51 protein-coding genes and 1 tRNA gene (1 of these 52 running past the window's edge) are annotated in these 57,671 nt (G+C 61.9%); 34 read left to right on the forward strand and 18 right to left on the reverse strand.

Going from position 1 to position 57,671, the window contains the following annotated elements:
• Positions 1–105 precede the first annotated feature (105 nt).
• A tRNA-Arg gene (locus J2T55_RS06030) sits at positions 106–182 on the reverse strand.
• A 196-nt stretch (positions 183–378) separates the two neighbouring features.
• Here J2T55_RS06030 and J2T55_RS06035 point away from each other — a divergent pair.
• Positions 379–885, forward strand: a complete 507-nt coding sequence (locus J2T55_RS06035) for a c-type cytochrome (protein WP_259054827.1) — start codon at positions 379–381, stop codon at positions 883–885.
• A 114-nt stretch (positions 886–999) separates the two neighbouring features.
• Here J2T55_RS06035 and J2T55_RS06040 read toward each other — a convergent pair whose 3' ends face one another.
• Entirely contained in the window at positions 1,000–4,266 is a 3,267-nt protein-coding gene (locus J2T55_RS06040) for a 3'-5' exonuclease (RefSeq protein WP_259054828.1), read from the reverse strand.
• A 253-nt stretch (positions 4,267–4,519) separates the two neighbouring features.
• Between J2T55_RS06040 and pmbA the strand changes: the two genes are divergently transcribed.
• The 4 genes from pmbA (at position 4,520) to J2T55_RS06060 (ending at position 10,429) form a co-directional block, all read left to right on the forward strand.
• Positions 4,520–5,887, forward strand: coding sequence for a metalloprotease PmbA (gene pmbA / locus J2T55_RS06045; protein ID WP_259054829.1), 1,368 nt, complete (start codon positions 4,520–4,522; stop codon positions 5,885–5,887).
• Positions 5,888–5,997: 110 nt separating this feature from the next.
• The gene (locus J2T55_RS06050) at positions 5,998–6,948 is read left to right on the forward strand and encodes an AAA family ATPase (RefSeq protein WP_259054830.1); all 951 of its coding nucleotides are present in this window, start codon (positions 5,998–6,000) and stop codon (positions 6,946–6,948) included.
• Between the two features lie 489 nt (positions 6,949–7,437).
• Positions 7,438–8,397, forward strand: coding sequence for a DUF58 domain-containing protein (locus J2T55_RS06055; protein ID WP_259054831.1), 960 nt, complete (start codon positions 7,438–7,440; stop codon positions 8,395–8,397).
• Positions 8,387–10,429, forward strand: a complete 2,043-nt coding sequence (locus tag J2T55_RS06060; RefSeq protein WP_259054832.1) for a transglutaminase TgpA family protein — start codon at positions 8,387–8,389, stop codon at positions 10,427–10,429. Before J2T55_RS06055 ends, J2T55_RS06060 begins: the two co-directional genes overlap by 11 nt.
• Positions 10,430–10,492: 63 nt before the next feature.
• Here J2T55_RS06060 and J2T55_RS06065 read toward each other — a convergent pair whose 3' ends face one another.
• A complete protein-coding gene (locus tag J2T55_RS06065; protein ID WP_259055044.1) occupies positions 10,493–10,750 on the reverse strand; it encodes a hexameric tyrosine-coordinated heme protein in 258 nt (85 codons plus the stop codon).
• Positions 10,751–10,866: 116 nt separating this feature from the next.
• Positions 10,867–12,093: an NO-inducible flavohemoprotein gene (gene hmpA / locus J2T55_RS06070; RefSeq protein WP_259054833.1), complete on the reverse strand. Its 1,227-nt coding sequence runs from the start codon at positions 12,091–12,093 to the stop codon at positions 10,867–10,869.
• Positions 12,094–12,185: 92 nt separating this feature from the next.
• On the opposite strand from hmpA, the gene J2T55_RS06075 reads away from it, so the two are divergent.
• From J2T55_RS06075 to cysI, 5 genes are all read left to right on the forward strand, one after another.
• Complete coding sequence (locus J2T55_RS06075) at positions 12,186–12,617, forward strand: RrF2 family transcriptional regulator (protein ID WP_259054834.1); 432 nt, start codon at positions 12,186–12,188, stop codon at positions 12,615–12,617.
• A 12-nt stretch (positions 12,618–12,629) separates the two neighbouring features.
• Complete coding sequence (locus J2T55_RS06080) at positions 12,630–13,001, forward strand: DUF488 domain-containing protein (RefSeq protein ID WP_259055046.1); 372 nt, start codon at positions 12,630–12,632, stop codon at positions 12,999–13,001.
• A 5-nt stretch (positions 13,002–13,006) separates the two neighbouring features.
• A complete protein-coding gene (locus tag J2T55_RS06085; RefSeq protein ID WP_259054835.1) occupies positions 13,007–14,005 on the forward strand; it encodes a ketopantoate reductase family protein in 999 nt (332 codons plus the stop codon).
• A 362-nt stretch (positions 14,006–14,367) separates the two neighbouring features.
• Positions 14,368–16,158, forward strand: a complete 1,791-nt coding sequence (locus J2T55_RS06090; protein ID WP_259054836.1) for an assimilatory sulfite reductase (NADPH) flavoprotein subunit — start codon at positions 14,368–14,370, stop codon at positions 16,156–16,158.
• A gap of 8 nt (positions 16,159–16,166) precedes the next feature.
• Positions 16,167–17,882, forward strand: coding sequence for an assimilatory sulfite reductase (NADPH) hemoprotein subunit (gene cysI, locus J2T55_RS06095; protein WP_259054837.1), 1,716 nt, complete (start codon positions 16,167–16,169; stop codon positions 17,880–17,882).
• Positions 17,883–17,903: 21 nt separating this feature from the next.
• Here cysI and J2T55_RS06100 read toward each other — a convergent pair whose 3' ends face one another.
• The 6 genes from J2T55_RS06100 to J2T55_RS06125 form a co-directional block, all read right to left on the reverse strand.
• The gene (locus tag J2T55_RS06100) at positions 17,904–18,383 is read right to left on the reverse strand and encodes a hypothetical protein (protein ID WP_259054838.1); all 480 of its coding nucleotides are present in this window, start codon (positions 18,381–18,383) and stop codon (positions 17,904–17,906) included.
• 4 nt (positions 18,384–18,387) lie between these two features.
• A complete protein-coding gene (locus J2T55_RS06105; protein WP_259054839.1) occupies positions 18,388–18,762 on the reverse strand; it encodes a YbaN family protein in 375 nt (124 codons plus the stop codon).
• The gene (locus tag J2T55_RS06110; protein ID WP_259054840.1) at positions 18,756–19,886 is read right to left on the reverse strand and encodes an NnrS family protein; all 1,131 of its coding nucleotides are present in this window, start codon (positions 19,884–19,886) and stop codon (positions 18,756–18,758) included. The genes J2T55_RS06105 and J2T55_RS06110 overlap by 7 nt, the downstream gene beginning before the upstream one ends.
• Before the next feature lie 46 nt (positions 19,887–19,932).
• A complete protein-coding gene (gene fdxA, locus J2T55_RS06115; RefSeq protein WP_259054841.1) occupies positions 19,933–20,256 on the reverse strand; it encodes a ferredoxin FdxA in 324 nt (107 codons plus the stop codon).
• Between the two features lie 17 nt (positions 20,257–20,273).
• The gene (locus J2T55_RS06120; protein WP_259054842.1) at positions 20,274–20,918 is read right to left on the reverse strand and encodes a hemerythrin domain-containing protein; all 645 of its coding nucleotides are present in this window, start codon (positions 20,916–20,918) and stop codon (positions 20,274–20,276) included.
• A 68-nt stretch (positions 20,919–20,986) separates the two neighbouring features.
• Positions 20,987–22,132 carry an NnrS family protein gene (locus J2T55_RS06125; protein ID WP_259054843.1) on the reverse strand — a complete coding sequence of 382 codons (1,146 nt, stop codon included), beginning with the start codon at positions 22,130–22,132 and terminating at the stop codon, positions 20,987–20,989.
• Positions 22,133–22,532: 400 nt separating this feature from the next.
• Here J2T55_RS06125 and J2T55_RS06130 point away from each other — a divergent pair, with 400 nt between their 5' ends.
• From J2T55_RS06130 to gdhA, 8 genes are all read left to right on the forward strand, one after another.
• A complete protein-coding gene (locus J2T55_RS06130) occupies positions 22,533–23,894 on the forward strand; it encodes an MFS transporter (protein ID WP_259054844.1) in 1,362 nt (453 codons plus the stop codon).
• 15 nt (positions 23,895–23,909) lie between these two features.
• Positions 23,910–25,304: a NarK family nitrate/nitrite MFS transporter gene (locus J2T55_RS06135; RefSeq protein WP_259054845.1), complete on the forward strand. Its 1,395-nt coding sequence runs from the start codon at positions 23,910–23,912 to the stop codon at positions 25,302–25,304.
• A gap of 55 nt (positions 25,305–25,359) precedes the next feature.
• On the forward strand, positions 25,360–29,109 hold the full coding sequence (locus J2T55_RS06140; protein ID WP_259054846.1) for a nitrate reductase subunit alpha: 3,750 nt from the start codon (positions 25,360–25,362) through the stop codon (positions 29,107–29,109).
• Complete coding sequence (gene narH / locus J2T55_RS06145; protein ID WP_259054847.1) at positions 29,106–30,677, forward strand: nitrate reductase subunit beta; 1,572 nt, start codon at positions 29,106–29,108, stop codon at positions 30,675–30,677. Before J2T55_RS06140 ends, narH begins: the two co-directional genes overlap by 4 nt.
• A complete protein-coding gene (gene narJ, locus J2T55_RS06150) occupies positions 30,674–31,405 on the forward strand; it encodes a nitrate reductase molybdenum cofactor assembly chaperone (RefSeq protein ID WP_259054848.1) in 732 nt (243 codons plus the stop codon). The genes narH and narJ overlap by 4 nt, the downstream gene beginning before the upstream one ends.
• 15 nt (positions 31,406–31,420) lie before the next feature.
• Positions 31,421–32,104 carry a respiratory nitrate reductase subunit gamma gene (gene narI / locus J2T55_RS06155; RefSeq protein ID WP_259054850.1) on the forward strand — a complete coding sequence of 228 codons (684 nt, stop codon included), beginning with the start codon at positions 31,421–31,423 and terminating at the stop codon, positions 32,102–32,104.
• 15 nt (positions 32,105–32,119) lie between these two features.
• Positions 32,120–32,878, forward strand: coding sequence for a peptidylprolyl isomerase (locus J2T55_RS06160; RefSeq protein WP_259054852.1), 759 nt, complete (start codon positions 32,120–32,122; stop codon positions 32,876–32,878).
• A 90-nt stretch (positions 32,879–32,968) separates the two neighbouring features.
• On the forward strand, positions 32,969–34,315 hold the full coding sequence (gene gdhA, locus J2T55_RS06165) for an NADP-specific glutamate dehydrogenase (RefSeq protein ID WP_259054854.1): 1,347 nt from the start codon (positions 32,969–32,971) through the stop codon (positions 34,313–34,315).
• 11 nt (positions 34,316–34,326) lie between these two features.
• On the opposite strand, the gene msbA is transcribed toward gdhA, so the two are convergent.
• A complete protein-coding gene (gene msbA / locus J2T55_RS06170; protein WP_259054855.1) occupies positions 34,327–36,090 on the reverse strand; it encodes a lipid A export permease/ATP-binding protein MsbA in 1,764 nt (587 codons plus the stop codon).
• Positions 36,091–36,221: 131 nt separating this feature from the next.
• Here msbA and J2T55_RS06175 point away from each other — a divergent pair, with 131 nt between their 5' ends.
• Positions 36,222–37,097, forward strand: coding sequence for a phosphoribulokinase (locus tag J2T55_RS06175; protein WP_259054856.1), 876 nt, complete (start codon positions 36,222–36,224; stop codon positions 37,095–37,097).
• Between the two features lie 140 nt (positions 37,098–37,237).
• Positions 37,238–37,894, forward strand: coding sequence for a ParA family protein (locus tag J2T55_RS06180; protein WP_259054857.1), 657 nt, complete (start codon positions 37,238–37,240; stop codon positions 37,892–37,894).
• A gap of 330 nt (positions 37,895–38,224) precedes the next feature.
• On the opposite strand, the gene J2T55_RS06185 is transcribed toward J2T55_RS06180, so the two are convergent.
• Genes J2T55_RS06185 through hemC form a run of 4 tightly spaced genes read right to left on the reverse strand, consistent with a single transcriptional unit; the run spans position 38,225 to position 42,315 of the window.
• The gene (locus J2T55_RS06185) at positions 38,225–39,466 is read right to left on the reverse strand and encodes a heme biosynthesis HemY N-terminal domain-containing protein (protein ID WP_259054858.1); all 1,242 of its coding nucleotides are present in this window, start codon (positions 39,464–39,466) and stop codon (positions 38,225–38,227) included.
• 2 nt (positions 39,467–39,468) lie between these two features.
• Positions 39,469–40,572 (reverse strand): uroporphyrinogen-III C-methyltransferase, encoded by a 1,104-nt coding sequence (locus J2T55_RS06190; protein WP_259054859.1) that lies wholly within the window; start codon positions 40,570–40,572, stop codon positions 39,469–39,471.
• A gap of 41 nt (positions 40,573–40,613) precedes the next feature.
• Entirely contained in the window at positions 40,614–41,393 is a 780-nt protein-coding gene (locus tag J2T55_RS06195; protein WP_259054860.1) for a uroporphyrinogen-III synthase, read from the reverse strand.
• Positions 41,377–42,315 (reverse strand): hydroxymethylbilane synthase, encoded by a 939-nt coding sequence (hemC, locus tag J2T55_RS06200; protein WP_259054861.1) that lies wholly within the window; start codon positions 42,313–42,315, stop codon positions 41,377–41,379. The genes J2T55_RS06195 and hemC overlap by 17 nt, the downstream gene beginning before the upstream one ends.
• A 155-nt stretch (positions 42,316–42,470) precedes the next feature.
• On the opposite strand from hemC, the gene gshB reads away from it, so the two are divergent.
• The 10 genes from gshB (at position 42,471) to J2T55_RS06245 (ending at position 50,342) form a co-directional block, all read left to right on the forward strand.
• Complete coding sequence (gshB, locus tag J2T55_RS06205; RefSeq protein ID WP_259054862.1) at positions 42,471–43,415, forward strand: glutathione synthase; 945 nt, start codon at positions 42,471–42,473, stop codon at positions 43,413–43,415.
• Positions 43,416–43,535: 120 nt separating this feature from the next.
• A complete protein-coding gene (locus J2T55_RS06210) occupies positions 43,536–44,561 on the forward strand; it encodes an energy transducer TonB (protein WP_259054863.1) in 1,026 nt (341 codons plus the stop codon).
• Positions 44,562–44,609: 48 nt separating this feature from the next.
• Positions 44,610–45,170 (forward strand): YqgE/AlgH family protein, encoded by a 561-nt coding sequence (locus J2T55_RS06215; RefSeq protein WP_259054864.1) that lies wholly within the window; start codon positions 44,610–44,612, stop codon positions 45,168–45,170.
• A 3-nt stretch (positions 45,171–45,173) separates the two neighbouring features.
• Positions 45,174–45,653 (forward strand): Holliday junction resolvase RuvX, encoded by a 480-nt coding sequence (ruvX, locus tag J2T55_RS06220; protein ID WP_259054865.1) that lies wholly within the window; start codon positions 45,174–45,176, stop codon positions 45,651–45,653.
• Positions 45,654–45,656: 3 nt separating this feature from the next.
• Positions 45,657–46,169, forward strand: a complete 513-nt coding sequence (gene pyrR / locus J2T55_RS06225; protein ID WP_259054869.1) for a bifunctional pyr operon transcriptional regulator/uracil phosphoribosyltransferase PyrR — start codon at positions 45,657–45,659, stop codon at positions 46,167–46,169.
• A gap of 9 nt (positions 46,170–46,178) precedes the next feature.
• Positions 46,179–47,189: an aspartate carbamoyltransferase catalytic subunit gene (locus J2T55_RS06230; protein WP_259054870.1), complete on the forward strand. Its 1,011-nt coding sequence runs from the start codon at positions 46,179–46,181 to the stop codon at positions 47,187–47,189.
• On the forward strand, positions 47,189–48,475 hold the full coding sequence (locus J2T55_RS06235; RefSeq protein ID WP_259054871.1) for a dihydroorotase: 1,287 nt from the start codon (positions 47,189–47,191) through the stop codon (positions 48,473–48,475). The genes J2T55_RS06230 and J2T55_RS06235 overlap by 1 nt, the downstream gene beginning before the upstream one ends.
• Positions 48,472–49,383 (forward strand): dihydroorotate dehydrogenase electron transfer subunit, encoded by a 912-nt coding sequence (locus J2T55_RS06240; protein WP_259054872.1) that lies wholly within the window; start codon positions 48,472–48,474, stop codon positions 49,381–49,383. Before J2T55_RS06235 ends, J2T55_RS06240 begins: the two co-directional genes overlap by 4 nt.
• Before the next feature lie 218 nt (positions 49,384–49,601).
• On the forward strand, positions 49,602–49,676 hold the full coding sequence (gene pqqA, locus J2T55_RS13230) for a pyrroloquinoline quinone precursor peptide PqqA (protein ID WP_407660055.1): 75 nt from the start codon (positions 49,602–49,604) through the stop codon (positions 49,674–49,676).
• 198 nt (positions 49,677–49,874) lie between these two features.
• Positions 49,875–50,342 carry a hypothetical protein gene (locus J2T55_RS06245; protein WP_259054874.1) on the forward strand — a complete coding sequence of 156 codons (468 nt, stop codon included), beginning with the start codon at positions 49,875–49,877 and terminating at the stop codon, positions 50,340–50,342.
• A gap of 65 nt (positions 50,343–50,407) precedes the next feature.
• Here the strand turns inward: J2T55_RS06245 and J2T55_RS06250 are convergent, their stop codons facing one another.
• The gene (locus J2T55_RS06250; RefSeq protein ID WP_259054875.1) at positions 50,408–52,510 is read right to left on the reverse strand and encodes a TonB-dependent receptor family protein; all 2,103 of its coding nucleotides are present in this window, start codon (positions 52,508–52,510) and stop codon (positions 50,408–50,410) included.
• A gap of 246 nt (positions 52,511–52,756) precedes the next feature.
• Positions 52,757–53,500 carry a rhomboid family intramembrane serine protease gene (locus J2T55_RS06255; protein ID WP_259054876.1) on the reverse strand — a complete coding sequence of 248 codons (744 nt, stop codon included), beginning with the start codon at positions 53,498–53,500 and terminating at the stop codon, positions 52,757–52,759.
• A gap of 207 nt (positions 53,501–53,707) precedes the next feature.
• Between J2T55_RS06255 and J2T55_RS06260 the strand changes: the two genes are divergently transcribed.
• Positions 53,708–54,118 carry a PA2779 family protein gene (locus J2T55_RS06260; protein ID WP_259054877.1) on the forward strand — a complete coding sequence of 137 codons (411 nt, stop codon included), beginning with the start codon at positions 53,708–53,710 and terminating at the stop codon, positions 54,116–54,118.
• Between the two features lie 20 nt (positions 54,119–54,138).
• Positions 54,139–55,098: a PA2778 family cysteine peptidase gene (locus tag J2T55_RS06265; protein WP_259054878.1), complete on the forward strand. Its 960-nt coding sequence runs from the start codon at positions 54,139–54,141 to the stop codon at positions 55,096–55,098.
• Between the two features lie 4 nt (positions 55,099–55,102).
• On the opposite strand, the gene J2T55_RS06270 is transcribed toward J2T55_RS06265, so the two are convergent.
• Entirely contained in the window at positions 55,103–55,462 is a 360-nt protein-coding gene (locus tag J2T55_RS06270) for a hypothetical protein (protein WP_259054880.1), read from the reverse strand.
• 236 nt (positions 55,463–55,698) lie between these two features.
• Here J2T55_RS06270 and J2T55_RS06275 point away from each other — a divergent pair, with 236 nt between their 5' ends.
• Positions 55,699–57,192, forward strand: a complete 1,494-nt coding sequence (locus J2T55_RS06275) for a sensor histidine kinase (protein WP_259054881.1) — start codon at positions 55,699–55,701, stop codon at positions 57,190–57,192.
• Between the two features lie 3 nt (positions 57,193–57,195).
• Positions 57,196–57,671, forward strand: the 5' portion of a protein-coding gene (locus tag J2T55_RS06280; RefSeq protein WP_259054882.1) for a sigma-54-dependent transcriptional regulator. It continues 946 nt past the right edge of the window; only the first 476 of its 1,422 coding nucleotides appear in the window; it begins with the start codon at positions 57,196–57,198; the stop codon falls past the right edge of the window.

Here is a 57,671-nt window from a genome sequence, read left to right on the forward strand (position 1 = left end):
GGACCGGGTCGAGCCCGTCGGCTTCAACCCGTTCGCATCAAAAGTGTTACCCATGTCCTCGGAATAAAGTGTTACCGATGTGTCCGGTAAGCACCGGAGAAATAATGGTGCGCCCGGCAGGATTCGAACCTGCGACCTACGGCTTCGGAAACCGTCACTCTATCCAACTGAGCTACGGGCGCAATTACGTCTCATGATAGCGTAATCTAGGTTGCCTTTAAATCGGGCAGGAATTGAAGCGGACCGAACAATGGCATCACAATCCGGCATACTGGATTGATATTGCGGCCAGTTTGCCCGGCGCGCGCCAGCAGGTATACTTGCCCCACCCAAAACAAACGGCCCAAATACCGGCCAAGAGCCCGTCGGGGAGAGCACATGAGCCTAGAAAAAGACCAGGTATTTTTTAAGAATTTTTCCATCGTCGTCGGCCTGCTGGGGCTGATGATGGTCATATTCCTGATAGCCGCCATGATCATCGGCGATATCGACTACGCCGGCGATGCCAGGGACGACAAGGTTGCCGAGCGAACCGCACCCGTCGGTGAGGTTCGCGCCGACGGCGAGGCCATGCCGGAGCAGAAGACGGCCGCCGCAGACACCGGCGAGGCCGGTGCCAGCGACGAGCCGCGCTCCGGCAAGGCGGTTTACGAAAGCGTGTGCATGTCCTGCCACAGCGGTGCGCTGCCCGGGGCACCGGCGATCGGCAAGGCCGGCGACTGGGCACCGCGTATCGACAAGGGTATGGACACCCTGTATGACAACGCCATCAACGGCTACCAGGGTGACGGCGGCATGATGCCAGCCCGCGGCGGCGATTCATCGCTCAGCGACGACGAGGTCAAGGCCGCCGTCGACTACATGATCGAACAGAGCGAATCCTGACAAGCCACAGATCAGAAACAGGCAGGAACGCGGCGGCCGGTGAGCCGCTTTTTTGATCCCGGCTTTATATCCCCGCCTCTTGAACTGGTTATCTCCCCACCAAGGTCGTCGAGATCAGACCGTCTCCAACGGCGCATAGGCCGCCACCAGCCACTTGGAACCGCCGTGCTCGAAGTTGACCTGCAGCCGTGTCTGGCTGCCGCTGCCTTCCAGGTTCAGCACCGTACCCTCGCCGAATTTCGCATGGCGAACGCGCTGGCCCAGCGTGAAGCCGGTCTCCTCACGGATACTGGCCGTCGGCCGTGTCGTTTTATTCGCTCCCGAACTGCCGCGTGAGGCTAAGGGCTGGGCGGCAAAGCCGCCGAGGCGTACCGGCTCCAGCAGCTCTTCCGGCAGCTCGCGCAAGAAACGTGACGCCGGCGCGTAGAAATCCGAACCGTGCAGGCGCCGGTGCTCGGCATGACACAGGGTCAATTGCTCCTGGGCGCGGGTGATGCCGACGTAGCACAGTCGCCGCTCCTCCTCGAGCTGAGTGGCGTCGCCGCTGGAGCGCTGGTGCGGGAACAGGCCTTCCTCCATGCCGATCATGAACACGAGCGGAAACTCCAGGCCCTTGGCAGCATGCAGCGTCATCAGCTGTACGCAATCGCTGTTGGCGTCACCCTGCGCCTCGCCGGCCTCGAGCGCGGCGTTGGCGAGGAACTGCTGCAACGGCGTCATCTCGTCCTCGCTGTCCTCCGGCATGCGGAATTCGCGCGCCGCGCGGACCAGCTCGTCGAGGTTCTCCAGCCGCGCGATGCCGCGCTCGCCCTTTTCCTTCTTGAAGTGCGGGATGAGGCCGCTGCGGTTGATCGCCGCCTCGACGGCGTCGGCCAGGTCGAGCTGCTCGATTTCCTCGCCCAGGTCGTGGATGAGGCGCAGAAAGCTTTCCAGCGACGACAGCGCCCGCGCGGCGAGCAGTTTATGCTCGCGCATATACAGTGCCGCACGCCACAGGCTGATCTGCTGCTGGCGGGCGGTGTCGCGCAGTTCCTGGATTGTGCGCTGGCCGATGCCGCGCGTCGGCACGTTGACGATGCGCTCGAACGAGCCGTCGTCGTCCTTGTTCAGTGCCAGCCGCAGATAGGCGAGCGCATCCTTGATCTCGGCGCGCTCGTAGAACTTCATGCCACCGTAGATGCGGTAGGGGATCGAGGACTGCACCAGGCCTTCCTCAATCACGCGCGACTGTGCACTGACGCGATAGAGAATGGCGAGATCACGGTAGGCACGGCCGCGCGATTTGGCATTGGCGATCTCGTCGACGATGTAACGCGCCTCGTCCTGCTCGTTGTAGGCGGTGTAGAGCTTGATGCGCTCACCCTCGTCGCCATCGGTCCACAGCTGCTTGCCGAGCCTGCCGGTGTTGTTGTCGATCAAGTGGTTTGCCGCCTTCAGGATCGTCGCCGTCGAGCGGTAATTCTGCTCCAGCCGCAGCATCTGCGTGTCGGCGAAGTCGCGCTGGAAGCGCTGCATGTTCTCGACCAGTGCCCCGCGCCAACTGTATATGGAGTTGTGCGTGACCACACCCGAGGCGACAAAATTATGCGTGCGATCGACGTTGAGATCGTAAACCGCGACCTCGTCCTGCTCGTATTCCAGACGCTCCACCACGCTGAACTGACCGGCGGCTGTCGCCATGACCATGCCCGGACGGATTGCCGAGGCAGTGATGAAAGGCAGTGAGCGATCCAGGATATGGCCCTGCAATACATAACGCGCGTTATCGAGTCGCTCGCGTATGCGCCGGGCGATCCGCATAAGTTCACCGAAATCACGCCGCACTGTTTCGAAACGCCAGCTGCTGGTATCTGCCTTGGCGGGACGTATGCTCAAACCCAGCGCCTCCAGTTCACCACGATCCCGTTCGTTTACGCCAGCAATCGATATCCGGTGCATGGGACTGGCACCGCGGCGATCAGCACACAACGTGATAACGATATTCCGGCGGTTGGAATTGCGCGCCTGTGGTACGTGATGCGGACGCTCAGGGTCGAGCCCCACTGACTCCAGCAACTGTTCTGCGCTTTCCTTGGTATTCAGCGACTTATAAAGCCGGCCAATGATTTCCGCATCATGGACCAGACCGTTTTTTGCCTTGCCCTTGCGCGGCACGAACGGCAGTGTCGGCAATCCGTAACGCAACGAGGTCTGCATTTCATCCAGCCGGGCGTCGTTTTCAGTACCATGCGTGCGAACGATCCACAGGGCATCGGCATGTTCATGCAGTGCACGCTGTTTGAAACCGACAACCGGTTTTACCTGCCCCCTCGTATACACCTGCGAAGTACCTAGCCTGTAGCCCATCCCCTCCTTATACATCAAATAAAGGAAATAGGTCTGCGGCGCTTCGCCGAGTACGTAGCCGGCAAAATGCGTATGTTCCGGCGTGCTACGGATGACTTCACCCGAGTTCAGATGAATATTCACAACGGGTCGCCGGCGCCGGTGCTTAAAGCGCTCAGTAACAGTAGCCGACCGGAACTCGCCGCGACCATAGCTCGACAGCACCTGCTCACCAGCCTGGATCGACTCGATAGCTTTGCTGGAACCATCCGCCATGGCGACTTCGGTACCCGCCGCCAGGCACTGATCATCGTCACCAACAGCGAACAGTGATCCCGTATCACCGGCGAGCAGCTTCAGCCAGGCATACTGCAGGGCGTTGGTATCCTGGAACTCGTCGACCAGGATGTGCCGGAAGCGCTGGCGATAATGATCCAGCAACGAGGCATTGTCGCGGAACAGCTCGAAGGCGCGCAGCAGCAGTTCGGCGAAATCCACCAGCCCGCCGCGATCGCAGGTCTGCTGGTAGGCCTGGTAGATGCGCACCATCTGCATCTGGTTCGGGTCGCCGTGGTCGTTGATGTGACTCGGCCTCAGGCCCTCTTCCTTGCGCGCGTTGATGAACCACTGCGCTTCGCGCGGCGGCCACTGGGACTCGTCGAGGTTCAGGCCGCGCAACACTCTTTTGATGGCACGCAACTGATCGTCGCTGTCGAGGATCTGAAAGTCTTGCGGCAGGTTCGCGTCCTGGTAGTGCGCGCGCAGCAGGCGATGGGCGATGCCATGAAAAGTGCCGACCCACATGCCGCCGGCCGGAATGCCGAGCAGCTGTTCGGTGCGTGCGCGCATCTCGCCGGCAGCCTTGTTGGTAAAGGTCACCGCCAGGATGCCATGCGGCGTGGTCTCGCCGGTACGCACATACCAGGCAATGCGATGCACCAGCACGCGCGTCTTGCCGCTGCCGGCGCCGGCCAGAACCAGGATATTGCCGGTGGGTGCGGCGACGGCTTCGCGCTGGGCGGCGTTGAGGGGATCAATAATGTCGGATACGTCCATGGGCGGCGATTGTAACCTCGGCACCGGTTTTTTTCACGACGCAAAAATCAACACCGCCAATGCACGCGAATAAACGCTAATACATTTTCAATTATAATCCGTGTTAGTGCTGTAAGCTGATCGCCTCGTTCTCAAGAACCAGCGCGGCATTCCTTAATCTTCTTTATATTTGCGTGTATTTGCGTTCATTTGCGGATTCTTCAATCTGTTACAATTGACTATAACGCTTATAAGTCCAACTCTGATGCAAACCATGTCCGCAACCGCCAGCAATCTCGTACCGCTGCGCGATCAACCCGACGCGCTGCTGGAACTCATCGACTTCGTCATCAAGGAAGCACTGCGCCAGGGCGCCGACGCCGCCGAGGCCGACATCAGCGTCGGCGACGGCCTGACCGCGACCGCGCGCATGGGTGAGGTCGAGACCCTGGAACACCAGCGCGACAAGGGTCTGAGCCTGGCCGTCTATGTCGGCGAACCGGGTAACCAGCGCAAGGGTCAGGCCAGCAGCAGCGATCTGAACAAACCGGCGCTGATCGAGACCGTGCGCGCGGCGCTGAGCATCGCCCGCCACACGAAAGCCGACGCCTGCAGCGGCCTCGCCGATGCCGGGCTCATGGCCGCCAATGTGCCCGATCTGGACCTGTACCATCCCTGGAACATCGATCCGCAGGCGGCATTGGAACGGGCACTGGCCTGCGAGCAGGCGGCGCGCGACTTCGACGGCCGCATCGAGAATTCCGACGGTGCCAGCGTCAATACCATGGCCGGCGCCGGCTACTACGGCAACAGTCACGGCTTTCGCGGTGGCTGGCCGTTCTCCCGGCACAGCCTCGACTGCGCGGTCATCGCCCGCGACGCGCACGGCATGCAGCGCGACGGCTGGTACAGCGTGGCGCGCGCGGCGGCGGATCTGGATACGGCCGAAAACGTCGGCCGGCGCGCCGGCGAACGTACCATCCAGCGGCTGAACGCCCGGCGCCTGGCAACTTCAAGCGCGTCGGTCATTTTCGAGGCCGAGGCGGCGCGCAGCCTGTTCGGCCATCTCGTCGCCGCGGTCTCGGGTGGCAATCTTTACCGGCGCTCGTCGTTCCTGCTCGACCGGCTCGGCGAACGGATATTCCCGGAGTTCGTGCACATCCACGAGCAGCCCCACCTGCCGAAGGCGATGGGCAGCGCCGCCTTCGACGACGAGGGTGTCGCCACCCGGGCGCGCGATCTGGTCAGCGACGGCGTGCTGCAGGGCTATGTCCTCGGCAGCTATTCGGCGCGCAAGCTGGGGCTGCAGACCACCGCCAACGCCGGCGGCGTGCATAACCTGACCATAGAATCCGGCCACCAGAGCCTGACCGATCTCATGCAGGCCATGGGCAGCGGCCTGCTGGTCACCGATTTGATGGGCTTCGGCGTCAACCTGATTACCGGCGACTACTCGCGTGGCGTGGCCGGTTTCTGGATCGAGGACGGCGCCATCGCCTACCCGGTCGAGGAAATCACCATCGCCGGCAACCTGGCGGACATGTTCCGCAGCATTGTCGCCGTCGGCAACGACGTCGATACCCGCCACAATATCCGCACCGGCTCGGTATGGCTCGAGCGTATGACCATTGCCGGTGAATAGCCGGTGACTAAACGCCCCCGGTACTTGGCGCGCTGCGGCGGCAGGGGTAGGATTAGTGTCAGAGAAAGCGTCTCGTCCAAATATAAAAAAACCGCCAAGAGACTGTCACCATGAGCGTACCGCAGCAGGCATTCGCTCGTTCCGTGCGGGACGAGTTGCAGGGCGTTATCAGTGAAGCCAATGGGATTATCCTGGGTAAGGAACATGTCATCCGGCTGGCACTGACCTGCCTCATTGCCCGTGGCCACCTGCTGATCGAGGACCAGCCCGGCGTCGGCAAGACGACCATGGCACACATGCTGGCCAAGACCCTGGGGCTGAGCTTCCAGCGCATCCAGTTCACCAGTGACCTGCTGCCGGCCGACATCCTCGGCGTGTCGATCTACAACCGCGAATCATCGGCGTTCGACTTCCACCCCGGTCCCATCTTCTCGCAGGTAATCCTGGCCGACGAGGTCAACCGCGCCACGCCGCGTACGCAAAGCGCGCTGCTCGAGGCGATGGAGGAATACCAGGTCACCACCGAGGGCGAAACACGCCCGCTACCGAAACCGTTTTTCGTCATTGCCACGCAGAACCCGGCCAACCAGATCGGCACCTTCCCGCTGCCGGAATCGCAGCTGGACCGTTTCATGATGCGTATCGAGCTCGGTTACCCGGATGCTCGCGCCGAGCGCGAACTGCTGGCCGGCCGCAGCCGGCGTGAACTGCTCGAGGACATGCAATCGGTGCTGCAACCGGAACGCCTGCTGCACATGCAGCAGGAAGCCACCAATATCCACGTTGCCCCGGCGCTGCTCGACTACCTGCAGGACCTGCTCGAATTCAGCCGCGAATCACGTCACTACGTCAGCGGGCTGTCGCCACGCGCCGGCCTGGCCATACTGCGTTGCGCCCAGGCCTGGGCCTTGCTGCACGGCCACGCCGAGGTGCTGCCCGACGATATCCAGGCGGTGCTGCCCAGCGTGATCGGCCACCGTCTGCAATCCAGCCTGGAACAGAACGATCCCGGTGCCGGCGCCCTGGCACGCAATCTGATCGAGCAGGTGCCTATTCCCTGATGGTGACTGGCTTGATTGGTAACTGGTGATTCGTGATTGGCGATACTTGCTCTTTGTGGGAGCGCATTAACCAAGAGCGCGCAGCGTACTTCTGGTCCCTTCCCCCTTGACGGGGGAAGGTTAGGATGGGGGTAAATTAAACATCCTCGATAATTCAATCACCCCCACCCCGACCCTCCCCCGTCAAGGGGGAGGGAATGGAATGTGACTGGTGATTAGTGATTGGTGGGGTTTAACTCTTGTGGGAGTGAATTGACCAATAGCGCAAAGTGCACTTCTGGTCCCTTCCCCCTTTGATGGGGGAAGGCAAGGATGGAGGTGAATGAAACAGCCTCGACAATTCAACCACCCCCACCCTGACCCTCCCCCGTCGAGGGGGAGGGAATGAAAGTAGGAGCGGCGACCGCGCCGCGAAGAAATACTGATTCAATGCAATCCAATACCATGCCCCTGAAACCCGACAGCCCTGCCAGGGCAGATTAATTTACGATGGCGGCATCCACATTGTCTGCCGGCTACGCTTCACTCAGACAGCGTTTTGGTCTGAACCGGCGCCGCATCTTCATCCTGCCGACCACCGCTGGCCTGCTGTTTGCCGCCACTCTGACGGTCATGCTGCTTGGCGCGATCAACTACGACAACAGCCTGGCCTATGGCCTGACCTTTCTGATCGCCAGCCTGATGCCGGTCGCGATCCTGCACACCTATCGCAACCTGGCCGGGCTGGAACTGAGCAGTGCCGCGCCACAGCCGGTGTTTGCCGGCGAACCGCTGCACCTGCCGGTGGTGCTCGACAATCGCGGTCTGCCGGCGCGGGCCGCCATCGAGTTGCATCACCTCGCGGGCAGGCGCCCCTGGCAGCGCGCCCGCTCCGGCGCACGGACACTGTCACTGGAAGCCGACAGCCTGCGGACGGTCGAGCTGCCGGTGCAGCATCTCGACCGCGGCATACACACGCTCGGCCGCGTCCGTATCGGCAGCCGTTTCCCGCTCGGCCTGTTTTATACCTGGTCGGATTTTGCCTGCAACTGCACAGCCGTGGTCTACCCGAAACCGGCCGGCAATCTGCCCCTGCCGGCGAGCACCCACGACCAGGGCGAGGATCTGATCGGCGAGTTGAGTGGTAGCGATGATTTCGTCGGCTTTCGCGGCTACCGGCCCGGCGACTCCATGCGCAGCATCGACTGGAAGGCCGTCGCCCGCGGCCAGGAACTGCTGGTCAAGCGCTTCAGCGGCAGCGGTACGCGCCAGATCGATCTCGACTGGGACACGACCCGCGCGCTGGGCAATACCGAGGCGCGGCTCAGCCAGCTGTGCCGCTGGGTACTGGATGCCGAGCGCCAGGGTCTGCGCTACCGTCTGCGGTTGCCGGGCGTCGAACTGTCGCTGGACAACGGCCCGCAGCACCGCCACGCCTGCCTGCTGGCGCTAAGTCGTTATGGTCACTGAAGCGGACAACACCGTTGCCGCCAGCGGCCGGACCGGCAAGCGTGTCGGGGCATACCTGCGTGGTCTGCACCTGCCGGCCAACAGCTACTGGCTGTGGCTGGCACTGGCAACACTGCTGGCGGTGCTGCCACACAGCCGCCACGCGCCGATCTGGATCCCGGTCAGCTGCATCGTCCTGGTACTGAGCAAACTCGTACTGGTCTACACCAACCGGCCACGACACAGCGGCTGGGCGCTGGCGATCATCCGCAATCTGCTGGCGCTGGGACTGGTCATGGGCGTCTACCTGAACTACGGCAGTCTGCTCGGCCGTGATGCCGGCGTCGGCCTGCTGATTGTGCTCAGCGGTTTCAAGTTTCTCGAGGCACGCCGCGACCGGGATCTGTACGTCAGCACCGCGCTCGGCTTCTTCCTGATCGTTACCAATTTCTTTTATTCGCAGACCATCGGCACCGCCGCCTACATGGCGCCGGTCGTGATCCTGCTGCTGGCGGCGCTGCTGGATCTGAACGATCCGCAACAGGCCCTGTCGACGCCGCGCAAGCTACAACGCGCCGGCGCCATGCTGCTGCAAGCCGCGCCGCTGATGCTGATCCTGTTTTTCCTGTTTCCGCGCGTATCCGGGCCGCTGTGGGGGATCCCGGACGACGCCTTCTCCGGCCAGACCGGACTCGATGACATCATGGCACCGGGCAGCATCAGCCAACTCAGCGACTCCAACGAGGTTGCCTTCCGGGTCGAATTCGCAGGCGACCCGCCGCCGACCAACCAGCTTTACTGGCGCGGCCCGGTGCTCTGGGAGACCGATGGCCGCGTCTGGCTGCAGGGCAAGCAACGCGACCGCGGTGACGTCAAGGCGACCGATTACAGTGACGGCATCGACTACACGCTGATGCTGGAGCCGCACAATCGCAAGTGGATCTATGCCCTGGAAATGCCGACCGAGGCGCCCGACGATACCGGCTTCAATCGCGACTACCAGCTGCTCGCCGAGGACAAAATCCGCAAGCGACGGCAATTCGAACTGACCGCCCATACCGACTACCGGCTGACCGGTGCCGACTCGATCGATTTCGAACGCGCGCTGGCATTGCCACCGGCCCAGCATCCGCGCACGGTGAAACTCGCCCAGGAATGGCGCGACCAGGGCCTGGAGTCGCGCGAAATCATCGACAAGGCACTGGCGATGTTCCACAACCAGACGTTCTATTACACGGTAACCCCGCCGCTGCTCAGCGGTGACCCGGTGGATGAGTTTCTGTTCGAGACCCAGGAAGGTTTCTGCGAGCACTATGCCGCCGCGTTCACCGTACTGATGCGTGCCGCCGGCATCCCGACACGGATCGTTACCGGTTACCAGGGCGGCCGCCTGAATCCGGTCGGCGGCTATTATGCCGTCTATCAGCGCGATGCCCACGCCTGGACCGAGGTCTGGCTGAATGGCAGCTGGCAGCGCGTCGATCCGACCGCGGCCGTCTCGCCGGCACGTATTCGTGACGGCCTGGATGGCGCCCTGCCGGAGAGCGCCGATTCTGCCCTGGGCGTCAATCGCGATTCATGGATCGGGCAAACCCTGCAAAGCATTCGCGACAACTGGGACGCGCTGAACACGCAGTGGAATCAGTGGGTACTGGGCTACACGCAGTCGCGACAGCGCGATTTGCTGAACCGCATGGGCATCGATTACCGCAACTGGCAGGAACTGGCGATATGGCTCGCGGCCATTGTCACAATCGCGATCACGACCATGGGACTGTGGCTGCTCGCCCGCCGACGCGACAACACCGACACGGCCCGGCGCCTGTACAACCGTTTCTGTCGCAAGCTGGCCCGTGCCGGTTTACCGCGCCGCAGCTATGAAGGACCGCGCGATTTTGCCGGCCGCGCTGCGCAACGCTTTGGCGCCCAGGCAAATGCCATCCACGCCATTACCGAACGTTATGTTGATATTCGCTATGCCAACAAGAGCACGGATGTCACCGGTCTGCGCCAGGCCATCCAGCGTTTCCGGCCGGGAAACGCTGGCCGTTAGTGCACTACTGTAAAACCCGCGGGCCCGTTCCTGTCACCCAGTAAAACCGGTCCTACACGGTATTCAGTCGCGCCAGTAGTTGTTCGCTTCGGCAATCGTGCGAAAGTTGACCGCAACGACATGCGTAGCCGCGATGAGGCTGTCCGGATCATGGGCATAGGCCGGGCGCAGTTTCTTCAACACTTCGACATCCGGCTGGATGGTCTTGACGCTGGTCCGCGACATCTTCACGGCCAGCTCGAAGCCTTCTTCCGGCGTGGCCGTGATCAGGCTCGGCAACCAAGATGCTTCATCATCTGTGCCTGCTTCCTGGGCCTGCAGCACTGGTGCGAACAGCAACGTCACTATCAATAGCAGACTGCTTTTATACTTCATAACAATACCCTCTTTCCGTGCCTGTTTGCTTTACAGAGTCGTGCCTGTGATCACCGGTTAACTCAGGCTTCCAGCGCCTCGGCCGGGCCAAAGAATTCGTAATGAATATCGTCGGCCGGCACCTGTTTGCCCCTGAGCAGCTTGTTGACGTGCTGGAGCATGGGCTTGGGACCGCAGAAGTAATATTTCGCCGACGCCCCCGCCTGCAGGTCGTCGAGCAGCTCGCCGTCGACAACACCTTCGCTGTCGAAGCGGCCCGCCGCGCGATCCTCGGGACGCGGATCACTGTAGCGTACGTGCAGTTGCAGGTTGCTGTACTGCTCTTTCAGCAGGCGCAGTTCCTCGGCAAAAGCATGCACCGTCCCGTTGAGCGCGCCCTGGATGAAGACGATCGGCCGTGCTTTCGACGAGCGTTCCAGCGCCGAATGCAGCATCGACAGGATCGGCGTGATCCCCACACCACCGGCGATGAACACCAGCGGCCGGTTTTCCTCGCTTGGCAGATCCAGTCTGAACTCGCCGCACGGCGGTCCCAGTTCCAGGCTGTCGCCGGTCTGCAGATGATCGTGCAGATGATTCGAAACCGCCCCGGCCGGAGCGTCCGGTGCCGGCGCCGGCTCGCGCTTGACGCTGATGCGGTAGTACGGCGTGCCCGGTGCATTGGACAGACTGTAGTTGCGCATTGCGACCTGGCCGTCGGCAAGCGGCACCTTCACGGTAATGTACTGACCGGGTTCGTGCGCGGCCAACGGCTGGCCGTCGGCCGGCTCCAGATAGAACGAAACGATGTTGTCGCTGGCCGGTTCGCGCCGGGCAACCGTAAATTGCTTGAACCCCTGCCAGCCATAGCTTTTTTCCTGGGCGTCATAAATCTGCTGCTCGCGCTGGATGAAGATATCCGCCAGTACGCCATAGGCCTCGGCCCAGGCGTCGATGACCTCGTCGGTCGCGGCCTCGCCCATGACTTCACGAATGGCCGCCAGCAGGTTCTCGCCGACGATCGGGTAATGTTCCGGCTTGATTTGCAGTGAGACGTGCTTTTGCGCGATGAGCTCCACCGCGTCGGCCAGCGCGGCCGGATTGTCGATGTTCTGGGCATAGGCACAGATCGCCCCGGCCAGGGCCCGCTGCTGGGTGCCGGCCTGCTGATGCGCCGGATTGAAGTACGGCTTCACCTCCGGGTTCTCGCGAAACATGCGCGCGTAGAAATGGCGCGTCAGGGTCTCGCCGTTCGCCTGCAGGGCGGGGATGGTCTGTTTAACAACGGCAATGGTTTCCGGCTTGAGCATGCGTGTTCTCCTGTCTCCATGTTTAAATTGGTATCTTGCATACCTATTTTATTCGGTATATTATTTACCTGTTTCCTTGGAGTCAAGTTCTTATGCAGCTGACCACGCACACCGACTACTCGCTGCGCCTGCTGATCTATCTGGGGATCCATACCGGCGACGGGCCGGCGACGGTGCATGATGCGGCGACCCGCTACCGCATCTCCGCCAACCACCTCGCCAAGGTGGCACAGACACTGGTGCAACTCGGCTATATTCACAGCCACCGTGGCCGCGGTGGCGGCCTGGAACTGGCATGGCCGGCAGACAAGATCAATATCGGCGCGGTGGTCCGGCAAACGGAGAACCTGCAGCTGCTGGAGTGCTTCGGCCCGAACTCGACCTGCCCCATCGACCCGGCGTGTCATCTCAAGGGCGTACTCGGCAAAGCGCAACAGGCCTTCCTCGAGGTGCTCGATGGCTACTGCCTGAGCGACCTGATCACCAACAAGGGCAAGCTGCGCAAACTGCTCGACGTCGCCTGACGGGGATTGCCGCTGTTGAGTACCCGCATCGCCAGCAAGCGCATCTATGCACCGAGCGAGCCCGGCGATGGCTGCCGCGTACTGGTGGATCGGATTTGGCCGCGTGGCGTGCGCAAGGCCGACGCCGCCATCGATCACTGGCTCAAGGACGTCGCACCGAGCAAAACGCTGCGCCAGTGGTTCGGCCACGACCCGGAACGCTTTGCCGAATTCCGGCGCCGCTATCAAACCGAACTCGACAACAACCGTGACGCGGTCGATGAACTGATCGATCTGGCTCGCCAGAACAGCGCGCTGACGCTGATCTACGCCGCCAGAGACAGCGAACACAATCACGCGGTCGTGCTGGCCGACTACCTGCAGCAACAACTGGAATCATCGTGATGTCCGTGAATGAACCCAGCTCGCCCGTCTGCTACGCCGCTGAAACGGATTGGCAGACGACACCGGAAAACCTGCGCATTCTGGTACTCGGTATGGGCGCCATCGGCGGCTATGTCGGTGGCCGACTCGCCGAAGCCGGCGCCGACGTGACCTTCCTGGTCCGCGAACGGCGCCTGCACGCGGCGGCGAAGCAATGGCTGATCGCGCGCAGTCCACTGGGCGACCTGTGTCTGCAACCGCGCCGGGTCGGCGCCGGCGATCCGGGCAGCGGCTACGATCTGGTGATACTGGCATGCAAGGCCTACGACCTGGACAGTGCCATCGACGCCATAGCACCAGTTGTCGATGACGACACGACGATCCTGCCGTTGCTGAACGGACTCGTGCATCTGGACGCGCTCGATGCACGCTTCAGCCGACGCCAGGTCATGGCCGGATTTGCCCACATGGCACTGGAGCAGCGCAGCGATGGCGTCATTCATCACCTGAACGATTTTCATCGTGTCGTGTACGGCACCCGCCATGCCTCACAGAAAGCCCACGCGCGGCGCCTCGCGGCGTTGGGTGACAAGGCAAACCTGGATAGCCGCTGGGCCGAGCCGATTGAACAGCCGCTGTGGGACAAGTTCGTCTTCCTGGCGACACTGGCCGGCGCCACCTGCCTGTTTCGCGCCACGCTGGGCGAGATACTGCACACCCGGTCCGGCGAACGCTTCATACTGGACCTGCTGCAGGAATGCACGGCGGTGGCCAGCGCCAGCGGCCAGCCACCGACGGCGGAGACACTGGCAGATTACCGCGAGCTTCTTACCGATCACACGGCGGCCTATACGGCCTCGATGTTGCGCCACATGCAACGCGATGCGCCCACCGAGGCCGAGCACATCCTCGGTGACATGCTCCGGCGTGCAGACGCCCAGGGCATCGAGGCCAGCGCACTGGCGCTCGCCTATTCCAACCTGCAGGCCTACGAGCACCGGCTCCAGGGCAAAGCCGTCGGCTAAACCGAAAGCGCTGTGAAACGTGACGGGGACAGCTGTCGGTTCTGCAACCTGTAACCCGCCATGCAGCAGCCTGTCCTGACGGCAATTCGCAAGGCCGGATGGCTATATCTTATAGTTATAAAGTCTATTTAAAATACTTTTAAGTCAAAAAAAGAATTAATATTCTTTAGTCCAATAAACTGTCTCACACTCTATTAATCTGGAACACGCTCAAGCCCCATCTGTGTATCACCCGTCAGCCCGATTAGCGGGCATCGCCGGCAGTGCCGGCGCCGCGCCCCGGGCCATATTGGTTCGGGGCGCGGCGCTATGCATCATTCACATTGCACGATGGAGCAGCCAGACAACCTGTTTTGAATACCATGAACGGAGCCAAACTCGAACCCGGAACCAGCCCGCTGACGGCAGAGCAGCTGCAGCAGCTCAACCACCTGGTGCAGACGCTGTCGCCGCAACAGGCGGCCTGGGTCAGCGGCTATCTTGCCGGCCTGCAGCAGTCCGGCAGCGGCGCCGCGGATACAGCGGCGGCAAACGCGCCGACGTTGACCGTGCTGTATGGCTCCGAAACCGGCAATAGCGAAGAGGTCGCCCGGCAGCTCGGCGAGCGCGCCACCGCCCAGGGCTTCGCGGTACAAATTGCGGACATGGCCGAATACAAGCACAACCGCCTGCGCCAGGAAAAGCACCTGCTGGCCATCGTCAGCACTCACGGCGAGGGCGATCCGCCGGAACCGGCGCAGGAGTTCTTCGAATTCCTGTCCAGCAAGAAGGCACCCCGGCTCGACGGCCTGCAGTTTTCCGTTCTCGCGCTGGGCGACGCCAGCTACGAACATTACTGCCAGGCCGGCAAGGATCTCGACAGCCGCCTTGAGGCGCTCGGCGGCCAGCGGCTGCAGCCGCGGGTCGATTGCGATGTCGACTACGACGATCCGGCCGAAAACTGGATAAACGGTGCGCTGGAGACGCTGGGCGAGGTCAGCGGCGAGCCGGCGCCGGCCGCCACCGAGGCCGCCGGCACGCCATCGGTGCTGTACACGCGCAAGAATCCCTACCCGGCTGCGGTGCTGGAGAACATCGTGCTCAGCGGCCGCGGTTCCGCCAAGGAGGTGCGCCACGTCGAACTGTCGCTGGCCGACTCCGGCCTGAAGTGGGAGCCGGGCGATGCCCTCGGCATTGTGCCGGTCAATGATCCTGAACTGGTCGACGCGTTACTGGCCGCGCTGGCGTTCGACGCCGAAACCCCGGTAACAAGTCCCCGCGACGAACAGGTGCCGCTGCGCCAGGCATTGCTGAACGACTGTGAACTGACCACGCTGACGCGCCCGCTGATCGAGCAGCACGCCGAACTGGCGGCGACCGACGAACTGAAGACGCTGCTCGGCGACGACCAGCGCGAGGCACTGAAGCAGTACATGTATGGCCACCAGCTGATCGACCTGGTGCGCGACTATCCGCCGGCGAAGGCCAGTGCCCAGGACTTCGTCAGCATCCTGCGGCGCCTGCCGCCGCGGCTGTATTCCATCGCCTCGAGCTGGCGCGCCAATCCCGACGAGGTACACCTGACCGTGGATACGGTGCGCTTTGAGGTCAACGGCGAGTACCGCCACGGCGTGACCTCGACCCTGCTCGCCGATCGCCTGGCCGAGGACGATACGGTCAGCGTCTATATCGATCACAACAAGAACTTCAAGCTGCCCACCGATCCCGACACCCCGATCATCATGATTGGACCGGGGACCGGCGTCGCGCCGTTTCGTGCCTTCCTGCAGGAGCGTGAGGAAGCAGGCGCGAGCGGCAGGAACTGGCTGTTTTTCGGCGACCAGCACTTCCGCTGCGATTTCCTCTACCAGACCGAATGGCTGCGCTGGCGGCGCGCCGGCCTGCTGAACCGCATCGATGTCGCCTTTTCCCGCGATCAGGCGGACAAGATCTACGTCCAGCATCGGCTGCGCGAACAGGCGCGCGACGTGTATGACTGGATCGAGGCCGGTGCACACGTCTATGTTTGCGGCGACGCCGAGCGCATGGCGCCCGACGTTCACCAGGCGCTTGTCGATATTATCAGTGAGCAGGGCGGTCTCGAGTCGACCCAGGCCGAAGGCTATCTCAAGCAACTGCAAAAGAATCGCCGCTACCAGCGCGATGTCTACTGAGGTGCAACATGGTTGAACTGAAACCCGAACATTCCCCCGTCGAGCACATCAAGGCGAACAGCAACCGCCTGCGCGGCAGCATCGCCGAAGGTTTGCTGGACAAGGCCAGCGGCGCGATCGCCGATGACGACACCCAGCTGACCAAGTTCCACGGCATCTACCAGCAGGATGACCGGCGCCTGCGCGATGAGCGCCGGCACCAGAAACTGGAACCCTATTACCAGTTCATGATTCGCCTGCGGTTGCCCGGCGGCGTGCTCAGCCCGCAGGAGTGGCTGGCACTCGACGATCTGGCGCACCGCCACGGCAACGCCACGCTGCGCCTGACCACGCGCCAGACCTTCCAGTTTCACGGTGTCCTGAAGGAACACCTGAAGCCGCTCATGCAGGGTATCAACGCCGCCGGCCTGGACACGCGCGGCGGCTGCGGCGACGTCAACCGCAATGTCATCGCCAACACCAACCCGCACCGCTCGGCGCTGCACGCCGAGGTTCACGATTACACCCGTTCGCTCAGCGAGCGGCTGTTGTGGCACTCGCGCGCCTACGAGGAACTGTGGCTGGACGCCGCGCCGAACGAGGCACCCGAGTACGAGCCGCTGTACGGCGAAACCTACATGCCGCGCAAGTTCAAGATCGCGATCGCGGTGCCGCCGGAAAACGACTGCGACGTGTTCGCCAACGACATCGGCCTGATCGGCATCGCTGACGATGACGGCGGCCTGGCCGGTTTCAACGTCGCCGTCGGCGGCGGTTTCGGCATGACCTACGGCGAGCCGGAAACCTACCCGCGACTGGGTTCGGTCATCGGCTACATCGACAAGCAATACGTCGTCGACGTGGCTGAGCAGATCGTCGCCATCCAGCGTGACTTCGGCGATCGCGTCGAGCGCAAACATGCGCGGCTCAAGTACACCATCGACGATCGCGGCCTCGACTGGTTCCGCGACACCCTTGCCGAACGCCTCGGCTACCCGCTGGCAGCGGCGCAGCCTTACGAATTCAAGCACAATGGCGATCGGTACGGCTGGATTGAGGGAACGGACGGCCATTACCACCTGACGCTGTTCATCGCCGCCGGCCGTATTGCCGACTTCGACGACTACGCGCTGATGAGCGGCGTGCGTGAACTCGCGTCGATCCATCACGGCGAAATCCGCCTGACCGGCAATCAGAACCTGATCTTCGCCAACGTGCCGGCTACTGAACGCGAGCGTTTTGACGCCGTCATCGAACGCTACGGTCTCGATGCCGGCCAGCGCAGCAGTGCATTGCGGCGCGCCTCCATGGCCTGCGTCGCCTTTCCCACTTGCGGCCTGGCCATGGCCGAGGCGGAACGCTATATACCGGCATTCATCGACAAACTGGAAGCAATCATGAAAGCGGCCGGGCTGGGCGACGACGAACGCATTACCGTGCGCATGACCGGCTGTCCGAACGGCTGCGCGCGGCCGTACCTGGCCGAGATCGCACTGACCGGGCGGGCGCTGGGCAAGTACAACGTCTACCTCGGCGGCAACCCCAGCGGCGAACGCCTCAACAAGCTGTACCGGGAAAATATCGGTGAAGAGGAAATCCTGGAGACGCTAGAGCCGCTGATCCAGCGTTATGCCAGCGAACGCAACGCCGGTGAAGCGTTTGGCGACTTCGTAATCCGCGCCGGTATCATCGCCGCGACGCGTGAAGGCCGCGACTTTCACGAGCAGACGCCGAGCCACACCTGAAGCGACTGATGGCACTGCGGTTCAGGCATTGAGGTAACCGTGCGCCCCCAGCACGGCCGCGGCCACTGTCACCATACTGAGCGTCAGCAACAGCCCGTGCAGTCGCTGAATCAGCTGCAGCCGGGCACCAGCTTGCGGCGCCGTCAGCGCCTGCCGATGGCGCCGCTGGTGCAGCGGCTCGATAACGAACAGCACCAGCGTAAACAGCAGCCAGATCGCGGCCATGGCATGCATCCACCAGTAGCTGATATCCAGCAGTCGCTCCCACGCCGCAAGCCGGTGCGTGAGGTAGAAACCGGTCAGTCCGGCAACCGTAACCGAAAGCTTCGCCTGTCGGGAAAACCCCGCCTCCAGGTCGGCGAACTGCGCCAGCGCCATGACCGCGTCTGCCTGGCGCCGCAAAGCCGGCAGCAGGACCAGTGTCACCAGGCTGACCCCGCCAATCCAGTGCACGACGGCGAGCACATGCATAGCCCGCGCCAGAGTAATGTCCGTTGGCACGCCACTATCCCCGATCGGAGACAGCGTCCGGCCGCGTGACCAGAAACACGCCCACCGCGGTGAAGATCGCCAGCTGCAGCAGTACAACCCAGGCCGGCACACTTAACCAGAGACTGCACAGCAGGCCTGCAGCCATGACAATGAATGCTGCCCACTTGGCGCTGCGATTGACGGCGCCGTAACGACGCCAGTCCGCGAGCACCCGGCCGAGCGTCGGATGCTGCAGCAGCCAGTCGTGCAGGGTGGGCGAACTGCGCGCAAAGGCAAACGCCGCCAGCAGCAGAAACGGCGTGGTCGGCAGCAGCGGCAACACGATCCCGGCGATACCGGTACCCGTCGCGGTCAACCCTACCAGCACCCATAGCGGCCGCATCAGCATGCTATTTCCCCACGCCGCTTCAGGCCCCTGCCTGGCGTCAGTGCGCCGAGCAATAGTGCCAGCAATAACAGGTAGGCCAGCGACCAGGCGCCACTCGCCAGCCACAGGCTCGTCATGGTGTAACCCGGCAGATGGACGGCCAGTAGCCGCAGCAACGTGGCCAGCGCGATCAATACTGCCGTCGCGTAAAAAAACGGTCCGGCGGCCGCGGCCTGCTGCAGATTGATCAGATGCACGCGCGCGGCAATCGTGATCGACAACGTCCCCAAAGCACCGATGGTAATAACATGCATGGCGCCGCTGTAACCATTGCCAAGCAGCAGTGTCGCGCCCAGCGCGAGCAGGCCGATCGCCAGCCAGAAATAACCGGCGCCAAGCGCAAACAGATCCGCTCGCCGGCACTGCCAGAGCCGCCAGCGAATCAGGCGCAGTCCCGCGATCAGACCGGCTGTCAGCAGGACCAGCCCCGTTGCCATCCGCCAGCCCGGCACCACACTCAGTACGGCAGCGAGCACCAGTAGTATGATAAGCGCCGCTTCCAGTGACGGCTGCACGCGGGCAGTCAGACGGCCGCCGCGGCGCTGAACCTCACCGGCAGCAGCGGCGGCAATAATCCGCCCGCCCATGAACAGCATCAACAGGCTCAGCAGGATAATGCCGAACAGTAGCAGTGGCGCCGGCGCGAACCACTGCAGGTCGACAAGGACCTGGTAGCCTATGGGTAGCAGAAACAGCACCAGAACCAGCGGCGCGATGCTGCGGTTGCGCCACTTTTTCGCTGCCAGCAGCTTGGGCACGACAAACCAGGCGGTCACCAGCACGAAGGCCGGGGACAGAAATCCCGTAACCACGCTGGCGGGCGCGACCAGGGCCGCGATCCGGGCAGCCAGCCACAACGCGAATATGCCATACAACCGTGGCCGCGGTTGCGGCCCCAGCAGGTAGCCGGCGATCAGCGCCAGGACAAACCCGAACAGCATCTCGCGGCCGTGGCCGGCGGCCAGGCCGGCCGGCCAGGACCAGCCGGCCAACAGATTGGCCATGGACAGGGGAATGAGTACGGCCGCATGCAACGCCGCCGCCGGAAAGAACAGCCTCTGGGCTGGCAGTTTCGATCGGGCCATGCCGGATCGGTTTACTGACACGCCGGATGTCACCTGGCTGTATCCCTCACCGCTCCAGCAATTTGAGCTTGTCGGGCACACCGTCCCATTCGTCGGCATCCGCCGGCGGATCCTTCTGCTCGCTCAGCACCGGCCACTCGCGACCCAGTTCCGCATTGACCTCCAGGAATTGATACTGGTCATCGGGCACGTCATCTTCGGAATAGATGGCGTTGACCGGGCATTCGGGCTCACACAGGCTGCAGTCGATGCATTCATCCGGGTCGATGACCAGCATGTTCGGGCCTTCGTGAAAACAGTCCACCGGACAGACCTCGACGCAGTCGGTGTACTTACACTTGATACAATTTTCGGTCACGACGTAGGTCATGTGTCAGCTCTCATTCATCAATCCGTTACACCGCCCCGCGGCATTAGTCGCCGTCCGTCTCCGGAACAGGCGGGACAGGTTGACTCGTACTGCTCCTGCAGTAGCGTCGGATCGGCGCCCATGGCCTGCAACGTCTCTACCAGCAGATCGTATTCCCGATCAGCCTGGGCGGCGAACAGCGGATCGGCGCGCCATTCGAAGCGGGTCAGCAGGGTCATCCAGTCGGACTGCATCAGGCTGTCGATCAGGGCCGGGAATACGTCTGTCTCCTCGCATTCGAGATGCTGCCGGTAGGCGGTCAGATAGGCATCCCCCTGGCGAACCAGGTCAGGACGCGCCACCGGCAAGTCATTAAGCACCGACTCGAGCAATGAACGCAACTGCACTCCCTGGTTCGTCATAGTCTCGTGCTGACCGGCGAGCGTGTCGATCACCGGTTTCAGGTCCGTTCGCCGGCTTACCAGGCGCTCGAACAGCAGGTCCTCGAAGACGTGATGATAGCGATCCGGATAGTAAGTCAGGTAATGCATGACCTGATACATCAGCGCGTAATCCGGTCGATCGCCGCGATCGACGGCTGCTATCTGGTGTTCAAGTACGTTCAGCAGGGTCTCGATCTGGCGGTGATCCTGCTGCAGACGTTCTAGGGCTGAATGGGGCATGGTCCACTACCTCGCAATCCGGTGAAGTCGCTTTACTCTAAATGAGTATGTAATATACCAGTTTAAAGTCAAGTCACCGCCTGGCGTTTTTCCATCAGGAGGGGTGTGTATACCAGCGCATACAGCAAAAGCGCCAGGCTCCAGAGCAGGCCCGCCCCGACAAGCAGCGTATTGATGCCAGGATAGACGCCCGCCAGAACCCGCAGAACGGCGGCCAGCGACATCAGCACGAAGGCAACGGTGACCGCCGGATGCGCGGCCAGCGGCCGACCGCTGTGGCCGAGCGCCACCCGCGCCATCATGCCGAGCGTCAGGCTGCCCATCGCACCGACCATGAGGGCGTGAATACCCACGGACCAGACCAGCTCCGTCGTACTGTGCAGCGCGAGCAACAGCAGACCCGCCGGCACCCAGGCATAGCCCAGATGCAGCACCCAGAGCAGCGGCTCCGCCAGCGTGTGCCAGGGTTTCCAGGCCAGCCAGCGCAACAGCACCAGTACGGCGGCAATGACCAGTAACGCGGCCAGCGCTGGCGTACGCCCCAGCCACAGATAGGCGGGAATCAATGCCAGACAGGCGAGGGTTGCCGCCCAGTTCAGCCAGGGCCACTGCAGCGGCGCGGCCACGGGCAGGCGCCGTTCGGTAAAGAACGGAATGACGCGCCCGCCCATGAACACCAGCAGCGTCACTACCAGCAGCACGGTCACATCCTGCACCGCAGCAGTGACACCAGCGACGATGCCGTGCCACTCCAGATGCAGCAGCAGATTGCAGCTCCAGAAAGCCAGCAATAACAACAGTAAGCTGTAATTGCGCCGATTGCCGGCCGCGATCAGCGTGTGGCCGGCGATACCGGCCAGCAGTGGCAGAAAGGCCAGGTCGATGATACTGACCACCCCCAGCGGCAGTCCGCCGGGCATGACAAAGGCCAGACGTCCGGCCAGCCACACGCCGAACAGCAGCGCCAGCTGGCGGCGCGTGACGAGCCGCAGGCCGGTCCAGTTCTGCATTGCCGTCAGCAGAAAACCGGCCAGCACCGCCATGACGTAGCCGAACAGCATCTCGTGTGCGTGCCATTGCAGCGCCGGGATCGCCCTGTCAATGGCCAGCCCGAACTGCAATAGCAGCAGCCAGAGCAGCATCCAGGCGACACCCAGCCAGGCTGCCCCCAGGAAAAACGGCCGGAAGCCGTCCGCAAGCCAGTCATTATTCATGCGCAGAAAACATCTCCACCAATAAAGCCCTCAGTCAGGGGCCGGCGATGCAAACGCTGCGGAATATTTCGCAGCCCGCGTCATTGCCGTGCCAGCCAAGTCAACTACAGTTGTCATTATCGTTCGTTCGAATTCTGCTTGACGTACCGCCTTAAATCAGTATCTAATTTACCTGTTTAAATTCGCGGGTCAACCGCTGCCCGCCGGTAAGGCAAAACCAGCGCCCGCGATAACCGGAACAATCCGCATCAGGGGTTTTTGAAGATGGCGCCAGGCAATTCAGAAACGCAACCGGCATTTCGCGGCAGTCCCGTCCAGGCACTGGTCGACGCAACCATCGGCTTTGGCGCCGGATTAATGGCTCCTACGACTGCAAGCGACGACCGGAGGAAGTGAAAAAATGCAGCCGTTGGATGGGGTGACACCGCGGGACCAGTACCAGGCACTCGGCATGAGCACACTGGCGTTCACGGTGTGTTTCGCAGTCTGGACGATTTTCTCCGTCATTGGTGTGCGGATTCAGCAGGATCTCGGCCTTTCGGATACCCAGTTCGGTCTCCTGGTGGCGACACCGATATTGACCGGTTCCATCAGTCGGGTTTTCCTCGGCATCTGGACAGAGCAGTTTGGTGGCCGGCTGGTATTCACCCTGCAGATGCTGCTCACCGCTATCTGCACCTGGCTGCTGGCCAGTGTTACCACCTATGAAATGTTCCTGGTAGCAGCGCTCGGTGTCGGCCTGGCCGGTGGCTCGTTCATCGTCGGCGTAACCTATACCTCGCACTGGTTCAGCAAGGAAAGACAGGGCACCGCACTGGGGATTTTCGGTGCCGGCAATGTTGGCGCGGCGGTCACCAATTTCGGCGCACCGTTTCTGGTCGTCGCCTTCGGCTGGGAAGACACAGCCCGGGTCTATGCCGTCGTTCTCGCGGTAATGGCAATCACGTACTTCCTGTTTACGCGTGAAGATCCCATGACGATCGCCCGCCGCCGCGGCGAACGGCAGACGGCCTCGGTCCTGATGCAGCTCGAGCCACTGAAGTACCTGCAGGTCTGGCGTTTCGCGACGTATTACTTCTTTGTCTTTGGCGGCTTCGTGGCGCTGGCTTCGTGGCTGCCCAAATATTATGTCGGCACCTACGGACTGGAGCTTCAGGCGGCCGGCATGCTGGCCGCCGCCTACTCACTGCCCGGTTCGGTATTCCGGGCATTGGGTGGATGGATGTCGGACAGGTGGGGGGCGCGGTTCGTCATGTATCTGACGTTCATCGTTTCACTCATCTGTCTGTTCATTCTCAGTTACCCGGAAACCCGCTATGTAGTCAGTGGCATCGAAGGGCCGATTGAATTCTCGTTCGGCGTGAATGTTGCGCTATTTGCCTTTCTCACGATCATACTGGGCTTTGTCATGTCACTGGGCAAGGCCGCCGTCTACAAGCACATCCCGGTTTACTACCCGGAACATGTCGGCTCGGTCGGTGGCCTGGTCGGCATGATCGGCGGACTCGGCGGTTTCTTCCTGCCTATCGCCTTCGGCGCCATGAATGACCTGACCGGTGTCTGGACCAGCTGTTTCATGCTGTTGTTCGTAATCGTCCTGATTAACACCATCTGGATGCACCTGGCCATACGGGCGATGGAAAAACGCAAGTATCCGGCACTCGCCAGGGCACAGGAACTCAGCGATTTGCCGGATCAACCTTATGTCATGAGTGATTCGCCCAGAACCGGCATGCATAACCATCGCAATACCCACACATAAAGAGAAAAAACACTCATGTCGAATCGCATTAACTTGTTGACCCCCAAAGGCGCCGTGTTGAACGACTGGCGTCCGCAGGACGAACAGTTCTGGGAACAGGAAGGGCAGCGGATCGCACGGCGCAATCTCTGGATCTCGATCCCGGCCCTCCTGCTGGCCTTCTCGGTCTGGATGGTCTGGAGTGTGGTGATCGCCAAGCTGCCGGCGATCGGTTTCGATTTCAGCACCAATCAGCTGTTCTGGCTGGCCGCACTGCCGGGGCTGTCCGGCGCCACGCTGCGTATCTTCTACAGCTTCATGGTGCCCATCTTCGGCGGCCGCCGGTGGACCGCGCTATCGACTGCTTCCCTGCTGTTACCGGCAATCGGCATAGGCTTTGCGGTACAGAATCCGGACACGAGTTATGTCACATTCCTGCTTCTGGCACTGCTGTGCGGCCTGGGTGGCGGCAACTTTGCTTCGTCCATGGCCAACATCTCGTTTTTCTTTCCGAAAAAGGCCAAGGGTAACGCCCTGGCGCTCAATGCCGGCCTGGGCAATCTCGGTGTCAGTGTCATGCAATTTGTCGTGCCGCTGGTCATTACTGCGGGCGTATTCGGAGCCATCGGTGGCGAACCGCAAACCCTGAGCGATGGCGAAAAAATCTGGCTGCAGAACGCCGGCTTCATCTGGGTTCCGTTTCTGGTTCTGGCCACTGTCGCCGCCTGGTTCGGCATGAACGACATTGCCTCCGCGCGCGCTTCCTTCAGCGAACAGGCGATCATCTTCAAACGCCGGCACAACTGGATCATGTGCGTGCTGTATACCGGCACCTTCGGCTCGTTTATCGGTTATTCGGCGGGCTTCCCGCTGCTGGCAACCAATCAGTTCCCGGATGCCGGCGCACTGCGATTCGTCTTCCTCGGCCCGTTGATCGGCGCCCTGTCGCGTGCGGCCACGGGCTGGATTTCCGATCGTTATGGTGGTGGCCGCGTCACCCTGGCGGTATTCATCACCATGATTCTGGCGGTATTCGGTGTGTTGTTTTTCCTCGGGATCAAGGAGCAGCCGGGCACCTTCTGGGGCTTCTTTGCCATGTTCATGCTGCTGTTTTTTGCTACCGGTGTGGGTAATGCCTCGACCTTCCAGATGATACCGGTGATCTTCCGCAAGGAGGTCGCGCGCCTGATGCCGGAACTCAATGAACAGCAGCAGATTCGCCAGGGCGACAAGGAATCTGCTGCCACAATCGGTTTCACTTCGGCGATTGCCGCCTACGGCGCCTTCTTCATCCCCAAGTCCTATGGCACTTCCATCGATGTTACCGGCGGGGCAGAAGCCGCGCTTTACGCATTTATCGGTTTTTACGTGCTGTGCCTGTTTCTGACCTGGTGGTACTACACCCGACGTAACGCCGAAATCCGATGCTGATATTTCATTTTTTCAAAAAGTTATTGCTGAATGCTGACCAAGCGGAGTATATGCGATGAGCCATTTCCTCGATCGACTGACCTTCTTCCGTCACATCACCGGCGAATTCGCCGATGGTCACGGCCGCACCACCCGCGAAGATCGCGCCTGGGAAAAAGCCTATCGCCAGCGCTGGCAGCATGACAAGGTCGTGCGTTCCACCCACGGCGTGAACTGTACCGGCGCCTGTTCCTGGAAAATCTACGTCAAGGACGGCCTGGTCACCTGGGAAACCCAGCAGACCGACTACCCGCGCACGCGCCCCGACCTGCCCAATCATGAACCGCGTGGCTGCCCGCGCGGCGCCAGCTATTCCTGGTACATCTACAGTGCCGCACGGCTGAAATACCCGATGGTGCGCGGCGTCCTGCTCAAACTCTGGCGCCAGGCCCGCACCGAGCACAGCGATCCGGTCGACGCCTGGGCCGCCATCGTCGGCGACGACCACAAGCGCCGCAGCTACCAGCAGCGCCGCGGTCTCGGCGGCCTGGTGCGCTCAAGCTGGGACGAGGTCAACGAAATGATCGCCGCGGCCAACGTCTACACGGCGCGGCAGTGGGGACCGGATCGCATTCTCGGCTTCTCGCCGATTCCGGCCATGTCGATGGTCTCCTACGCCGCCGGCAGCCGTTACCTGTCATTGATCGGCGGCGTCTGCCTGTCCTTCTACGACTGGTACTGCGACCTGCCGCCGGCCTCACCCATGACCTGGGGCGAGCAGACCGACGTGCCCGAGTCGGCCGACTGGTACAACGCCAAGTTCATCATGATGTGGGGCTCGAACGTGCCGCAGACGCGCACGCCGGATGCCCATTTCATGACCGAGGCACGCTACAACGGCACCCAGATCGTGACCGTGTCGCCGGACTACGCCGAGGCAACCAAGTTCGCCGATCTGTGGCTGTCACCGAAACAGGGCACCGACGCGGCGCTGGGCATGGCACTGGGTCACGTGATTCTCAAGGAATTCCACGTCGATAACCCGACGCCCTATTTCCAGGACTACTGCCGCCGCTATACCGACTGGCCGATGCTGGTCGAGCTCGAGGAGACCGGCAAAGGCCTGGCGCCGGGGCGCTTCCTGCGCGCCAGCGACCTCGACGACAGCGCCGGCCAGCAGCATGCCGACTGGAAGACGCTGGCCTTCGACGAACTGTCCGGCAACCCGGTCTGCCCGCAGGGCGCGATCGGCTTTCGCTGGGACGAGAGCGGTCGCTGGAACCTGGAGGAAAAAGAAGCCAGCGACGGTCACGACGTGCGCCTGCAGCTGTCGTTCATCGACACGCACGACGAGGCCGCCACGGTCAGCTTCCCCTACTTCGGCGGCGTCGAGCATGAACACTTCAGCGCCAATACCCAGGAAGCAATCCTGCAGCGCCGGGTCCCGGTGCGGCGCCTGCAGCTCGCCGACGGCCGTAGTGCCCGGGTTGCCACCGTCTTCGATCTCATGGCCGCGCACTACGGCGTCGATCGCGGCCTCGATGACCCGGCAACGGCCAAATCCTACGACGACGACACGCCCTATACCCCGGCCTGGCAGGAAAGCATCACCAGCGTGCCGGCCGAACAGGTCATCCGCGTCGCCCGCGCCTTTGCCGACAACGCCGCGAAGACCGGCGGCAAGTCCATGGTCATTCTCGGCGCCGGCCTCAACCACTGGTATCACATGGACATGAACTACCGCGGCATCATCAATCTGCTGATGATGTGCGGCTGTGTCGGCGTGTCCGGCGGCGGCTGGGCGCACTACGTTGGCCAGGAGAAACTGCGGCCGCAGACCGGCTGGCTGCCGGTGGCCTTCGCGCTGGACTGGGCACGGCCGCCGCGGCACATGAACGGCACCTCGTTCTGGTACGCCCACTCCGATCAGTGGCACTACGAAAAACTCGACGTCAGCGAAATCCTGTCGCCGCTGGCCAACCCGGCCGACTGGGGCGGCAGCCTGATCGACTATAACGTCCGCGCCGAGCGCATGGGCTGGCTGCCGTCGGCACCGCAGCTGAATCGCAATCCGCTGACTATCGCACGTGAGGCTGCTGCAGCCGGCAAGGACCCGAAGGACTACGTTGTCGAACAGTTAAGAACCGGCAAGTTGCGACTGGCCTGCGAGGATCCGGATGCACCGGAGAATTTTCCGCGCAACCTGTTCATCTGGCGTTCGAACCTGCTGGGTTCGTCCGGCAAGGGCCACGAATACCTGCTGAAACACCTGCTCGGCACCAACGACGGTATACAGGGCAAGGAGCTGGGCGAGCCGGATCAGAAGCGCCCCGAGGAAGTCGAATGGCGCGGTCAGGCACCGGAAGGCAAGCTGGATCTGCTGGTCACGCTGGACTTTCGCATGTCGACGACCTGCCTGTATTCCGACATCGTGCTGCCGACGGCGACCTGGTACGAAAAGAACGATCTCAATACCTCCGACATGCATCCTTTCATCCACCCGCTATCGGAAGCGGTGAACCCGGCCTGGGAGTCACGCTCGGACTGGGACATCTTCAAGGGCATCGCCGAGAAGTTCTCCAGCCTCAGCGCGGGTCATCTGGGCGTGGAGAAAGATATCGTCACAGTACCGCTGCTGCATGACACTCCCGGCGAACTCGGCCAGCCGTTCGACGTTGCCGAATGGAAAAAGGGCGACTGCGAACCGCTGCCCGGCAAGACCATGCCCAACTTGGTCGTCGTCGAGCGCGACTACCCGAACACCCATGCCCGCTTCACCTCGATCGGGCCGCTGCTGGAGCAGCAGGGCAACGGCGGCAAGGGCATCAGCTGGAATACCGATCACGAGGTCGAGTATCTCGGCCGGCTCAACGGCACGCATGTGCCGCAGGGCGCCAACCAGGGCCGGCCGCGGATGGAAACCGCGATCGACGCCGCCGAGACAATTCTCTCGCTGGCACCGGAAACCAACGGCCAGGTCGCGGTCAAGGCGTGGCAGGCGCTGTCGAAATTCACCGGCCGCGAACACGCGCACCTGGCGATTCACAAGCAGGACGAACACATCAGCTTCCGCGACATCCAGGCGCAGCCGCGCAAGATCATCTCGTCGCCGACCTGGTCCGGCATCGAGTCGGAAAAAGTCTGCTACAACGCCGGCTGGACCAACGTGAACGAACTCATTCCCTGGCGCACACTGACCGGACGCCAGCAGTTCTACCAGGATCACAAGTGGATGCGCGCCTTCGGCGAGGGCTTCGTGCTCTACCGGCCGCCGGTCAACACCAAGACCTGGCACCAGATTCACAACACCCGTTCGAACGGCAATCCCGAGATCGTGCTGAACTGGATCACGCCGCATCAGAAGTGGGGCATTCACAGTACCTACAGTGACAACCTGCTGATGCTGACGCTGTCGCGCGGCGGCCCGATCGTCTGGATATCGGAAACCGACGCGCGCAAGGTTGGTATCGAGGACAACGACTGGATCGAGGTCTTCAACGTCAACGGCGCGGTCGTCGCCCGGGCAGTCGTTTCGCAACGGGTGCGCGAGGGCATGGCGATGATGTACCACGCCCAGGAACGCATCGTGAACACGCCCGGCTCCGAGATCACCGGCGCCCGCGGCGGCATTCACAACTCCGTCACCCGCACCGTGGTCAAGCCCACGCACATGATCGGCGGCTACGCCCAGCAGAGCTACGGCTTCAATTACTACGGCACCGTCGGTTCCAACCGCGACGAGTTCGTCATCCTGCGCAAGATGCAGAATGTCGACTGGCTGGAAGGTGACGATGAAAGCATTCTCCAGCAGGAGTACGTACGATGAAAGTAAGAGCGCAAATCGCCAAGGTCCTCAACCTGGACAAGTGCATCGGCTGTCACACCTGCTCGGTCACCTGCAAGAACGTGTGGACGTCGCGCGAAGGCATGGAGTACGCCTGGTTCAACAATGTCGAGACCAAGCCCGGCATCGGTTATCCCAAGGACTGGGAAAACCAGGACCGCTGGCAGGGCGGCTGGGTGCGCCGTGACAGCGGTGACATCGTGCCGAAACAGGGTGGCAAGTGGCGCCTGCTGGCGAAGATATTCGCCAACCCGCATCTGCCCGAGATCGACGACTACTACGAACCGTTCAACTTCGACTACCAGCGCCTGCACAACGCGCCCGACTCCAAGGCACAGCCGACAGCGAAACCCTATTCGGCCATCACCGGCAAGCCGATGGAAAAGATCGAATGGGGACCGAACTGGGAGGAGATCCTCGGCGGCGAGTTCGCCAAGCGCTCGCGGGATTACAACTTTGAGGGCGTACAGAAGGAAATGTACGGCGAGTTCGAAAACACCTTCATGATGTACCTGCCACGCCTGTGCGAACACTGTCTGAACCCGAGCTGCGTGTCGAGCTGCCCGTCCGGGGCGATCTACAAGCGCGAGGAGGACGGCATCGTACTCATCGATCAGGACAAGTGCCGCGGCTGGCGCATGTGCATTTCCGGCTGCCCGTACAAGAAGATCTATTTCAACTGGCAATCCGGCAAATCGGAAAAATGCACCTTCTGCTACCCGCGCATCGAGGACGGCCAGCCGACCGTGTGTTCGGAAACCTGCGTCGGCCGCATCCGCTACCTGGGCGTGGTGCTCTATGACGCCGACCGCATCGAGGAAGCCGCCAGCGTCGCCAACGAAAAGGATCTCTACCAGGCCCAGCTCGACATATTCCTCGACCCCAACGACCCGGAAGTCCAGAAACAGGCGCGTGCCGACGGCGTACCCGACTCGTGGCTGGAGTCGGCCAAACACTCGCCGGTCTACAAGATGGCCATCGACTGGCAGGTGGCGTTCCCGTTGCACCCGGAATACCGCACCCTGCCGATGGTCTGGTACGTACCGCCACTGTCACCGATCCAGTCGGCCGCCGACGCCGGCAAAATCGGTTTCGACGGCCTGATCCCGGAAGTCGAATCACTGCGCATACCGGTGCGTTACCTCTCCAACATGCTGACCGCCGGCAACGACCGTCCGATCATCGACGCGCTGCGCCGGCTGCTGGCCATGCGCATCTATAAGCGCGGCCAGACGGTCGACGGCAACGCCGATCCGGCCGTGCTGGAACAGGTGGGGCTGGACGAGGCACGGCTGGAAGACATGTACCAGACCATGGCGATCGCCAATTACGAGGATCGTTTCGTCATCCCGACCAATCACCGTGAGCTCAGCACTGAAGATGCCTACGGCGAACGCAGCGGCTGCGGTTTCAGTTTCGGCGACGGCTGCCATACGTCCGGCATCAGCCGGACCAACCTGTTCGGTAGCAAGAGCCCGCGCCAGCGCGAGCACAGCCAGCCCGTGTCGGTCTGGTCGCCGCGGTCGAAATCCACGGAGCACGACTCATGAGCCACAACGATGACGCCACGCTGCAGCGTGCATTGAAGGCCATAGCCTTGCTGCTGCACTATCCTGACAGCACTCTGCAGGCAGCGATTGATGAAATCGACCGGGTTCTTGAAGCGCGGCCGGAGCTGAACCATGACGACCGTGATCGGTTGCGGCAGCTCATCGCCCGCCTGCGCGACAATGACATTCTGGATCTGCAGGCGGAATACGTCGCCACCTTCGATCACAGCAAGAAGGTCTCGCTGTACCTGTTCGAGCATGTCTACGGCGAGTCGCGCGATCGCGGCCCGGCGATGGTGGAGCTCAACAATGCCTACCGTGAGAAAGGCCTGGCGATTGATGCGCAACTGCTGCCGGACTACCTGCCACTGTTTCTGGAATTCTGTGCCGGCCTGGACGAGCACGAGGCGCAGGACTGGCTGGCCGACACCGATCACGTCCTGCAGCAGATCCACGTACGCCTCAGCAATCGCGACAGCCCGTATGCGCTGCCGCTGCACCTGCTGCTGCGGCTGCTGCAGCGCGAGTCGGCACCGGCGGAACTGGTCGCTGAGCTGAGCGACGAGGCGCGCGACGATACCCGCGCGGCCTATGACCAGGGCTGGATGGAGGCACCGGTCACCTTCGGCCCGGATCAGCCGGCCAGCGGCTGCGGTCAGACTGCCGGCGGCCGGGCGCAGCCGGTGACCTGGAAACAACAACCTGCCGGCAAGAGCGGACCGGCCTGATTCGAGGACAGGATCATGGATTATCTGAACAATCTATTCTTCGGCTATTTTCCCTACATCGCCGGGACGGTATTCCTGTTCGGCAGCCTGGTGCGGTTCGACATGAGCCAGTACACCTGGAAGACGAATTCCAGCCAGCTGCTCGACAACTCCGCCACTTTCCGCATCAGCAACAACCTGTTCCACATCGGCATGATCTTTCTGTTCTTCGGCCACTTCTTCGGCCTGCTCATGCCGCACAGCTGGTATCCCTATCTGGGCCTGACCGCCGGCAGCAAGCAGATTATGGCGATGGTCTCGGGCGGCGCCTTCGGCCTGCTGGCGCTGGTCGGCGGCAGCTACCTGCTGTACCGGCGGCTGTATCACCCGCGCGTGCGTGCCCAGTCGACGCGCATGGACATATTCATTCTCGCGTTGTTGTACGTGCAGCTGATCCTGGGTCTCGCCACCATCGGCGTATCGAAAGATCACCTCGACGGCGCGGTCATGATCCAGTTGTCCAACTGGGCGCAGGCGATCGTGACCTTCAGTCCGGCGGCTGCCTACATGGCCGACGCGCACTGGATTTACAAGGCACATGTCTTCCTCGGTCTGGTTGTGTTCTTCGTTTTTCCGTTCACGCGCCTGGTACACATCTGGAGCGCACCGCTGGCTTATATCACCCGCCAGTACCAGATCGTGCGCCAGCGCCAGGCCTGAGGGAGGGAGGTAGCCATGCCCGTCGTCATCAACCGCACCCTGATCACCGACGCCGAGATCATCGAGGAGTCGGCCCGTGTCGAGGCCGAGGGGATCAGCGCACGGCGCGAGGAAGCTGCCCGTCAGTTGGCCGTCCGCGAACTGCTACAGCAACAGGCACGCGCACTCGGCCTGGACACGAAAACCGACCTGGACCAGGCCATCGAACAGCTGCTGGCGCAGGAGGTATCGCTGCCCGAGGTCGACGAGGCCGCCTGCCGGCGTTACTACGACTCGAATCCGGAACGTTTCTGCACGCCGGTGACGCTGGAGTTGCGGCATATCCTGCTCAAGGCCGCACCGGACGACCCGGAAGAACGGGCGACCGCCGAGCAGCAGGCGGAGCGGCTGGTCGCCGAGCTGCAGGCCGATCCGTCATGCTTTGCCGCGCTGGCCGCACAGCATTCCGCCTGCCCTTCGGCCAGCGACGGCGGTCACCTGGGGTTCATCAACCGCGGCCAGACGGTCCCCGAGTTCGAACAGGTCGTCACCCGACTGGCGTCGGGACTGGCCGCAAGACCGGTGGAAAGCCGCTACGGGTTCCATGTCGTCGAGGTCCTCAGCCGCACGGGTGGCGAGCCGCTGGCTTTTGCGGACGTCCAGCACCTGATCGCGGATTATCTGCAGGAAGCCAGCTGGCGCCGTGCGGTGCATCAGTATATCCAGGTGCTGATCGATAGTGCCGAGATCAAGGGCGTCGATTTCCCGGAGAACAGTTCACCGCTGATTCAATAAAAGACTGACAATCCGGATTGGCTACAACAATACGCGAAGATTTCGCCACGCCCCTGGGACAAAAATCATCAAACATCAAACAACAGCAATATGACAACCAATAACGATCTAGTTGAACTGAAAAACAGGGTTATAGAACGCAGTCCCGCCGAACAGGAATTTCACCAGGCAGTTGAAACCATTTTTGACACACTGGAACCGGTCATCAGGAAACATCCTGACTATGCGCAGGCCAAGCTTCTGGAGCGCATCTGCGAACCGGAACGACAAATCATTTTCAGGGTTCCATGGGTTGATGATCAGGGATATGTGCAGATCAACAGAGGCTACCGGGTAGAATTCAATTCTGCCCTGGGACCGTACAAGGGCGGTTTACGCTTTCACCCTTCGGTCACTCTTGGCGTGGTTAAATTTCTTGGCTTTGAACAGATCTTCAAAAACTCCCTGACGGGACTGCCGATCGGCGGCGGTAAAGGCGGGGCCGACTTTGACCCCAAAGACAAGTCGGATAACGAGATCATGCATTTTTGCCAATCATTCATGACGGAACTGCACCGTCATATTGGTGAGTACACGGATGTGCCCGCTGGTGATATTGGCGTCGGAACGCGCGAAATCGGCTACCTTTTCGGTCAATACAAACGCCTCACCAATCGCTACGAATCCGGTGTTCTGACAGGGAAGGGGTTGTACTGGGGTGGTGCCCGTGTTCGCACTGAGGCAACCGGCTACGGCACGGCCTACTTCGTCAATGAAATGCTATCTGCTCATGGTAATGGCCTGGACGATCGGGACGTGGTTGTATCGGGTTCAGGTAACGTTGCCATTTATGCCATGAAAAAAATACAGGAGCTTGGGGGACGGGTTATTGCCTGCTCTGACTCAAGCGGCTATATACATGACAGCGCCGGCATTGATGTCGAATTGATTAAACAAATCAAGGAAGTCGAGCGCGGCCGTATTTCTGAATACCCGAAGAGAAGTCACCATAATGCAACCTTTGTTCCGGGCAGAGCAGTATGGGAAGTGCCCTGCCATGTTGCCCTGCCGTGCGCCACACAGAACGAGTTGGACGCGCATGCCGCAAAGAACTTGATTAAAAATGACGTTATCGCAGTGGCTGAAGGGGCCAATATGCCATGCACGCCCGAGGCTGTTGAGCTGTTCCGTGATGCGGGAATCCTGTTCGGCCCCGGCAAGGCCGCCAATGCAGGCGGCGTTGCCACCAGCGCCCTGGAAATGCAACAGAATGCTTCGCGCGATTCCTGGACTTTCGAATATAGCGAATCCCGCTTAAAAGAGATCATGACAAACATTCATGCCAATTGTTACGAAACAGCCGAGGAATATGGCCGTCCTGGCGATTATATCAGCGGGGCCAATATTGCCGGTTTTACCCGGGTCGCTGAAGCGATGCTGGCATTCGGTGTTATTTAAAAAATTGATCGCTACTCTATCGAAGTAAACTGCAGGCTGTGCAACCGGGCGTAGGCGCCGCCCTGCTGCATCAGTTCGGCGTGGCTGCCGCTTTCGACGATACGGCCGTGGTCGAGAACGATCAGGCGATCGACCTGCTGTACGGTCGACAGGCGATGCGCGATGATGATGCAGGTTCGGCCTTTCATCACCGCTTCCATGGCGCGCTGGAACTGTTGTTCGGATTCCGAATCCAGCGCCGAGGTGGCCTCGTCGAGGATCAGGATCGGCGCGTCCTTGAGCAGGGCGCGGGCGATGGCCAGGCGCTGGCGCTGACCGCCGGACAGACTCGTACCACGGCTGCCGATCTCGGTATCCAGACCCTGTGGCAAACTGTCGATGAATCCCATCGCCTGCGCCGCCTCTGCCGCCGCCTTCACCGCTTCCCGGTCGGCAGTCGGTTTCAGTGCGCCGTAGGCGATGTTGTTGCGCACGGTGTCGTTCAGCAGAACGACGTCCTGGCGCACCATGGCAATATTGTCACGCAGTGATTCTAGGGTGATGTCGCGGATGTTGTGGCCGTCGATCAGAATGCGACCATCGTTGACGTCGTAAAAACGCGGCAGCAGGCTCACCAGCGTACTCTTGCCACTGCCTGAAGCGCCGACCAGTGCGACCGACTCACCCGGCTCGATGGTCAGGCTGATGCCGTCCAGCGCGTTGCCACGCTCGCCGGTGTAGCTGAAACTGACGTGGTCGAATTCGATCGCGCCGCGGGCACGGCCCAGCTCCTTGTCACCGCTATCCGGCTCCGGCGCCTGGTCGATCAGCCCGAACACGGTTTCGGCCGCCGCCAATCCACGTTGCAGGTGTTCGTTGACCGTGGCCAGATGTTTCAGCGGTGTCAGCAACAGCGCCATGGCAGTGAAAAAGGAAATGAATTCACCGGTGGTGATATTACCGGCAGCCGCCTGCCGGGCGCCGAGATAGACAATGGCGGCCAGCGCGATCGCCGCCACCAGCTGCACCGCCGGGCTGCTGGCCGCCGCGGCAATGCCAAACTTGATGTTGTAACGGCGGTTCTTGTCCGCGGCGCCGACAAAGGATTCGCTCGCCTGGTCGTAGGCGCTGTACAGGCGCATCTCGCGGGTCGCCTGAATCGATTCGTCCAGGGCATGATGGATATCGCCCATGGTGTCCTGCACCGCCCGGCTCATGCGCCGCAGGCGCTTGCGGATCAGGGCCATGATGCCGACGATCAGCGGTGCTGCCAGCAATACCGCCAGCGACAGCTGCCAGTTGAGGTAAAACATCCAGGCGAGCAGGCCGACGACGGTCAGCGCATCGCGTAGCAGCACTGTCAGGGCGTAGGTGCTGGCGTCCTTGAGCTGGGTGACGTCGTAGGTAAACCGTGACATCAGGCTGCCGGCGGTGTGCTGATCGAAGTACGGCAACGGCAGGCGCATCAACTGCTGGAACATCACCCGGCGCAGGTCGCGGATCACCTTGTTGGCGACAACATGCAGCGCGGCGGTGCTGGCAAACGTGCTGACGGCGCGGACGAAAAAGATACCGACCAGCAGCAGCGGCACCATCGCCATGGTCTGCGGGTCTTTCTGGATGAAGGCGCCGTCGAACATAGGCTCCATCAGCGAGGCCAGCGCCGGGCTGGTGATGGCGACGACGATCATGGCCAGCACCGCCAGTAGAAACACCGGCCGGTACGGGAAAACATAGCCGAGCAGGCGCCGGTAAAGCCGAAAATCGGACGTGTCGGGGGAGCTGGAAGCGGACATAGGCCCGGGATTATAACGTAGTGATGCCGCTGACTGGTGCCGGGAAAACGAATTCACCAGCCCGGGGCGGCTATCGGCGCCGGTCAAAACCGGCTACGCTGGGATTCCGGTCCAAGCGCTAAAACCAGAGCATGTCGAAAAAACATCCCATCGTCGCCGTCACGGGTTCTTCCGGCGCCGGCACTTCCAGCGTCAAGCGCGCATTCGAGGAAGTCTTTCGCAGCCAGGGCCTGCATCCGGCAATAATCGAGGGCGACGGTTTCCATCGCTACGATCGTGCGCAGATGGATGAGGAAGTGGAAAAGGCCGAGACCGCGGGCCGTCAGCTGACCCACTTCGGCCCGGAAGGCAACCTGTTCGAGGAGCTGGAAGCGCTCTTCCGGGAGTACGGCCACCACGGTACGGGCCGGCGCCGCTATTATATCCATGACGATGCCGAGGCGGCCCGCCATGGCTACCCGCCCGGCTCGCTGACACCCTGGGAGGCGCTGCCGGAAGGCACCGATCTCCTGTTCTACGAGGGCCTGCACGGCGGTATCGTCACCGACAGCGCCGACATCTATCAGCACGTCGACCTGCTCATCGGCGTCGCGCCAATCGTCAACCTCGAGTGGATCCAGAAAATCTACCGCGACCAGGCCGTGCGCGGCTACAGCACCCAGGACGCCACGGCGCTGATTCTCAGCCGCATGCATGACTACGTGCACTACGTGGTACCGCAGTTCTCGCGCACCGACATCAATTTCCAGCGCATACCGACAGTCGACACCGCCAACCCGTTCGCCGCCAGCCACATCCCGACCGACGATCAGAGTTACTGCGTGATCCACATCCGCAACCAGAAAAAGCTGCCGGTCGACTTTCGCTATCTTCTGGAGATGCTCGAGGGCTCGTTCATGTCGGCACCGGACACCATCGTCATCCCGGCCGGCAAGAAGGCATTCGCCACGCAGCTCATCATCAACCCGGTGATCTACCAGATGATCGCCGAACGCGACGACAACTGACCGGCCACACTCGGCAAGCCGGGCAAAAGGGCGTTATACTTTCCGGCATTGTGCCGTTTGCGGGTCATGCCAGCGGCATGACTACAAGCAGGGATTTCAACAGGGTAGCCGTATTTCCCGACCGAACGTAGGGGAGAAAAATGCGCTCGATACTGGTACTCAATCCCAAGGGGGGCTGCGGCAAAAGCACCCTGGCCATGAATATCGCCGGCTGGTTCGCCGCTGAACAGGGCGCCAGGGTCGCCCTGGCCGACTGCGACCCGCAGGGCTCCAGCAAGGACTGGCTGGCCATCCGCCCGGAACACCGGCCACCCATCGACAGCGCCACGGTGACCGCCAACAAGACCGAAACGCCGCGCGGCACCGACGTACTCGTCATTGACTCGCCGGCCGCCAGTCACGGCGCACGGCTGGCCAACCTGATGAAACAGGCGCAGACCGTGGTCATCCCGGTACTGCCTTCGGCCATCGACATGCGTGCCGCCGAGCACTTTCTCGCCGAGCTCATCGACATCCGCAAGGTCACGCAGAAGAAGGTCAAACTGGCCACCGTCGCCAACCGCGTACGCGAGGACACCCTGGCCGCAGCCAGCCTCGACGACTACCTGGATCACCTGAAACTGCCCAACGGCACCAAACTCAAGTACCTCACCCTGCTGCGCGCCAGCCAGAACTACGTCCATGCCGCCGAGCAGGGCCTGAGCATCTTTGAACTGCCGCCGTCACGCACCTACTACGACATGGAGCAGTGGGAACCGCTGGTCAAGTGGTTGAACAGCGCCCGCAGCGTGCCGTGATGTGGTGACTGGTGACTGGTGACTGGTGACTGGTGACTGGTGACTGGTGACTGGTGACTGGTGACTGGTGACTGGTGACTAAAAAAGCATGATAGACACTGTTTTGGTGTCAAGGAAAAATCAAAATTCAATGACCAATTAACCGGTTAACGAATTAACCAGTGAACCAGAAATCTTCGCGGCGGGGGCGCCGCTCCTACGTCATAAAATCAATCATTGTGGGAGCCGATTAAAATCGGCGACACATGCATTGGAAGGGTCACGGATTGTGATCCGCTCCCACAATGGCAGGCCTTGCCAATCACTAATCACCGGTCACCAATCAACCAATTAAACCCGCTGGCCCTCAATCTGTAACGGCCCATCCTGGCGCGCACCGCCGGTCGCAGCGATCAGTCCCTGCTGGTAATAGCGCGAGGCTTCGGCATGCTCACCCTGCTGGCGCAGCAGATCCGCCAGTTCGCGGTAGGTCTCGGGTTCCGCCCGGGCATCGATGCTCTGTATCAGATAGGCCTTGGCCTTGCCCCAGAGCCCGCAGCGCAGGCTGAGACGGCCCACGGCCAACAGCAGCGGCGCGTTCTGTGGATGCGCGTCGAGAAACTTCTCGGCGAAATCGAGCTGCTTGATCGGATCGGCGCTCTCGATCTGGCTGTAGAGCTCCATCAGCTGCGCCGACCATTGCTTTTTCAGCGCCGATTTCAGCAGCGCCTCGCAACCGTCGGTATGACCGACGCGGATACACTCGGTGACGTAGGCGGCAAGTAACTGTGGATTGTCACGCAGCTTGCGCGGCGTATCGCGCCAGACGGCATCGATCGATTCGCGCTGGCGACGGCTGCCGGCACGCTGCAACAGACCGATATAGGCCTTGAGTTCCAGGTCGCGGCGCTGTTCGGTCGAGATGAGCCGGTTTTTTGCCAGCTGCGGCAGCAACTGCAATACCGATTCCCAGTCACCCACCTGGCTATAGGTCTGCACCAGCATCTGCTGGATATGGCCCTGGTCGGGCTTGCGATCGTAGAGGTGCTTGAGTGTCGCCAGCGCCTGCTCGGTCTGCTGCTGGTTCATCTGCAACTCGGCCTGGGCGATACCGATGATGATGTCGGCGTTGGGGCTGTGCTGGTGCGCCAGCCGCAGGTAGTTGTCGCGGCGTTCCAGGTCACCCTGCTCCTGGGCGGCGCGGGCTGCCGCCAGATAGTTGATCAATGGCGCCCGGCTGTCACCGGCCCCCTTCTGCAACATCTTCTCGGCACGCTTCCAGTCGCCCTCGATCAAGGCCAGCAGGCCGCGGCGCATGTAGCCCTCGCCACGCAGACGCCGGCGATCGGCGCGCCAGCGCAGCGCCCGACCCGGCAGCCGCCACAGCCCCGTGACCAGACGCAACAGTACAACCACGACAATGATCGTCACCAGCAGCGCAACAACGAAAAAGCTGAACGACGTTTCGATACGCCAGCCCGGCAGGCGCAGGACCATGTGACCGGGATAGTCGTGTGCGAACAGGCCAATCGCCACCGCTACGGCCAGCGCCAGCAGGATCAGGAACAGGATTTTGATACCGGGCAAACGCATGGCTATTCACCCGCACCGTTGGCTTCGGAGCGCTGCCGCTGCCAGGCGCGGACCGATTCCATCGAACCGCTGATGTCGGGCAGCTCGGGATCCAGTTCCAGCGTCGCCATCTGGCTCAGACTGTCCTGGATGTTGGCCACCGCCTCGGCGTCGGTATTGAAATAGCGCTCGAGCCAGTCCTGGATCAGTTCAATGGACGCCTGGAGATTGCGGCTGTCACGCTGCAGCACTGCGGCCCGGGCATTGGCCAGTTCGATACGCAGGTTCTGGTACAGGAAATAACGCTCCTCCGGTGCCAGCAGTTCGGTGGGCGGATCATCCGCGCGCTGGATGACAACCAGCTGGCGAATTTCAGCCCAGATGGCCTGCAGCATGCCGCGCCAGCCCTCGACCGGTTCTTCGCCGGCATCGGTGTCTGCCGGCAGGGGCCGGCTGGTCGAATCGTCGGCCAGTGGCAGCTGCTCGGCACGCTCGACCAAGTCCGCCAGATACAGCGCCATGCCCTCGATATCGGTCTCCGGCACCGCACGCAACGCATTGATATCCTTGGTGAACTGCTCACGCACCGGGATCAGGGCGGGATTGTCGATGTCCTTGACCCGGCGTGCCGCCGCCTCCAGCGCCGCCAAGGCGGTATCAACGTCCTGCGCCAGGTTCAGGCGCTGCATGGCAATGATGGTGAGGTACTCGACTTCGGCCATGGCCCAGTCGAAGTTGTCCATGCGCTCGCGCTCGGCGAGTCGATCCAGAGCTGCCTGGGTGGATTCCTGCACCTGCTCGAGGCCGGCCAGCGCATCGCGTGTCTGGCGCTGCTCCCTGCTGATCTCCGTCAGGTCATCGGCCAGCGCCTGCTGACGGGTCGCGGTCTCGGCCTGCGATGCCTGCAACTGGTAACTGAGGTAGAAGGCATAGCCGCTGAGCGCCACCGCGACCAGCGCCAGCAGGGCGAGCATGGCGATCACCAACCCGCGGCCGCCACCACTGTTTGCCGTAGCGCCGGTCGCTGCTGCCGGTTCTGTCCTGGCGGACGTCTGTGAATCCGTGGATTCGGTCACTGCCGACTGTTCGGTACTGTCGCCTGCATCCTGTGCTTTTTCGTCAGTCATAGCTCTCTCTCGCTTGAATCAGATCATGCGGGCGCTGGCGTCTATTCGTGGCCGACCGCCAGACTTTGCCGCAGTGCCGCCACGATGCCGGCATCGCCACCGCCGGCGGCTACCGCCTGACAATGACGAAACCCCAGCGCCGCTGTCGTTGCGGCCAGGCGCTCACCCAGACAGATGAGCGGCGTGGCCCGCAGACGCGGCTGCCATTCGGCCGGCGTCATCGCCCGCAAGGCGTCGAGCCCGGCGCGGCTGCTGACAACAATCGCCGCCGGCGGCTGCTCGCGCCACAGTTGCGGCAGGCGCGCCTGCGTCGTTTCGTCATGCTGGCGCACGTAGACTTCCAGATAGTCGACCTGCGCACCGCGTTCGCGCAGCGTTGTCGCCAGCTTCTCGCGGCCGCCGCGGCCGCGCACAATCACGATATTCTCGCCGGCCGGTGTCGCCAGTTCCGACCGTGCCAGCAAGGCCTCGCTATCGGCGCCGGCATCAGGCATTACCACATCATTAAATCCGCGTTCGCGCAACGTCGCCGCCGTGCCCGGCCCCACGGCCAGGAGCCGTTTGCCGGCCAGCAGCGCGGCGGCGTCATCGCCAAGAACCCGCCACAGCCAGTCTACCGCATTCCGGCTTATAAACACGGCCGCATTGGCCGCCGCCAATTGCCCGCGCGCCTGGCGTTGCAGCGCGTCGCTGTCTGCCGCGGCAACGATCGCCAGTGTCGGCACCGCCACGGCCGACCAGCCTGCCGCTTCCAGCGCCGCGAGCAGGTTGGTTGCCTGCGCTGCCGGCCGCGTGACCCAGATGTCAGCGCGCGACGTCATCAACCAGTTCGGCGAGTATGCGATCGGCACCCTGAGCCAGCAGGTCGTCGGCCACCGCCAGGCCGACGGGTTCGGCGTCGGCCGCCGGACCACTGTGGCTGGCGCGCAGTATCTCGCTGCCATCAACCCGCGCGACCAGCCCCTGGACATGGATTTGATCGGCGTCGAGTACAGCATGACCGGCGATCGGCAGCATGCAACCGCCGTACAGCCGCCGGCTGATGGCGCGCTCGGCCGCCAGGCAGATCTCGGCGCCGGGATCGTTGAGCGATTCGATCAACGACGTGACAACCGGATCATTGCGCCGCGTTTCGACCCCGATCACGCCCTGGCCCACCGCCGGCAGCATGGTATCGGCGGCGATGTACTCGCTGACGCGATCGCTCAGCTCGAGGCGCTTGACGCCGGCAGCCGCCAGCATGATGGCGTCGTATTCACCGCGATCGAGCTTGGCAAGGCGGGTACCGACGTTACCGCGCAGATCGGTAACCTCGATATCCGGCCGCAGGCCGCGCAGCTGCGACTGCCGGCGCAGGCTCGAGGTGCCGACGCGGGCACCGGCCGGCAAGCCCGCCAGCGTCGTTCCGGGCGGCGCAACCAATGCATCGCGCGGGTCCTCGCGCCGCAGCAGTACACTGATGGCCAGGCCATCCGGCAGATCGATGGTGACGTCCTTCATCGAGTGCACTGCCATATCGGCGCGGCCGTCGATCAGACTCTGTTCCAGTTCCTTGATGAACAGTCCCTTGCCACCGGCTGCCGACAGCGGTCCATCAAGAAAGCGATCGCCGGCCGTGGTCATCTCCAGCAGACTGACCTTGAGACCGGGGTGCTGACGCCTGAGCTGATCGGCGACATGGTTGGCCTGCCACAACGCCAGCGGGCTTTTGCGGGTGGCGATGCGTAAATGCTGATCTTTCATGGCAACGACTTCGGTAATTCAACGTGCGTTTCATGATACACGCCTGCCGGACTGATTGAACGCACCGGCAAAACCCTGAGTGGCACGCCAAGCTGCTAGAATGCGCAGACTGCATTCGTCATAAATGACCCACGGAACAGCCCCAGGGAATAGTTATGAAACTCGGCATCGTCATGGACCCGATAGGCGGCATCAAGCCGGCCAAGGACAGCAGCTTCGCCATGCTGCTCGCGGCACAGGCGCGCGGCTGGGAAATTCATTACATGGAGCTGGCCGATCTGTACCTGCTCGACGGTACCGCCTGCGCAAGCAGTCGCCCGGTGCGCGTCGACGATAATACGCATGACTGGTATCAACTCGGCGCTGCGCAAACCATCGAACTGCGCGCACTCGACATCCTATTGATGCGCAAGGATCCGCCGTTCGACAGCCAGTACCAGCTGGCCAGCTACATTCTCGAGCAGGCCGAGCGCGATGGCCTGCTGGTGGTGAACCGGCCGCGCGGTCTGCGCGATGCCAACGAGAAACTGTTTACTCTGCATGTACCGCAGTGTGTACCGCCAACGCTGGTCACCCAGGATGCGCAACGGATTCGCGCGTTTCTCGACCAGCACCGTGACATCATCGTCAAACCGCCGGACGGCATGGGTGGCCACGCGGTGTTCCGGCTGCAAAGCGGCGATGCCAACACCGGTGTGATCATCGAAACCGTTACCGCACGCGGCACGCGTTACGCCATCGCCCAGACTTACCTGCCGGCGATACGGGAAGGCGACAAGCGCATTCTGGTGATCGACGGCGAACCGGTACCGTACGCGCTGGCGCGCCTGGCCAGTGGTGGCGAGGCACGCGCCAACCTCGCCGCCGGTGGCAGCAGCCGCGGCGTCGAACTGAGCACCAGCGATCGCTGGATCTGTGACCAGGTACGTCCGTTATTAAAGGAACACGGCATCTATTTTGCCGGTCTCGATGTCATCGGAGATCGTCTGACCGAGATCAACGTCACGAGTCCGACCTGTATTCGCGAACTGGATCAATACTATGATCTCGACATCGCCGGCCAGTTGCTGGATCGCCTCCAGGCACTGCGCAACAGCTGATAGCACCCGGCTATCCGCGATCTGTCCCGCAGCATGCCAGCGCGGGCCACTCGGCGCCCTGATCTCGGCCTGTGTCGACGGTATAATCCTTCACCAGATGCTGTATCACCTGCCAAACCCGTGACGCCGACCAACCAACCGACACCGCCACCGGTCACGCCGACCGATCGGCTCGCGTTGACGCTGTGCCTGGCGATCATCGTTCATGCGGTGGTCATCCTCGGCGTGACCTTCGCGCCGCAGGACAAGTCCTCGCCGCAGTTCGATCCCATGGACGTTATCCTGGTGCAAAAGGAAAGCGAGGCGCCGGACGAGGCGCAAATGCTGGCCCAGGCCAACCTCGAGGGCGGCGGCGAAAGCGAGGAAAGCGAGCGCCCGGCGACGCCGATACCGGCGCCGTTTCCGGAACCGATCGCCCGGGTGACGCCACCGCCGCCGGCGCAGGTCGAGCCACTGCCCGAGCCGGAGGTGCCACCGGCGCCCGAAAAAGTGCCCGAACCGGCGCCGGCACCCGAACCGCCCGAACCCGTCGAGCAGGTGGCGGTAGAGACTGAAGCCCCCGCCGAGATCAAGCAACCACCGGAGCCGCAGCAGACCGATCCCGAGCCGGAACCGCAGCAACCGACGGAGTCGGAACAGCCGCCGGAACCGAGCAAACCGGAAGCGGAAGTCGCCGAGGTGCCCGACGAACCGGAACAACCGACACCGAGCGCCTCCGAACTGGTCAACAAGAGCCTGGAGATGGCGTCGCTGAACGCCGAGATCCAGCGCAAGATGAAAGCGCGCGCCGAACGGCCGAAGCGCACGTTCATTTCCGCCAGCACCAAGGAATACAAGTACGCCTCGTACATGGAAGCCTGGCGCACCAAGGTCGAGCGCATCGGCAACCTGAATTACCCGGAAGAAGCACGCAAGCGCGGCCTGACCGGCAGCCTGATCCTGGATGTCGCCCTGAAACCGGACGGCTCGGTCGACGAGATCACCATCCGCCGGTCGTCCGGCACCAAGCTGCTTGACGATGCCGCCATCCGCATCGTCGAGCTGGCAGCGCCGTTCGCACCGTTTCCGGACAACATCCGCAAAGACACCGACATTCTGCACATCACGCGGACGTGGCAGTTCATGCAGGGCAATCGCTTCCGTTGACCGCGGTATACCTTGTAGTTTGTCGGCCAAGCCCCGATACTGGATAGCATGCAGTCAACGAATCTCACCAGCCATTTTCTCATCGCCATGCCGAGCCTGGCGGACCCGAATTTCCAGCACACGGTGACCTTTATCTGCGCGCACAATGACGATGGCGCCATGGGCATCGTCATCAACCGGCCGCTGGATTTCAGCCTCAACGAGGTGCTGTCACAGATGGATCTGACCCCGGCCAGCGCAGCGATCGGGCAGACCACCGTCTACCAGGGCGGGCCGGTCCAGACCGATCGCGGTTTTATCCTGCACACGCCGGACAAGCACTGGGAGTCATCGATCCAGATCAGCGAGCAAATCAGCGTGACCACGTCGCGCGACATACTCGAGGCCATCGCCCATGGTGAAGGGCCGCGTTCGGCGCTGATCACGCTCGGCTACGCCGGCTGGGCCGCCGGTCAGCTGGAAAAGGAGATCGCCGACAACGCCTGGCTCAGTGGCCCGGCCGAAACCGACATCATCTTCACCACCGCCTGCGAGGAACGCTGGGCTGCGGCGGCGAAAATGCTTGGCGTCGACATCCAGATGCTGTCGTCGGACGTCGGCCACGCCTGAACCGTGCCGGCCGACCGCGCGCAACCCGACGCCCGGACCTTGCTCGGCTTCGATTTTGGCGACAAGCGCATCGGTGTCGCCGTCGGCCAGACGCTGACCGGCAGCGCCAATGCCCTGACCACGGTGCGGATGACGCAACAGAAACCCGACTGGGCGGCGATCAGCCGGCTCATCGATGAATGGCAGCCACAGGCGCTGATCGTCGGCATCCCGCTGACCATGACCGGTGACACACAACCGCTGACCGATCGCGCCCGCGCCTTCGCCCGCAAGCTCGAGGGTCGTTATCATCTGCCGGTTCACGGCGTCGACGAACGCCTGACCACGCGCGCCGCGCGCGATCACCTGCAAAGCAGTTATGATGTCGATCCGGAAGCAGCCCGGATCATTCTCGAAACCTGGCTGCAGGAAAACGCCGATGGTACGGCGGCGCAGACCGCGGTATCGCACCAGCGCAGCCACGCCAACACCGACAAGAGCTAAGGCATGACCGACAGCGCAATCGACATTGAGGCCACCCTCGATGACATGACGCAGCGCCTGCGCGCGCTCCTGACCGCCAGCGGCCGTGACGATGTCGCTCTGATCGGCATCCACAGCGGCGGCGTCTGGATCGCGCAGGCATTGCATGAACGACTGGGCACAACAACACCGCTCGGCGAGATCAACATCACCTTCTACCGCGACGATTTCAGCCGCATCGGCATGCATCCGCGGGTGAAGCCGTCGAACCTGCCGTTTCCGGTGGAAGACCGGCACATTGTTCTGGTCGACGACGTGCTCTACACCGGCCGCACGATACGCGCCGCCCTGAACGAGATATTCGACTACGGTCGCCCGGCCAGTGTCACGCTCGCGGTGCTGGTCGAGCGCGGCGGTCGCGAGCTGCCGATCCAGGCGGACATCATCGGCCAGACCATCACCCCGGCCCAGGGCGAACATGTTAAACTCCTTGGCCCGGAGCCCCTGGTCCTGGTTACAAAAGGCACTGGTCAATAAACAGACTGCATGACGACGCCGCAACAACACGACCCCGACAACAACAGCCAGCTCGATGCCCAGGGTCGCCTCCGTCATTTCCTGACCACCGAAGGCCTGAGCCGCGATCAGCTCACCCAGATCCTCGACTACGCCGAGACATTCGCGGGCGTCGGCGAGCGGCCGGTGAAAAAGGTGCCGCTGCTGCGCGGCAAGACCATCATGAACCTGTTCTTCGAGCCGAGTACGCGCACGCGCACGACCTTCGAACTGGCCGCCAAACGCCTGTCAGCCGACGTGCTGAATCTGAACATCGAAGCCTCGGCGACCAAGAAGGGCGAGACGCTGGCCGATACGCTGCACACGCTCGAGGCCATGCACTGTGACATGTTCGTCGTGCGTCACGCGCAAAGCGGCGCCGCGCATTACATTGCCCGCCAGGTTGCGCCGCACGTCAGCGTCATCAATGCCGGCGACGGCAGCCACGCGCATCCGACCCAGGCGATGCTGGATGTATTCACCATCCGCCAGCACAAGCCGGATTTCAGCCAGCTGACCGTGGCCATTGTCGGTGACATCGCCCACTCGCGCGTTGCCCGCTCCGAGATCCACGCCCTCAAGGCGTTAGGCGTGAAAACCCTGCGCGTAGTCGGTCCGCGGACGCTCATCCCGGCCGGCGTGGAGCAACTCGGCGTCGAGGTCTTTCATGACCTCGACCAGGGCCTGCGCGACGTCGACGTGGTGATGATGCTGCGCCTGCAGCGCGAGCGCATGGCCGGCGCCTACATTCCCAGCGAACACGAGTACTTCCGCCGCTACGGCCTGACCGAGGCGCGACTGGCGGTGGCAAAACCCGACGCCATCGTCATGCACCCGGGGCCCATCAACCGCGGGGTCGAAATCGACTCGCAGATCGCCGACGGTCGCCACTCGGTGATCCTGCAGCAGGTCAGCCACGGCATCGCCATCCGCATGGCCGTCATGGCGATGACACTCGGCCGCCAGGGCGGCGAGAATACCGCCGACGAGGACGCTGGCTGATGCGCATTCTGATCCGCAATGGCCGCGTCATCGACCCGGCCAACGACATCGATAAAACCGCCGACGTTTACATCAGTGACGGTCGCATCGCCGCCGTCGGCTCCATGAACGACTTCCAGCCGGACCGCACCATCGACGCCGATGGCTGCCTGGTCGTGCCGGGACTGGTCGACCTGAGCACGCGGTTGCGCGAACCCGGCGCCGAACACAAGGCAACCATCGGCAGCGAGCTGCGTGCCGCCGCCGCCGGCGGCGTAACCACGCTGTGCATGCCGCCGGACACCGACCCGGTGATCGACACGCCGGCGGTGGTCGACATGATCCAGCGCCGCAGCCGCCAGCTTGGCCTGGTCGGCGTCTACACCCTCGGCGCACTGACCAAAGGCCTGGCCGGGGAAACGCTGGCGGAAATGGACACTCTCAAGGCCGCCGGCTGCGTCGGCGTCGGCAACGCGCTGCGACCGATCGCGAACAGCCAGGTGCTGCGCCGCGCGTTCGAATACGCCGCCAGCTGCGAACTGAAAGTCTTTTACGACGCCGAGGACGCCGCGCTGCGCGCCGGCGGCGTCGCCCACGAGGGCGCGGTCAGTACGCGCCTGGGTCTGCCCGGCATCCCGGAAACCGCGGAAACGGTGGCCATCAGCCGCGCGCTGCTGCTGGCCGAGCAGACCGGCGTCAGTCTGCACATCTGCCGTGTCACCACGGCGCGCGGCCTGGAACTGATCCAGGCGGCACGCGAACGCGGCCTGGCCGTAACCGCCGACGTCGGTATCTGCTACCTGCACCTGACCGCCGACAACCTGCTGGACGCCAATCCCGACTGTCATCTGCTGCCGCCGCTGCGCGATGCCGCCAACCGCGACGCGCTGCGCGCGGGTCTGGCCGACGGCGGCGTGACTGCCATCTGTTCGGATCACCAGCCGCACGATGCCGACGCCAAGGCCGGCCCGTTCGTCGCCACCGAACCGGGCGCGGCGACGCTGGAGCAATGGCTGCCGCTGACGCTACAGCTCGCCGGCCACGCCGGGCTCGAACTGCCGCGCCTAATCGCGGCCGTAACTAGCCAGCCGGCGCGCATCCTCGATCTGGCCGCCGGCACGCTGACGGTCGGCCGCAGCGCCGATATCTGCGTCGTCGATCCGCTGGCCCCGGTTGAAGTCACGGCGGACCAGGGTCTGAGCGCCGGTCGCAACACGCCGTTCGCCGGCCACACCCTCAAGGGCCGGGTTCGGTATACAATGCGCCGCGGCAAATTCACCCACGCTGACGAATCGCACTCCGCATGAACGAACATTCCCGGCACGCCGCCGCGCATCCGGCAACGCGCGATACCATTTTCCCGGAGCAGGCGCCGATCCTGCTGCACGAGGCCTTCGCCGGTGACCAGCACATCATTCGCCTGCAGGCACCGGAAATCGCCGCCCACGCGCAGCCCGGCTCGTTCGTGCACATGCAGGTACATCCGACCCTGCTCATGCGCCGGCCGATGTCGATCATGCGCGCCAACCCGAAAGCCGGCTGGATCGAGATCCTCTACAAGGCGCACGGCGAGGGCACGCGCCTGCTGAGCGAGCGCCGCATCGACGAGCTGGTTGATCTCATCGGCCCGATCGGTACCCCGTTCAAGCTCGACGGCTATCGCCGCCGGCCGCTGCTGATCGGCGGCGGCGTCGGCATGCCACCGATGATCTTTCTCGCCGAACATATCCGCCGCCAGGCAACGGATAACCAGCCGCTGGTCATCCTCGGTTCGGAAGTGCCGTTCCCGTTCAAGGCACGACCGTCGCAGATCCTGGTGCCCGGTCTGCCGGCCGAGGTGATCGCCGGCATGCCACTGCTGGAAGACTGGCACATACCCAGCCGCCTGTGCAGCCAGCAGGATTTTCCCGGCTGCCACCAGGGCTTCGTCACCGATCTGGCACGGCTGTGGCTGGACAGTATGGAGCCGCGCCAGCATGGCGAGGTCGAGGTCTTCGCCTGCGGCCCGACGCCGATGCTGAAGGCGGTCGCGCAGCTGACGGCGGAATACGATCTGCCCTGCCAGGTGTCGCTGGAAGAACACATGGCCTGCGCGGTCGGCGGTTGCGCCGGCTGCAACGTGCGCGTGGAAACCGAGACCGGCCCGGCGATGAAGCGCATCTGCGTCGACGGCCCGGTGTTTGACGCCCGCCAGGTGTTTCCGCAAGCCGGCTGAACCCGGCCGGGGTAAATGGCTGGCTACAACCAGACTGCTGGTTTCCAGTAACCATGTGGTCGTAACCAGCCCACCATGGCAGCTCGCTAATTAAAATATAACTTACTGAATATAAAGGTAATTAATGCATGGTGCCGACATGGCACGGGAACTGCATTATTCAAGACAGACGCTGATTAAAGCGTAGACATACAAATCTCAGAACAGGAGTGATTATCATGAAATGGGCAACCCCGTCTTATAACGACATCCGCTTTGGTTTCGAAGTGACGATGTACATCAACAACAAGTAAGTCTCTTGCTTGGTTGTGATAAAAACCCCGCCCCGGCGGGGTTTTTTAATGGCCACTCGATCGCGCCGCCCGCCGACAGCCACAATCCTTGCGCGTTATTTCCATCCTCCGTGCAAGGTTGGCGCCTATAAATAACAGTAACAGCCGGGTTCTCCCGGCGCTTCACGGTATCGAACCGTTGTTACATAGGAGGCTGTCATGCAGATTCACAAGACAATCCGCCACGCGCTGATCGCCGCGGCACTGGTAACGCTGGCCGGTTGTGCCGGCCACGGCATGAACAAGGAAGGCATTGGCACGCTCGCCGGCGCCGGTCTCGGCGGCTGGGCCGGTTCCACCGTCGGCAGTGGTAGCGGCCAACTGGTCGGCGTCGCCGTCGGCACACTGGCCGGCGCCATGATCGGCGGCTCGGTCGGCCGTAGCATGGACGAAGTCGACCGCATGAAGATCAGCCGGGCACTGGAAACCAGCCCGTCCTATTCCGAAACCCGCTGGCGCAATCCGGATTCGGGTGCCGCCTACAGCGTGACCCCGCAACCGGCCTACGAGACCGCATCCGGCCCATGCCGGCCCTACGTGGTCGACGCCTATATCGATGGCCGGCCAACCGAGGTCGAGGGCACCGCCTGCCGCCAGCCGGACGGCGCCTGGGTGACCCGTTCGTAAAACCCGGTAATCCGAAATAAAAAGGCCCGCGAATGCGGGCCTTTGGTTTTGCCGGTTAATACTTGTTACAGGAAATCATGCCGGATGCTGATACCCGCGTAGGCGTTGATTTCCGGGGCCGGTTCGTAGAAACGACTCGACGTATCGTTGATTCGAATATTAGAGAAATATTCCTTATCGAAGATATTGTTGATACCTATGAAGGGCTCAATCTGCGTGTCTCCCACACGGGTCGAATAACCGGCGCGCAGGTTGGAAACGCCGTAGCCGGCAACTTCCGTGTTATTGGTATCGTCCGTAAATAATTCGCCAACCAGCAGCGTATCCCAGACTCCATAAAAGCCTGACGGATGTTCATAAGCCAGTTCAATCTGGCCAAAGTGCTTGGGGATCCCGGGCAAACGATTACCATCAAAATTGGCCTGCACGGGCGGCGTAGTGAACCCGGTTGATATTTCCGGCCTGAAAGTATCGTACTTGAAATCGGAGTATGTATAGGCAAGTGAAGCCGTCAGATTGGCCGTGGGCTGCACGCTTAACGCCAATTCAAAGCCTTCCCGGGTGGTCTCGCCAGCATTATTGAACAGGTTCTGATCGACGTCGTCGACAACCAGCTCATCCTCACCATCGATACGGAATACAGCAGCATTATAGGTAAAGCCATGCCACTGCGGCACTGCCCCCTTGATGCCGATTTCATAATTGGTGGCCGTCTGTGCATTCAGACTGGTATTAAAACCACCCGAACCGGCAACGTTACTGAACTCGGTGGTGGACGGCGTTTCAAACGAGCGTGAGACGTTACCGTAGATGTTGAAATTACGAATCGGCGACCAGAGCAGTCCAACCAGCGGACTGACCTCCTCGTAGTCAACCTTGCCGGAATCATCGCCATCAGACAGAAACTTGTCATCGACATCGAATTCGACCTTGTCGTAGCGGATGCCGGTCGTCAGCGTGATGGTGTCGGTCAGATACTGTTCGTTCTGTGCAAATAGACCGATACTGCTGACATCTTCCTCCTGGTCCAACACCAGGGCGCCACGTTGACCGCCCAACAGATTGTTGAAGTTCTGACGATCATCTTGCTGGGACTCGATATCAAAACCGGTTGTGAAACGATTGTTCGCGCCCTTGAAAGTATACTGCGCACCACCCCCAACAAAGAAACGATCGAATGCAACCTGCCCTCCCGTGCCTGCGCCGACACCCGGACCGAACGGCAGGCTGTTATCGAAGTCCGTGAACACGTAGTAGTTGCGCAGCTTTATTTCATGCTGTGGCGCCAGATCCTTGCGATAGACAAAACCAAGGCGCTGCTCTTCCTTACTCTCACCGGTATTCAACAGATCCGCACGATCCCTGGCTTGCTTGCGATCCTCGCGCACTTCTTCAATCGTCAGTCCGCCCGGATCATTGGCGCGGGGCGAGTCAGAGAAGTTGATGATCGTGGTCAGATCAGATGTCTCATCTATGTCGTACACAAGTTTGGCGTTGCCGATGATGCTTTCGGTCTCGGAATGATCGCGGTAACCGTCAATCTCGTAGCGGCCGATATTGAACAGGTAATTGAGATCACCCTTCTGACCGCCCGTTTTCAGGTTGTACTTGTGAAAACCATAGCTGCCATAGGAATAGCGACCTTCGACAAACGGATCCGCTGGTCCCTCCTCCGATATGATATTGATGACACCGCCCGAGGAGGCGCCGTACAGCGATGATGACGGACCGCGTATTACCTCGATGCGCTCAGCCGAGGCCAAGTCGATGGTATCGATATTACCTTGCCCGTCCGGCAGGGTCTGCGGTATGCCATCGACAATGATCTTGATACCACGAATACCGAAATCCGCGCGTGCCCCGAAACCGCGAATGGCGATGCGCAGATCCTGGGCGAAGTTGTAGCGATTCAGCATGAACACACCCGGGATCTTGGTAAGGGATTCGTCCAGGCCGAGTTGCTGGGTGCCGCGCTGGATATCGTCCTTGCCGACCAGGTCGATGGCGTAGGGCACCTTGTTGATGGGTGTCTCGACGCGCGGCGATGTAACGGTAACCTCGTCGAGTTGCTCGGTCTCGCTATCGGTCTGGGCCGACAGTGCCAGTGGCAGGCCGCTCATTACCAGCGCCACCCCGGCACCGGTTAAACCATGACGGTGAATTTTCATCTTTACCCCTCTCTTGCAAATGTTTTTACGAACAGCCCCATCACGCGACGGTGTGTGACCTCAGGTTTTATCGTTGTTATATCTTTAATTGACAGAAAAACAAGCAGGAAATGTACCGCTTTGATGCGAACCGCCCAATACGCCTTTATTTCAGGCGCATTCTGGCAATAGGCCTGCTGCGACCGGCCGATATACTGTCGCCGTACTGGTTGTTATGCTGCATGGTACTGGTTATAGACGAGCAATTCAGCGTCGACGCCGGGATTGTCTGCGCCGCTGCTCGGCAAGATGGGCCGGCTTGTGCATGGGGCCGATTAATACGAGGCCAGCGACGAAACCGCCGACGTGCGCCCAGAACGCCACGCCACCGGCTGAATCACCCAGGCTCGGCAGCCCGCTGAGGATCTGCAGGCCAAACCAGTAGCCGAGCATGAGCCAGGCCGGTACGGCAATCGTCGTAATGTAGAATCCAAGAAAGATAAGCGTGTTGATTCGCGCCAACGGGTAGAGCCGGGCGTAGGCCCCCATGACACCGCCAATGGCACCGGAAGCACCGACCATCGGAATGCTACTGGCCGGATTGGTAAAAACCTGGGCGGCAGCAGCAGCAAGGCCGCACAGCAGGTAGAAGATGAAGAACCGCACGGCGCCCATGGCATCCTCGACGTTATCGCCGAATACCCACAGGAACCACATGTTGCCTATGATGTGCAGCCAGCTGCCGTGCATAAACATTGACGTAAACAAGGTCACCCCACCACCATCGCCGAGCGTGCAGCCGGCCTGCTGACCCAGTGGCACGACAGTGCCCGGCGCCTGCTGGCCCATCAGCTCGGCCGGGATAAGGCCATACTGACAAATCGAGCGCAGCAGAAAGGCCTCGTGTCCCCAGCCCTGCAGGAATATCCAGGCCAGGGTATTGAGCGTGATCAAACTGACCGTCACGATTGGTGGCCGGACGACCGGGTTTTCATCACTCAGCGGAAACATGGATATGCGCGGCCTTGATCGGTAGAAACTTGCGCCAAAAGACTGATTTCAGGGTGGAACTCATATTCTGGATTTAAAATCTGAGTAGTAGCGCACATATCAGAACAAGTCTGAAAAGTATGATCTCCGATGATACCCGCCCGCTGGTATAGTGAGCGAATTGCCGGGGCGGGTTTCTCTCACCATAACAACCATCGAGGGAATAACATGAGCCTAATCAGAAAACTACAGAAAATTCTGGCAATGCCGCTAGCGGTCCTGATGCTGTTCAGCATGTTTTCGGCCAGTGTTGCTCAGGCCAAGATGGTCGGCACGGATGAAATCATCGCCGAGCAGAACATCAACGCCGATCGCGAAAAGATCATCAACTTTATCGAACGCGATGAGGTCCAGGCCGAGATGCAGTCACTGGGCGTGGATCCGGACGAGGCCAAGAGCCGTGTCGCCGTCATGTCCGACAGCGAAGTCCAGCAGATGGCTGGCAAACTCGATCAGCTCCCCGCCGGTGAAGGCTTTGGCTCGGTCGTCGGTGCCATCGTGCTGGTCTTTCTGGTTCTGTTGCTGACCGACATTCTGTGCCTGACCAACGTCTTTGACTTCACGCGTTGTGCCCGCTAGCACTGCGTTATAATCCGCTCATGCGGCTCAAGGTAACCGGCGGCAGAGCGACGTTGCGCGCCGCGTCTGCCGCCGGTTTACTGTTATTACTGGCGGCCTGTGCCACGCCGCAATACCGCGCTATTGAACAGCAACCCGGTGATTTGCCGCCCCGGGCCAGCGTCGATGATGTCCCCTTCATTGCCCAGGAGGTCCTTTATTGCGGTCCCGCGGCGCTCGCCATGACCCTGAACTGGGCCGGCGTCGACACGAGTCAGGCCGAAGTCGCCGACCAGGTCTATACCCCGGGCCGCGACGGCACCCTGCCCAGCGATCTGCTATCCGGCGCCCGGCGCAACGGTGTACTGGCGGTAAAGGTCGCCTCGCTGCGGGACTTGCTGGCAGAGATTGAGGCCGGCCATCCGGTGCTGGTGTTCCAGAACCTGGGCCTGTCGTTCTGGCCGCAATGGCATTTCGCCGTGGCCACCGGCTACGACCTCGAGCAGGACACGCTGACACTGCACTCGGGCACTCAAGCCGATCACGTCACCGATCTGAACAGCTTCAGCCGCACCTGGCAGCGGGCCGACAACTGGGCCATCACGGTCACGCCGCCCGACCGCTTGCCGCAACGCGCCGATGCAGCGGCCATACTCAGCGGCGCCGCCGGACTCGAGCGTGCCGGCCATTCGTCGGCCGCCCGCCAGGCCTACCAGGCGCTCAGCGAGCGCTGGCCGGAGAACGTCACCGCCTGGATGGGACTTGGTAATACCAGCTATCAGCTTGAACAGCATGATCGCGCCATCGAAAGCTTTCGCGCCGCACTGGACATCAAACCGGAATACGCCCCGGCCTGGAATAACCTGGCCTACAGCCTGCTGCAGGTCGGTCAACATGAGGCCGCGGTAGCAGCGGCCCGGCGGGCGGTTGAATTTGCCGGCGACGAAGCTGAACGTTACCGGCAGACACTGGCAGAGATCGAAACCGGCACGGGCAATTAATAACTCAGGTCGGCCGCTTGCGTTCCTTCACATCGACCTGAATGCGGGCCAGCTTCTTGAAACTGTCGGCGGGCAGGGTAATGCGGCGGCGGGCATCCTGGCTGGCGCGCTGCTCCAGGATCACAACTTCCAGCGCCTCGTGCAGTACTTCCCCTTCCTCATCCACAAACTTGACCGTCAGCGTGCCGTCATAGGCGGCATCGCAGCTGTTATCGATATGGGCGGTCCATTCTGCCGTCGTCATGCCGTATTCGGTATTCAATTCCTCGACATTGTTCTCCGAGACATCGAGACAGGAGCTGGCGTCTTCCGCCTGCACCGCCGAGGCTGACCACAATAAGGCGAGGGTCAGTAACCAACGCATAAACTTCTTCCGGACGAATATTTGCATACAGTTTAACAAAGCCTCCAGGGCATTACGGTAGTACTGCGTAAAGGCAATCAATAAACATGCCATTTTTACAGACAAAATCAGCACTTAACGATCAGTACCTTAGCGCCGGAACTCGCCGGTGGCGGCGTCGTCATATGTGTAATTATGGCACATGTATCACTTTTTCAAGATTTAATGCTACCAACCTGACCTGACGGAAACCCGTTTTGCGACCACCTGCCCTGCTACAACGCTATACGCTGCGCACCGCGCTACTGTTATTCGTCCTCATCCCGTTCGTGCTGCTGATGGGGGTCGGCGGTTATTACAGCCTGCAGCAACTGGAGCAGCAGGTCGAAAAACGCATGCAGGAAGACATCGAGCTGATTGCCCGTGCCATCCGCCTGCCGCTGAGTCATGCTCTCGAGCGCGGTCGCATTGGCGGCATCGAGCAGGCACTGGCCTCGGCGTTTCACATCGACCGCGTCTACGGCGTTTATGTTTATGACGAAAACGGCAAGCAGATCGCGGCCAGCGGCACGCGCGATGCGCAGGTACCGAGCGATCGCGCCGCCGAAATCGCTTCCACCGGCGGCCTGCAAAGCGAGTACGACGAGGCCGGCGGCCAGCAGATCTTCTCGTACTTCCTGCCGCTTACCGACAGCGGCGGCCGTATCAGCGGGCTGCTCCAGGTCACCCGTCGCGGCAGTGATTTCCAGACCTACGTCAACGAAGTACGCATGGAGGTCCTCATGGGGCTGGGCATTACCGCCCTGGTGCTGACACTCATCGTGTTCTTCGGTCATTACGGTGCCATCGGTCGCTACCTGCGCAGCATGGAAAACAGCATGGCGCGTATTGGTGCCGGCGAAAGCGAATTACGCGTCCCCGAGGAAGGGCCGGCAGAACTCAGCACCCTGAGCCACGGTATCAACAAGATGCTCGATCGCATTCATGCCTCGCAGCAGCAGATCGAGCAGCAGCGTGAACGCGAGCTCGAATTGCGCCTGCGCCTGCAGCAATCGGAAAAGCTGGCGGCCATCGGCCGGCTGGCCTCCGGCGTCGCTCACGAACTGGGCACGCCCCTGAGCACCATCGATGGCAATGCGCAGCGGCTACTGCGGCGCGACGATCTGCATGAGCGCCAGCGCCAGGCCATCGAGCAAATGCGCGGCGAGGTACAGCGCATGGAAAAAATCATCCACCAGCTGATGGACTTCGGCCGGCGCAATCCGCTCCAGCAACGACCGGTACGGGCCGCCACACTGGTCCACTCGGTACGCGATCAGTGTCAGCGCGATATTGAATCCGGTGCCGTCGACATCGAGTTACTCGGCGACAACCCGGGTCCGCAGGTCGCCGTGGATTCAATGCGCATTGAACAGGCGCTTGGCAACCTGCTGCGCAACGCCATCCAGGCGGCGAGCAGCAGGGTCAGGGTGCAATGGACAAGTACCGATGAGACGGTTGTTTTCACCGTCGAGGATGACGGCCCGGGTATCGACAGTGAACACATGTCACGACTGTTCGAGCCGTTTTATACGACCAAGCCCGTGGGCGAGGGTACCGGCCTCGGTCTGGCCGTGGTGCATGCAGCAGTCAATGATCACAACGGTCGTATCGAAGTGGACACCAGCCCCGATCTTGGCGGGGCACGCTTTTGCATCTATCTGAACGAATATATCGGCAGCGAGAATGCTGCGGAACACGAGGTGGTATGAGTCATGTCAGACGACGGCGATAAACAGACCGCGAACATACTAATCGTCGAGGACGACGAAGCCTTGCGGAGCCTGCTTGAAGAGGAACTCGGCGACGCCGGCTACCAGGTTAGCAGCGTCATGGATGCCGAAAGCGCCTGGTCACATCTGCAGCAACACCCGGTCACGCTGGTCTTGAGTGACTTGCGACTGCCCGGCGCGGATGGCATCGAACTGCTGCTCAAGAGCAAGCAGCTGGCCTCACCGCCCGGCTTCATCATCATCACCGCCTTTGGCACTGTCGAGCAGGCCGTCGATGCATTGAAACAGGGGGCAGACGACTTTCTTACCAAGCCGTTGAAACTCGATCATCTGCGCCTCAGTGCCGAGCGTGTGATCCAGACCAAGCGCCTGCAGGATGAAGTCCGCCACTACCGCAAGTTATTGGCCGAGGAAGGCTTTCACGGCATGGTCGGGCGCAGCGAACCGATACACAAACT

The organism is Methylohalomonas lacus, from assembly GCF_024808875.1.
Classification (GTDB): domain Bacteria; phylum Pseudomonadota; class Gammaproteobacteria; order Methylohalomonadales; family Methylohalomonadaceae; genus Methylohalomonas; species Methylohalomonas lacus.

Bases quoted from the DNA above. Each gene is read 5' to 3' on its own strand.
- J2T55_RS06035 (WP_259054827.1), top strand. From the start codon at position 379: ATGAGCCTAGAAAAAGACCAGGTATTTTTTAAGAATTTTTCCATCGTC.
- J2T55_RS06040 (WP_259054828.1), bottom strand. From the start codon at position 4,266: ATGGACGTATCCGACATTATTGATCCCCTCAACGCCGCCCAGCGCGAA.
- pmbA (WP_259054829.1), top strand. From the start codon at position 4,520: ATGTCCGCAACCGCCAGCAATCTCGTACCGCTGCGCGATCAACCCGAC.
- J2T55_RS06050 (WP_259054830.1), top strand. From the start codon at position 5,998: ATGAGCGTACCGCAGCAGGCATTCGCTCGTTCCGTGCGGGACGAGTTG.
- J2T55_RS06055 (WP_259054831.1), top strand. From the start codon at position 7,438: ATGGCGGCATCCACATTGTCTGCCGGCTACGCTTCACTCAGACAGCGT.
- J2T55_RS06060 (WP_259054832.1), top strand. From the start codon at position 8,387: ATGGTCACTGAAGCGGACAACACCGTTGCCGCCAGCGGCCGGACCGGC.
- hmpA (WP_259054833.1), bottom strand. From the start codon at position 12,093: ATGCTCAAGCCGGAAACCATTGCCGTTGTTAAACAGACCATCCCCGCC.
- J2T55_RS06075 (WP_259054834.1), top strand. From the start codon at position 12,186: ATGCAGCTGACCACGCACACCGACTACTCGCTGCGCCTGCTGATCTAT.
- J2T55_RS06090 (WP_259054836.1), top strand. From the start codon at position 14,368: ATGAACGGAGCCAAACTCGAACCCGGAACCAGCCCGCTGACGGCAGAG.
- cysI (WP_259054837.1), top strand. From the start codon at position 16,167: ATGGTTGAACTGAAACCCGAACATTCCCCCGTCGAGCACATCAAGGCG.
- J2T55_RS06105 (WP_259054839.1), bottom strand. From the start codon at position 18,762: ATGCTGATGCGGCCGCTATGGGTGCTGGTAGGGTTGACCGCGACGGGT.
- J2T55_RS06110 (WP_259054840.1), bottom strand. From the start codon at position 19,886: ATGGCCCGATCGAAACTGCCAGCCCAGAGGCTGTTCTTTCCGGCGGCG.
- fdxA (WP_259054841.1), bottom strand. From the start codon at position 20,256: ATGACCTACGTCGTGACCGAAAATTGTATCAAGTGTAAGTACACCGAC.
- J2T55_RS06120 (WP_259054842.1), bottom strand. From the start codon at position 20,918: ATGCCCCATTCAGCCCTAGAACGTCTGCAGCAGGATCACCGCCAGATC.
- J2T55_RS06125 (WP_259054843.1), bottom strand. From the start codon at position 22,132: ATGAATAATGACTGGCTTGCGGACGGCTTCCGGCCGTTTTTCCTGGGG.
- J2T55_RS06130 (WP_259054844.1), top strand. From the start codon at position 22,533: ATGCAGCCGTTGGATGGGGTGACACCGCGGGACCAGTACCAGGCACTC.
- J2T55_RS06135 (WP_259054845.1), top strand. From the start codon at position 23,910: ATGTCGAATCGCATTAACTTGTTGACCCCCAAAGGCGCCGTGTTGAAC.
- J2T55_RS06140 (WP_259054846.1), top strand. From the start codon at position 25,360: ATGAGCCATTTCCTCGATCGACTGACCTTCTTCCGTCACATCACCGGC.
- narH (WP_259054847.1), top strand. From the start codon at position 29,106: ATGAAAGTAAGAGCGCAAATCGCCAAGGTCCTCAACCTGGACAAGTGC.
- narJ (WP_259054848.1), top strand. From the start codon at position 30,674: ATGAGCCACAACGATGACGCCACGCTGCAGCGTGCATTGAAGGCCATA.
- narI (WP_259054850.1), top strand. From the start codon at position 31,421: ATGGATTATCTGAACAATCTATTCTTCGGCTATTTTCCCTACATCGCC.
- J2T55_RS06160 (WP_259054852.1), top strand. From the start codon at position 32,120: ATGCCCGTCGTCATCAACCGCACCCTGATCACCGACGCCGAGATCATC.
- gdhA (WP_259054854.1), top strand. From the start codon at position 32,969: ATGACAACCAATAACGATCTAGTTGAACTGAAAAACAGGGTTATAGAA.
- msbA (WP_259054855.1), bottom strand. From the start codon at position 36,090: ATGTCCGCTTCCAGCTCCCCCGACACGTCCGATTTTCGGCTTTACCGG.
- J2T55_RS06175 (WP_259054856.1), top strand. From the start codon at position 36,222: ATGTCGAAAAAACATCCCATCGTCGCCGTCACGGGTTCTTCCGGCGCC.
- J2T55_RS06180 (WP_259054857.1), top strand. From the start codon at position 37,238: ATGCGCTCGATACTGGTACTCAATCCCAAGGGGGGCTGCGGCAAAAGC.
- J2T55_RS06185 (WP_259054858.1), bottom strand. From the start codon at position 39,466: ATGCGTTTGCCCGGTATCAAAATCCTGTTCCTGATCCTGCTGGCGCTG.
- J2T55_RS06190 (WP_259054859.1), bottom strand. From the start codon at position 40,572: ATGACTGACGAAAAAGCACAGGATGCAGGCGACAGTACCGAACAGTCG.
- J2T55_RS06195 (WP_259054860.1), bottom strand. From the start codon at position 41,393: ATGACGTCGCGCGCTGACATCTGGGTCACGCGGCCGGCAGCGCAGGCA.
- hemC (WP_259054861.1), bottom strand. From the start codon at position 42,315: ATGAAAGATCAGCATTTACGCATCGCCACCCGCAAAAGCCCGCTGGCG.
- gshB (WP_259054862.1), top strand. From the start codon at position 42,471: ATGAAACTCGGCATCGTCATGGACCCGATAGGCGGCATCAAGCCGGCC.
- J2T55_RS06215 (WP_259054864.1), top strand. From the start codon at position 44,610: ATGCAGTCAACGAATCTCACCAGCCATTTTCTCATCGCCATGCCGAGC.
- pyrR (WP_259054869.1), top strand. From the start codon at position 45,657: ATGACCGACAGCGCAATCGACATTGAGGCCACCCTCGATGACATGACG.
- J2T55_RS06230 (WP_259054870.1), top strand. From the start codon at position 46,179: ATGACGACGCCGCAACAACACGACCCCGACAACAACAGCCAGCTCGAT.
- J2T55_RS06235 (WP_259054871.1), top strand. From the start codon at position 47,189: ATGCGCATTCTGATCCGCAATGGCCGCGTCATCGACCCGGCCAACGAC.
- J2T55_RS06240 (WP_259054872.1), top strand. From the start codon at position 48,472: ATGAACGAACATTCCCGGCACGCCGCCGCGCATCCGGCAACGCGCGAT.
- J2T55_RS06245 (WP_259054874.1), top strand. From the start codon at position 49,875: ATGCAGATTCACAAGACAATCCGCCACGCGCTGATCGCCGCGGCACTG.
- J2T55_RS06250 (WP_259054875.1), bottom strand. From the start codon at position 52,510: ATGAAAATTCACCGTCATGGTTTAACCGGTGCCGGGGTGGCGCTGGTA.
- J2T55_RS06255 (WP_259054876.1), bottom strand. From the start codon at position 53,500: ATGTTTCCGCTGAGTGATGAAAACCCGGTCGTCCGGCCACCAATCGTG.
- J2T55_RS06260 (WP_259054877.1), top strand. From the start codon at position 53,708: ATGAGCCTAATCAGAAAACTACAGAAAATTCTGGCAATGCCGCTAGCG.
- J2T55_RS06265 (WP_259054878.1), top strand. From the start codon at position 54,139: ATGCGGCTCAAGGTAACCGGCGGCAGAGCGACGTTGCGCGCCGCGTCT.
- J2T55_RS06270 (WP_259054880.1), bottom strand. From the start codon at position 55,462: ATGCGTTGGTTACTGACCCTCGCCTTATTGTGGTCAGCCTCGGCGGTG.